Raw genomic sequence first — 42,882 nt, forward strand, 5'->3', positions numbered from 1 at the left:
TTAAGGTTATCAACTTTATCCTCAGCCTTGTCTTTTAAGTCTTCAACCTTGTCTTTAAGGTTATCAACTTTATCTTCGGCCTTGTCTTTTAAGTCTTCAACCTTGTCTTTAAGGTTATCAACTTGATCTTGGGTCTTGTCTTTTAAGTTTTCTACCTTGTCTTTAAGGTTATCAACTGTATCTTCGATTTTATCTTTTAAATCTTCAACCTTATCCTTTGCTTTCTTTGCAACTTTTTTAAGCTTTACTTTTAAGTTATTTGCCCCAGTATCTTCATTTTTTGCAACCTGAGTTTCTTCTTGAGCCTCAGTTTGCTTTTTGTCAATTTCTTTAGCCATGAGAGTCCTTGAATATAAGTAGAGAGTTTTACCAGAAAATATTTTTTCGCTTTAAAATAAATATCTTACCAGAGATAAAATACTAATTTTTAATATATAAAAATATTTATATATGATTTTTATTATAAACCTATTTATGTCTATTTTGGTAAAAAAATAATAAAAGACCTACAAACATTTGTTTGTAGGTCTTGGGAATTATTTATTCTCTTGTGATGAAGAATCATCAGAGATATTAATACCGTATTTGTTAAGTTTTTTAGTAAACTTATCTTCGTCTTTTTTATTGAGCAGAGCTCGTTTTGCTGCTTTGGCAGCAGCTTGAGCTGCTAAAGTAGCCGCTTCGGTTGCCGCTTGAGCTGCAGCTGCAGCTTGTTTAGCAGCTTCGGCTGCTTCAGTAGCTGCTTGAGCCGCTTGAGTTGCAGCATCAGCCGTACGGGCAATATGGTTAGTAGTTGGAGCTGGCTCGTATAAAGGTTTTTTGCGGTAAGGATTATCTTCACGTTTAGTTGGGAATAATGCCATAATAAAAGTTGCCGCAAAAATTAATACCGAGATTAGAGTAACAAAAGTTTGTACTGCTTGGCTCGAAAGAAGATCTTTATTGAGCATGGATTCTAACATGGAGATAACAATATAAATGCCGTAAATTACAACATAAGAAAAAAGAATCCACATGCCAGAAAAACCTGCGTCATGAAGTCTACGCACTAAAGATCCTAAGTAGACTACCGCAAAGTAAAGACCATAAGCTACAGTAATAATTAAAAAAGTTACCTCAAAAAAACGATTGTCTGCAGCATGAGCAGTCTGAAGTAACCAAGATAGAACTGCAAAAATAACTACATTCAATACTAGGGCAGCGAGGGTAAATGTCCAAAACTCAGTTCTGCGTTCAGCATGTCCCCATTTTTTTAAATTTCGCCAGTAGTGATCTTTTATATTTTGGATAAATGAAGGGTATTCATATTGGGGTGTAGCCATAATAAATTTCCTTGATTAAACTAAATATAACGAACGATCTTTATATGCAAGAACATAGCGATTAAGGTGTTTAAGCAAGTCTCTTACCTAAACACTAGTTAACTTCTAAATGTTTCTCTAATATAAAAGAGTTCTAAATTTAGTGCTAAAAAAACTAGCCTGATGGCTAGTGCTGTTAAGCAGAGTTGCCTTTATTGTATCATCTTTACAAGATTTCTGAAAAATAAAATTGGCAAAAGTCTGCGTCTTGTGTTTAAAAGAGTATAATATAAGCAATAGTTATTTTTTGAGGGGGCTATGTCTAAGCAATATTCAATTGAAATTTTTGGTCGCGAAAGTTGCCCTTATTGTGCAGTTGCCAAAAACCTAATGGAAGAGCTAAAAGTTCAAGGTTTAGCACAAGGGGTATACCATGATATGATCGTGGAAGGAATTAGCAAAGAAGATTTGACTGCTAAAATCGGTAAAGAAGTACGTACAGTACCTCAAGTGTTTGTTAATGGCAAACATATTGGAGGATGTGATGATTTTCGAGCTTTTCTTAGAAACGAAGGCTTTAATGTAAGATAAAAATAGAGTGTTAAGCTCTATTTTTTTTTGTCCTTAAAATAAAGTTTTTATTCTAAGTTATTGTAAATTAAGAGAAAATATTGCTTAAAAAATTTTTTGCAAAAAATACTAGACGACTGGTCTATTTTGATATATAATAGAGCCATGAAACAAGGTGAAGAAACAAAATTACATATTATTAATGTAGGACACAAGCTTATTGCTCATAAGGGTTTTACCGCCGTAGGTTTAAGTGAAATCCTCAAAGAAGCTAAAGTACCCAAAGGTTCTTTTTATCATTACTTTACTTCCAAAGAGGTATTTGGTTTAGAGATCTTAAATCACTACTTTGAGCAGTACCAAGAGTCTTTACAAGGTTTTTTTGCTTCTACAGAGAAAAATATTTCCCAGCAAATTTTAGCTTACTGGCAACAGTGGATTGAAAATGAAATTTCAGGTAATAATTGCTTAATTGTAAAACTGAGCGCCGAAATTGCTGACTTATCTGACTTAATGCGAAATCGCATGCAAGAGGGAATGCAAAGTATAGTTAGCTTTGTCACCCAACAAGTAGTTAAGGCACAAGAGGCGGGAACTTTTTCTGCCCAAGTAGATGCCAAAGAATTTATTACAAATTTATTTTATACCTGGCTAGGAGCATGCTTAAGCTACCGTGTAAATCGTCCTTCGACAACAAGTTTTACCCTAGCAAGCAAACATGCAAGCCAACTTCTATCTTTATATCAAAAATAACAACATAAACATTGGAGAACAACATGAAAGTATTTTATGAAACACAAGCAACAGCAGTAGGTGGTCGTTCAGGTCATACAGAATTAGATGACGGTTCATTAGGTTTTGATTTAACTGCTTTTGGTTCAGATAAAGCTGGAGTTAACCCAGAACAATTATTTGCTTTAGGTTATGCTGCATGTTTTGATTCAGCTTTAAATCTTGTAGCGCAAAAAATGGAATTACCATTAACTTCAAGTAAAACTTCGGTAAAAGTTGGTATAGGTCAAGAAATGAGCGGTGCATTTAAACTTCAAGCTCATATCACGGTTTACACTACAGGTTTAACTAGTGAACAAGCTAAAGCTTTAGTAGCTCGTGCTCACGAAGTTTGTCCTTACTCAAATGCAACTCGTAACAATATCGAAGTAACTTTAGAATCTTACGCACAATAATTTAAGGAAAAAAAGTCATGCAAGCAGTAATTCATAAAGTATTTGGTGAACCAGAAAACGTAGTAGAAATTGCTCAAGTAGAAAAACCTACCCCAAAAGAAGGTGAAGTATTAATTGAGTTAATTATGTCACCAATTCACAATCACGATCTTTGGACAATTCGTGGTACCTATGGTTATAAACCTAATTTACCTGAAACAGCTGGTTCAGAAGCTGTAGGTCGCGTGGTAGCTTTAGGCGATAATGTTACTAATGTACAAGTGGGACAAAGAGTTAGTGTGGCAAATATTCACCAAACTTGGGCAGAATACTTTGTTGCTCCAGCTAATGCTTTAGTACCAATTCCTGATGCTCTAAGTGATGAGCAAGCAGCTCAATTAATTGCTATGCCATTTAGTGCTATTACTTTATTAGAATTTCTAGAAGTAAAAGCGGGACAATGGATTATTCTTAATGCCGCTAGTGGTATGATTGGTAAAACCACTGCTATGTTAGCTAAAGAGCGTGGCGTTAATGTAATTAACCTCGTTAGATCTTCACGTGCTATTGCCGAACTCAATGAATTAGGTATTGAGCATGTAGTAGCTACAGATCAAGAGAACTGGCAAGAACAAGTTAAAGCTATTTTAGGAGACAATTCTCTGGTAGCGGGAGTTGACTCAATTGGCGGTCAAGCAAGTCTAGAATTAAGTAGACTTCTAGGACAAAATGCTTTATTTGTTTCTTTTGGTACTATGGGTGGTGAACCTGTACAAATTCCTGTAGGCGACTTAATTTTCAAACAAATTACCGTTAAAGGTTTCTGGGGTAGTATTGTTGCCCAAGAAATGTCTGCTGAAGTTAAGGCTAAACTTATGCGAGAATTAATTACTAATGTAATTGCAGGTAAAGTACTTCTTCCAGTTGGTGGAGTTTATCCTTTAGCTCAAGCAGCTCAAGCTTGTGCAGCAAGCCTTAAATCTGGTAAAGCTGGTAAAATTCTTTTATGCAAATAGCACAAAATATACTCATGGGCTTAATTGCCCTTGAGTTTCTCTTTATTATGTATCTTGAAACCTTTGCCACAACAAGTAAACAAACGGCTCGAGTTTTTAATACTACGCAAGCAAAGTTACAAGATTCTCAAGTGCAAAATCTATTTAAAAACCTAGGCATTTATAATGGCTTACTGGCAGGAGTTATTATTTTTGCTTTAGTTCTTCAGCATAACTTAGTATTGACTTATATTGCCTTTTACATTGTGGGAGTTGCCTTATATGGGGCTTTCACGGTTAGCAAGCATATAATTTGGAAGCAAGGTGGCTTAGCAATAATTTACCTTGTTCTACATTTTCTCAATTAAAAATATCCCTTAACCGCGTGCGGTTAAGGGATTTTTTTATATTTCCCATAAAAGGGTATTAAAGCATTGATTTTTTATGGCATTCGGATAGAAAATATGGCGATCACGAAGCCACCAGCTTTCGAGTTCGCGTTCTTGCATAATCAGGATTTCGATCCAACGTGGATCATAACTTGCCTGATTTGAGCGAATATCCTGAGCCGGACTTGGTAAAGCATTTTTATTTAGTAAAACACATGGCCAATCTTGCCGTTCGCCAATATAACGCGACTCAAAGTCATACTCTTGCGGCACACAATAGCAAGGCGGTAAAAAATGACAGGCATAATTTAAATCATAGAGATAGCGATTTAAATGACTTTCGTCGTGCCAATGCGCAACTATGCCTTGCTCTTTGTCTGCTTGAATGCGTTGGGCAAGAGTGCGAGCTAGAGCTAAAAAAGCTTGAGCTGTGCCTCCGTAAAAGCCTCCTGCTACATAGGTAGTTGGGCGTTCGGGTTGCGGAGCTATATAAGCTTGTGAGCTAGGATTGCGCTCATAAGAACGTAAATGCTCGGCAATAAAGTTTTGCCCAAAGTGCTCTACCATAATTAAATCTTTCCCGAGATCCCCGGTAGGAGCAAAAAGAATTTGCTCAGCCTTAATTGGATTTTTACAATAGTAGTTAGCATTCGCAAAGAAAATATAATCAAACTCTTGCAGTTGCTCTGCTTGACTTAAAAAATAAGCAAACCTATCGAGAGTAGGAGCAGGCCAAGGCTCATACTCTTGGTATATAACTTTTACTCTCGGGTTGAGAGCAAAGCTTTGCTCGAGATCCTTACTGTCAGTAAAAACAAAAAATGTTACTTGGCAATCAGGAAGAAAATTTTGATAATTATAAGGGAAGAGTACTTTAAAAAAAGTATCATAGGCTCCCGTATTTACACTAAGGAATGCTACTTTCATGGCAAAAATCTAGAGTTGGGAAATAGTAATGCTCGAAGCGTGTTTTTTCACATCACGATAGAGGTTAAAAGCAACCTGGTCGGCAAGTTTAGCAAAAGCTTGTCCGATATTTCCTGTTGGCTCGATCATTGAGGTAATAACGCCATCATCGAGATCTTTACGAATTTTTGGATCAAGCGGAATAGAGGCTAAAAGAGGCGTATCTAAAAATTGACTAATTTCTTTAACTCCCTCTTCACCAAAAATATGTGCTTGATAACCACAGTTAGGGCAAGTATACATACTCATATTTTCTACTACGCCAAGTACAGGTACGTTCATTTCGCGGAACATGTTTACGCCTTTTAATACATCGAGTAAAGCTATGTCTTGCGGAGTAGAAACAATTACACTTCCAGTTACTGCTAGATCTTGAGCTACAGTAATGTGAATATCACTTGTACCTGGTGGCATATCAATTACTAAGTAGTCGAGGTCAGGCCAGTTAGTTTCTTCGATTAGTTGTTTTAACATTGCCGAAGCCATAGGACCGCGCCAAATAGTTGGATCTGTTTCTGGCACTAAAAAGCCCATAGAGTTAGCGTAGAGATTGCCAACTTGCACCGGGTGCATGGTTTTATTGTCATCTGATGTAGGTTTAGTTTCGCTTGCTCCTAGCATATGTGGAATCGATGGACCATAGAGATCGGCATCTAAAAGCCCTACTTTAACGCCACTATTGGCAAGAGCTGCAGCTAGGTTAACCGCAACCGAAGATTTACCTACCCCACCTTTACCCGATGAAACGGCAATAATATTTTTAATGCCAGGGTAAGGTTGTCCTTTGCCCGAAGGCTTACGTTGACTGATTTTAAATTCAAGATTAATGGTTACGCGAGCTACTTCAGGATAAGTATTACTAATATATTGCGTTAACTCTTCTAAAAAGCTCTCTTTGTCATTTAAAGCAAAAGGTAAAGCTAGGCTTAGTGCCAGAGTTTGACCTTCTTGATTAAATAACACTTCTTGTGGGTTAAAGGCATTTAATTCATTTAAGCTCTTTTGCCAAGGAGCATAAATAAAATCCCCAATTTTTGTAAAGTCTTGCATAAATTCTCCAAATATATTTATAGCCGCTTATATTTTACTTTATCTCAACAAAATTTGGGTAACTAAATAAAAAATCTGTATAATTTGCTCTTTTTAATTAAGAATAATCCGCAGCTAAAAAAGTTGAGCTAAATTATAAAATTATGATAATATAATATTTGGGCTTAAAAAAGGACTTCGTTTTTTTTTTAACTAAAATTAGGATCTAAATCCATGCTTAATGATGTAAGAATCTTTGATTACGAAGACATTCAGTTAATTCCAAACAAATGTATTGTTGAAAGCCGTGCCGAGTGTAATACTACGGTTAAGTTAGGAAAAATGGAGTTTAAAATTCCAGTAGTTCCTGCAAACATGCAAACAATCATTGATGAACCTTTAGCTGAAGAATTAGCTCGTCGTGGCTACTTCTATATTATGCATAGATTCACACCTGAAACTCGTGAAAACTTTATTCGTCATATGAAAGAGCAAGGTCTGTTTGCTTCGATTTCTATTGGCGTTAAAGCTGAAGAGTTTACTTTTGTAGAATATTTAGCGCAACAAAATTTAGTTCCTGAATATATAACAATTGATATAGCTCACGGTCACTCAAATTCAGTAATTAATATGATTAAACATATTAAACAATACTTACCTGAGTCTTTTGTGATTGCTGGTAACGTAGGAACTCCTGAAGCCGTACGTGAGTTAGAATTAGCTGGTGCTGATGCTACTAAAGTAGGAATTGGTCCAGGTAAGGTTTGTATTACAAAATTAAAAACAGGTTTTGGTACAGGCGGCTGGCAGTTATCTGCTGTACGTTGGTGTGCTAAGGCTGCAACTAAGCCTATTATTGCCGATGGTGGTATTCGTGACCATGGTGATGTGGCTAAGTCAATTCGCTTTGGTGCAACTTTAGTAATGATCGGTTCATTATTTTCTGGTCATGAACAAAGCCCAGGTGAAACTATCGAAGTCGATGGTAAGCTTTATAAAGAATACTTTGGTTCAGCGTCTGAATTCCAAAAAGGTGCGCGTAAAAATGTAGAAGGGAAAAAAATCTTAACTCCATTTAAAGGTGATCTTTTTGATACTCTAGAGGAAATGCAACAAGATTTACAAAGTTCTATTTCCTACGCTGGAGGTAAAGACCTTGAAGCTTTACGCAAAGTAGATTATGTAATTGTGAAAAACTCAATATTTAACGGTGATCGTTAATTTAAAAGCCTGCAGTTTTAAACTGCAGGCTTTTATTGTTTTTAGTGTTCACGCGTAGCAAAAAAGCGTACGTCTGGGTATTTTTCTTGGGTTAAGTTAAGGTTCACCATATTTGGAGCTATATAAGTTAAGTTTTCCGCTCCATCTAAAGCGAGGTTACCTTCACAACGACGTTTAAATTCTTCGAATTTTTTCGGGTCATCACAGTCTACCCAACGCGCTGTAGCTACGTTAACTGGTTCATAAATAGCTTCTACGTTATATTCGTTTTTAAGGCGATTTACTACCACATCAAATTGTAGTACCCCGATAGCCCCTACAATTAAATCATTATTAATTAAAGGGCGGAATACTTGTACTGAGCCTTCTTCAGATAATTGAATTAAGCCTTTGAGTAATTGCTTCATTTTAAGCGGATCTTTTAAACGAATACGTTTAAAAAGTTCTGGCGCAAAGTTTGGGATACCTGTGAATTTTACAGGTTCTTTAAACGTAGAGAAGGCATCACCAATTTGAATAGTACCATGGTTGTGAATACCGATAATATCACCAGCATAAGCTTCTTCGGCATTAGTACGATCCCCAGCTAAGAAGGTTAAGGCATCATTGATAACAATTTCTTTACCTATACGGTGCTGGTTAACTTTCATGCCACGCGTATATTTCCCTGAAACTATACGCATAAAGGCAACACGGTCACGGTGTTTTGGATCCATGTTCGCTTGGATTTTGAAAATAAAGCCAGAGAACTCAGGATTAGTAGCTTCTACCTGTCCATCAGTAGTTTGACGAGCTTGTGGAGCTGGAGCATAAGCTGTTAAATAATCAAGCATATGGTCAACCCCAAAGTTACCTAGAGCGGTACCGAAAAATACTGGGGTTAATTTACCCGCTAAAAATTCTTGCTCATCAAATTCGTTACTTGCCCCTTGCACTAACTCAAGTTCATCTTTGAGTTGTTGGTGGAAGTCTTCACCTATAGCAGCAATTAATTCTGGATTATCAATTCCGTCATAACGCACCACTTCTTGAATTTTACTTCCTTGCCCCGACTTATACATAATTGCATAGTCGCCAGCTAGATTATATACTCCCTTGAAAAACTTACCCGAACCTATAGGCCAAGTAATAGGAGCACATTTAATTTTTAAAATATCTTCAACTTCGTCAAGAAGTTCTAATGGATCACGAATATCACGGTCTAACTTATTCATAAAAGTTAGAATTGGTGTATTACGTAAACGCGTAACTTCCATTAGTTTAATCGTACGTTCCTCAACCCCTTTAGTAGCGTCAATCACCATTAAAGCTGAGTCTACAGCGGTTAGAGTACGATAGGTATCTTCCGAGAAGTCTTCGTGCCCTGGAGTATCGAGGAGGTTTACCATACAGTTGTTATAAGGAAACTGCATGGCAGAAGTAGTAACTGAGATCCCACGTTGTTTCTCAATTTCCATCCAGTCAGATTTAGCCTTAGCTTGATTTCCTTTACCTTTAACTGCCCCTGCAGTTTGGATAACCTGTCCAACAAGAAGAAGTTTTTCGGTAATGGTTGTTTTACCGGCGTCCGGGTGGGAAATTATCGCAAAGGTACGACGGCTTGCAATTTGCTCAAGTGTTTTCATAATAATAAACTAGGAAAAAGCTCCTAAACCCAAGTTTAAGAGCCTATTTTTTGCTAAAGATTAGACCTGAAGTACCTTCGGGGTGTTCAGGTAAAATTAATGGATTTAAATTCGGAATTTCCGAGAGAATGAGTCGAACATGAGGCGACTCTAAAGTTTGTTTTACATAATTGGAGTAGGTTTCTACTAGGCGATTGCCACTGCGCACCGAAATACTAATTAAGGCACTATTAACAACTTCGCCAGAAAAATATCGCACTAAATTTAATCCCATTACATTTTGTGATTTTTGTTGGGAAATATTAGTCTGGGCGATAGAAACGGCTACTGCATTTATGGCTTTGGCTGCTTCAGGGTAGTTAGGTAAAGCAGCTAATTGCAAAAAGATATTTACTACTTGGCAAGACTTATCTTGGATTTGTCCTAGATCAGTTAATTCTTGCGTATAGTAACTATTTAAAGTACCCACGCCTCTTTGCACATAATTTAAGTCAAGTTGGAAGTTACCAACTTGGCATTGGGTATTAAATTGTTGTAAGTATTCTGGGAAGTTAGCAGTTTCAAAGTTAATACTAACTCGATCTTGCTCCATTAGGCTTTGCCAGTCAAAGGTAGTGTTATTTTGTAAATAACGGTATTCAGCCATAATGTAATCAAAGTATAAGTTTAAGGCACGAAAAATTTCTACTCGCCTTTCTGGCGAAGCGTTGAGAAACTTGTCGGCATAAACATTGATCATACTTCCCACAAAACGGATTCCGAGTAATGTATAGTTGGAAAGGTACGAAGCTCGACGTAAAGTAAATAAGAACTCATCCTCTCCCGCATGTACTTGAGGTTGGGTCAGTAAAGGATTGCTCGTATTGTTGATATCATCAAACAGTCCCATTATCGGATCGATAATTATATTGGGTGGAAACACATTTTCGGTGCCATAGTTTTGATTGGCTACCATGCGGAGCAATGCCTCGATTATAACTTTATTAAAGTTAAAATCACTACTAAAGTATTCGTTATCTTGGTAAAAGCTAGAATCTATATGTACACTTGGGTATAAAGGGTGGTTAAAATTTAGATTTGCGGTATACGCATCATCTGTAGCTTGTTGGGTTAAGTTATCACTTTTATCACAAGCTACTAAAGCCAAAGCTAAGCACACTACAGAAAAAGCTCTTTTAAACATCACGATGTATTATACCAAAAAGTTACTTAGAGGTTAAGAAGCTATAATCATAGTGAAATGTTTGCCCATTAACTGGTTTAAGAATTAATGGTTTAGCTTGGGGATTTGCCACTAAGTAAAAATAATTGTTTTGGGCGATAAAATTAACAAGTTTGTTTACATCTTGAGTGTATTGACTATTTAAGTTTAATTCTCTTGCTCGATTAGGATTGGTAGTCGCTTCTAACCAAGCGTAAAGCTGAGCATCAGTTTGCTCATTATTGTCAATAAATTCTGGTTCTTTGTTCTTAAGCTGGATAATTTGCCCCATTTTTTGGGCTTGTTGATCTATTGCTTGCCACTCAGGTTGTAAACTAACTAAATAATAGATCTCGATTAGACTACCCATGCGATTTAAAGCAAATTGATAGTCAAATGGAGAGTTAAGAAATTGGCATTTTGGGCAAATTTGTTGTAAATGGGCTAAATCAACGCGAGCAAACATAGGATCGCGTGGGTTTATTTCCCAATGCCCTTGTTGGGTCCAAGTATAAAGAGCGGCTAAATAGTTAGTAAAAGTAACGTTATCGTTATCTATGTTAAAGCCATTTTGCTTAAGTAAAGCAAGTTGTTCTGGGTTATTTTGGTTGTAAATTTTTACCGCATAAAACTCAGCTGCCATTTGGAGCATGATTTTGAGCAACTCTTGATTTATCCGGAGTTGTTCACTAGAACCTGTATTGGCAAAGTCAAAGTTTACAATTTTATTTACAAGATTATTGGACTCACGGAACAATAAGGCTACAGGGTATTCATAATAGTTTACCGATAATCCTGAAAAGTTAAAATTAGTTAATTCTTGTTGTGGTAGTCGATAGCCATAGTATTGATAAAAAAGCTTAGCACTTTCTTGGCGTTCGTTTTCAATTTGTTCGCTCAAACGCGGGTCACTAGAATATTCATAATAAAATGAATCACTAGCATTAGCAAAGTCAGTAGCTAAAGCTAAAAATACAGGCTTGTATAAATCAAACTTAGGATTAAAAAAAGGATTAGGTTGGGTAAATCTAATTCTTGGTAAAACTTGGTCGAGGTTTTCTCTATCTACTTTAACGAGAACCCCTGAATCTACATAAGTTGCAGTATAACTATTGATATAGGCAATTGGATCAAAATCTTCTAAAGCTTGCGTATATTGACATTGTTGGGCTTGAGCATTAGAAGGATTATTACAAAAATCTGAACTTAGTTGGTCTGCATCTAAGGCATCAGTTGAACTATGTTCAATTGCCACATTAGTTTCTTTAACTTGATTGCGATCACAAGAACTTAAGGCTAAAAGCCCTAAAGCTAATGCAAAATAGGGGATTATTTTCATGTCTTATCTTGTCAAGAAAAATAGCGAAAAGGTTGAGATAAAAGCTCTCTTTATTTTACCACTTTAAAAAGAAAAATACCCGTAAATTATTTAATTTACGGGTTGCTTTATTTATCTTGCGTTTAAGGCATTATAGAATGCACGGTTTTCGTAAACATACTCATCAAAGTTTTTCAGAATACGGTAACCACGTGGATTATCATATTGGAATCTTTGACGGGCAATATCTTCGATAGTGCCATCAGTAATTGATTTATAGCTTAATGGGAAGCCATAGTTAGCCCCTTGAGTTTTGTAAGCTTGATATACATACTCACTATACTCTTGGTATAGTTTTAAGTAGCTTTGGAACTCAGGTAGGTTGTAAAGATTTAAATATTGTTTTGCAAGAGTACATAAGTTTCTGAAGTCACGTTGGTAAGTGTAAACTTGACGGTTTTCTTTACCAGTTAGTGGCGAACCTAAATCCTTGCTTACTTGTTCAGGAGTTACAGCAAAGTTACCTGCATTACATGCACGGATTACATCTTGGAGGTAATCTTTTAAAGTAACTTGCGTTGGATCAAAGTTTAAGTTTCTTGCTTGCTCAGGGTTATCAATGTAGTATTTAGTAATAACCGCAAAAGTTACATATACATCTGCAAATGCTTCAGCCTTGTCATCAACTTGGTGGAAGTCATCGTCATCTTCAGCTAGGTCATACATAGCTAAACCTACTTGGTTATATAAACCTACACCTGGTAAGCTTAGACGATAGTCTTGACCAATAAGATGGTTAGATACAGCTTGGTGAGCAGTATAGTTACCCACAAAATTAGCTGCTAATGCTGGAGCACTAAGTGATACAGTCAAACCTAACATAGCCGTTAGTTTTGTTAATCTATTCATTGTTTTTTCCTGAAATATAATTAAAATAATTAGAATTTAGTAACAATTATATTTATTTTTTTCTTATTTGTAAAGCAAAAAAAGGCCTAGGGAAAAATCCCTAGGTCTTTAAAATTAAGCGTTATCTTCTTTTAAATGCTCAAAGTTACGATCATCAGTATCATCATCCCAGTCACGTGGTTTACCTGCTGGTTGACGATTCATAATACGTTCAACTTGCCATTTATCGATAGTTTCGTATTCCATTAAAGCATCTTTCATAGCTTCAAGGATATCACGGTTTTGTTGTAATACTAAACGTGATTTATCATAGTTACGTTTAATAATTTCTAATACCGCTTTATCAATACGTTCTGCGAAAGCATCTGAAGCTTGTGGACGACCATATGGATCATTTTGATCTGGTGCATAGTTAATTGGACCTAGATCATCATCAAAACCATAAGTAGTAACCATTGCACGTGCCATGCGGCTAGCGTATTGAATATCAGAAGATGCACCTGTAGATACATAATCTTTACCAAAGATAATTTCTTCAGCTAAACGACCACCATAAGTCATTTGTAGTTTAGCTTCATAAATTGAATAGCTTTGGTACACTTGGTCTTCAGCTGGTAAGAAGTGAGTTACCCCTAAAGCACGACCACGTGGAATAATTGTTACCTTGTGTACAGGGTCGTTACCTTCTACTAAGTAACCAACAATTGCGTGTCCTGCTTCATGGTAAGCAGTACGTAATTTGTCGATTTCTTTCATAGTTAATGAAGGACGTTCTGTACCTAAAGTGATCTTATCTTGTGCTAACTCAAAGTATTTCATAGTAATTTCTTTACTACCATAACGAGCAGACATTAAAGCAGCTTCGTTAACTAGGTTAGCTAATTCAGCACCAGAGAAACCTGGAGTACCGCGTGCAACTGTTTTTAAGTTAACATCGCGAGCTAAACGCACACGTTTTGCGTGTACTTGAAGAATTTGTAAACGACCTTTAAGATCTGGAAGATCTAAAGTAACTTGACGGTCAAAACGACCTGGACGAATTAACGCGTTATCTAATACATCAGCACGGTTAGTTGCTGCAATTACAATAATGTTTGTTTTATCATCAAAACCGTCCATCTCAACTAGTAATTGGTTTAGGGTTTGTTCACGTTCATCGTGACCACCACCAAAACCAGCACCACGTTTACGACCTACAGCATCGATTTCATCGATAAAGATAATTGCTTTACCGAATTTTTTTGCCTGAGCAAAGATAGCTCTCACACGTTGAGCACCTACCCCAGCAAACATTTCTACGAAATCAGAACCTGAAATTGTAATAAATGGTACACCCGCTTCACCCGCTACAGCACGAGCAAGTAAAGTTTTACCTGTACCAGGAGGACCTACCATTAGGACACCTTTAGGAATATGAGCACCAACGTCAGTATATTTATGAGGCTCACGTAAGAAGTCTACAATTTCTGCTACTTCACGTTTAGCTTCTTCACAACCTGCTACATCAGTTAAACGTGTTTTAATATCCTTAGCTTCATAGATACGACCTACTTGCTTGTCGCTACCCATGGCACTAGCCATACCACCAGTCATACGACGCATTGCCCAGAGGTATAAACCTAAGAATAAAAGTAGAGGGATCATATTAATAAGGATCTCTACTAGAGCACTTGGACGTTCTGGTAGTTTACCGATTACGGTAATGTTTTTACTAATAAGTTGGTCTAATAACTTATCATCACGCATAGGTAAGATAGTATTGTAAGTAGTACCATCTTTTAATGAAACTTGAATTTGTCCTGTTTGCGTAATTTGTACTTGACCTACTCTATTTTGGTCAATTTGTTGAACGAAAGTAGAATATGGTTGGGTATTTCTTTCGCTATTACTATCAGAGAAGAAACTAAATAAGCTAATAGTAGCAAGAAAAACCAATAAAACTAGAAAAGCGTTCTTTTTAAGAAAGGGTTTCACTTATACTCCTGTGACTTAATTTTGCTAAACAAAATTAAGTAGTCAAATTTTTTTCTAAATAGTTTTATGTTGAGATTTTGTGTTTCTTAAGTACTGACTAAATAAATTAGTTAGTAATAAACTAATGTTTATTTTATCATTAATCTACCTTTAAGAATCAAGAAAAAAGCCAGAAATTTTTTCTTAAAACCCGCGATATAGATATTTAGAAAAATATTATTGTTGATGATTATTTTTTTACTATTATATGATATATTTTTTTTTAAAATTTTCAAGATGTTTTTTCTCAGGAAAGAGAGTAAAATTAAGGCATAAGTTGAGCAAGATAAATGTTAATTTAAGTCTAGAAAAGATGGAATCTAGCTGGTTAAGGGATTAATTAAGAAAAAATTTAGCTTAAAAAACTTAGAGCTAGGTCATTTCTTGGTAAAAACAATTGCAATGAAGATAAAATTATACTATAATACCTTCTGGATTGATTGAAAGCACCCATAGCTCAGCTGGATAGAGCATTCGCCTTCTAAGCGAACGGTCACAGGTTCGAATCCTGTTGGGTGCGCCATTTTTTTTGCGCACAACCCTTTTAGTTTCAGATTTTATGCGCCTGTAGCTCAGATGGATAGAGCAATTGCTTCCGGTGCAATGGGTCGTGGGTTCGAATCCTATCAGGTGCGCCAAATTTATACAAGATTTTATAAAACAAGTTCTCCTACTAGGGGAACTTTTTTTATGGGTTTATTTTTTTACCTCTTTATTTAACTCTCCCCTTACTTTCTCTTTATTCCTTATTTCTTTTTTTATTTCCTTTCTTCTTTCTTTCTCTCTCCTTTTTTCCTCCTATCTTTCTCCTTTTTTCCTCCTCTCTCTTTTTTTACTTCCTATCTCTTTTGTATCCTTCTTTTTTTTATTCTTTTTTCTCTAGCTTTGGCTTTTTCACTTTATATTCTTTTTCTATAGCTTTAGCTTAATTAGTTGTTTTTATTTTATTTTTTATCATCTTACCCCTTTGCATTTTCTTTTTATTTTTATATAATAAGGGCATTAGGGACAGGTAAGAAATTACATTGTCTGTATTTTCTCAACTTAGATTTGTATTTTTTTATGAAAAATGTGTTAAAAGCTTTATTAGCTTATTTAATTCTTGCTGGTTCTACAACCGCAGGTTTTGCTCCAGCTCACGCAGCTACTGGTTATTTAATTGGTCAAGAAATTAGAGCTCCTTACTTATACTGCATCTACCGTGTAGGTACACAAACGAAAGAAGTAAGAATGGATGCTGGTAGAACTTGTCCTAAAACATACAACTTCTAATAAAAAAATCCTCTGAACTTTAAAAGTTCAGGGGATTTTTTGTTTTAGTATAGTATAATAATCTTATACTTAAGTGCATAAGATTAATTTTATGCTCCTTTAATTATCTCAACTTAAATATGTATGCCTATGAAAAATCTTTGCAAAGCTTTCTTGGCTTATATAATTATTGCTGTATCTACGTTAGGTTCAACTGGCGTAGCTCCAGCCCAAGCTGCCATGGGATTTTTAGTCTCTCAATCTTTTAGTGGGGGATTTTTATACTGTTATTATCAAATCCCTGGTTACAGTCATTATGGGGTATTAAGATTACCTTTAGGTAGTTTTTGTCCTCCAACACATAATTTCTAAGCCTTAGCATAAAAAAAAAGACCTCTGAACTAAATTTAGTTCGGAGGTCTTTTAGCTTATTTAGCATAGTTATTTGCTTCATTTACAAAAGCTTGGAAAAGCTCTTTAACTTTTGTAGATAAATCTAAACCTGAGTTACAGTAGTCAATAATTACTTTTGAGTAAGAGTTATTGAAGCTACTTACATAGTTGTTTAAATCTACACCATTTTCACGAAGAAGAGTATAGATAACAGAAATTACCAGGATGCTAATCATCGCAAAGATAATTCCACCCACAAGAGAAAGAAGTGGGTTACCTAAAATGGTGGTTTTACTAAATAAAGTTGAGAGAGCACGAGCAGCTATGCTTAAGAAAATATAAGAAATAATAAATACTACAATTAAAGCAAGAATTGGGTAGCTACCTACTAGCGGAATACTATTAAGCAGATTGCTAAAATCATTAGTATAGTTTAGGGAAATAAAAATTGATCCCCCAATTGCTACTAAAGAGAGAATAGATCCAAGAAAACCTTTTAGGAATCCGTGAACAAAGAAGGCGATAACTATAGCGCCCAGAAAAATGTCTACAACTGAAAACATAAAGATATTCCTAGCTAAAAAGTTTGGCTGTTTAGTTTAATTATACACAAAATAAGGTCTTTTAACTAATTACTGTAGCAACGCCAATAAAATAAACAATAATGCAGTAAACAATAATGCTTAAGCAAATAGGTTCAACTAAGCCTGCTAAAGTACGTAAAACGTAAGGGATAATTGAAGAAAAGCTAATTTTGCGACTATCATTACGCACTAAAAGTCCACGAATAAGTCTTAAGGTTACGATAATGCTCACATAGAGAATTAACGGAACATAAGGCATAGCATGAGTAAGAATTTGTGTAGGGTTCGGGGTTGCTGAGCCTAAAAGCATGTAAATGCTTGTAAAAATCCCCCCGCAAAGGGTAAGACTTAAAGCAAATACTAGCCAAAAGGCAAGAATTCTATAGGTACCAAGAGTTAAAACATAGAAAAATCGACAAGCTATAATAGCTAAAATAGCCATGCCGATAGTATTGCTACTGGTAATAATTTCAAGTACCGATTCATTTAACCCGAGAACAAAGCCTTGAGGTACGCGCATATAAGCGACAAAGGCATATAAAGAAATAATAGCTTCGGTAAGGGTAAAGGTAATTACACTTTTACGACTAAATAAAATATCGCGGTGCTTGCTTGCATAGTCGATAAAATCTTCTCTTCGAGTAAAAATTAAATAGAGGAGATTTAGCAAAGCAAAAGCTAGCATTATTAGTAAAGTGTGATTAAAAACTCCTTGAGCCAAGCCCAGCACATGGGAAGCAAGGAGATAAAGAATAAAGCTTATTAACCCCGCAAGATAAAACATTTGCGTATCGAAACTAAATTTTTCCTTTTTGATATTGGAGAAAATGCGATATCCCCAAAATAAGAGAAATAAAGTAGTTGCTATGATCATGGTTAAAAATATGCCTTGATAGCGTTAAGGTCAGCATATGAATTAACAAAAATGCCGACAATCATTAAAGAAGCAATTAGTTCCATTAAGGCAGTTGCTCCATGTAATAACATGGCAAAGCGTGCTTCTGATAAATGCGTACGGGCAAAGAAATAATAAAAGTTCTCTTCGGTAGCAATAAAACGATAGAGATACACTAAAGCATATACAAAGATAAATACATTAGTAGCAAAGTATTCACGGTGTCCGATTAGCGAAAAGAGGAAAAGGCAAGCTACAGTTACGCCCCAGAAAACAAAGGTTTTATAGTTACCTAAGAAAAGATTATAGATAAATCTCACAACAATAATTGCTGTAACTAGGTAGAGCCAGATATTACTTGCTTGACCTTGGGCACGTGAAGATGAAGCTACCAACCATGAAGTAAACTCGGTAAAGTCAGAAAGACTTAGATAAGCTAAAAAGGAGGCTATAACTTCGCTAATAATTATAATTTCTCTTCGATATATACTAGCAGCCTGTACTACCCCTGGATATTTTTTTCTTACTCGATTATGTAATCCTTGGCTACAGAGAAATTTATAAAGGAAAAAGCCAAAGATAAAAAAGCAGGTTACAACAAATAAAGGTTTATAAGGATTGAGTTGTAAAAAGCTTGAGTAGAAAAAGTTAGGTGATAGAGCTGCGGCAATTAACTCTAAAAGAATTATCGTACTACTTAAAGCAAAAATAGTAAAGCGAGGTTCGCGATAGTTATCTATAGCCCGTAACAATACAAGTATGGCAATAATTATAAAGTTAGGCGTAGTAAAAATCATAAGCTAATAAATGTTAGAGTTAATAAAAAAGTCCGGTGATTGCTCACCGGACATTTTGCTCAGAAAGCAATAATTAGAATGCAGCGTTTTTCGGTGTACGTGGGAATGGAATAGCATCACGTACGTTTTGTACGCCAGTAACATAACTTACAAGACGTTCAAAACCTAAACCAAAACCTGAGTGAGGTACAGTACCGTAACGACGAAGATCTAAGTACCAGTCGTAGTCTTTAGGATCCATACCTAATTCATGTAAACGTTTTTCTAATACATCTAGACGTTCTTCACGTTGAGAACCACCGATGATTTCACCAATTCCTGGTGCTAAAACATCCATAGCTGCTACAGTTTTACCGTCATCATTTTGACGCATGTAGAAAGCTTTAATTTCTTTTGGATAGTTTTTCACGATAACTGGTGCATCAAAGTGTTCTTCTGCTAGGTAACGTTCATGTTCAGATGACATATCGATACCCCAGTAAACTGGGAACTCGAATTTTTTCCCGCAGTTTTCAAGGATTTTGATTGCGTCTGTATAGTCAATTTGTACGAATTCACTATTAACTAGTTTTTCTAAACGCTCAATTACGCCAGGTTGTACGTGTTTATTGAAAAACTCTAGGTCTTCACGGTTTTTCTCTAATACACGGGTAAAGCAGTGACGTAAAATGTCTTCCGCTAATTTAGCATTGTCATCTAGATCATAGAATGCCATTTCTGGTTCAACCATCCAGAACTCAGCTAAGTGACGTGTAGTATTAGAGTTTTCTGCACGGAAGGTAGGACCAAAAGTATAAACATTACTTAAAGATGAAGCATAGGTTTCAATGTTTAATTGACCAGATACTGTTAAGAAAGTTTCTTTACCGAAAAAGTCTTGTTTGAAATCTACTTTACCATCTTCAGTTTTAGGTAGATTTAATAGATCTAATGTAGATACACGGAATAATTCACCAGCACCTTCAGTATCAGCTGCTGTAATTAATGGAGTTGCAACCCAGTAGAATCCACGATCATTAAAGAATTCGTGAATTGCATAAGCTAAAGTATTACGTACACGAGCTACAGCACCAATTAGGTTAGTTCTTGGACGTAAGTGAGCAATTTCACGTAAGTACTCTACTGAGAGGCGTTTGTTAGACATAGGGTATTGGTCAGGGTTTTCTACCCAACCTACAACTTCTACGTTAGTTGCTTTAATTTCAACTGCTTGACCAGAACCTGCTGATTCTACAACTTCACCAGTTACAATAACTGAACAGCCAGTAGTTAAATTTAAAACTTCTGACTCATAATTAGGTAAGGTATTAGCAATTACTGCTTGTACAGGATTAAAACCTGAACCGTCATAAACTGCTAAGAATGAAAAACCTGCTTTTGAGTCACGACGAGTACGTACCCAACCACGTACTGTAACTAACTCACCAACTTTTACTTCGCCATTTAAGACTTGTTGTGTAGAAGCTATAGTAGCTGTCATCTATGACACTCCTAAATATAAATGTAAATTATGATAATTATAAAAAATGAACCACGGGATTTTTCTTAAAAATCTCTTTGTGGCGGGAAAATCTTTCTCTGGATATTAAATAGATCATTTTAGCACAGAAGCAAAGAAAACTATATAGAAAATTATCTTTGCTTCTTTCCTTAGACAAAAGTTTTTGGAGCTAGTGCTAAATATTTTTTCTTTGCTTGAATTTACGAGCGTAGAAGAGATCAATATTTAAATTAATTTTAGGGACAATGATAAAGTTCAATGCTTCAAAGTTAAGATTTTTTCTCGTCAAAAGACAAACTGGTTTTATATAGCAAAGTAAAGATAAGAGAAGAAAACTAGATAAATATGTAGAAATAGAAAGAGAGATCAATCATCGGAAATAGAAAACGAGAAAAATATGCGGGAAAGGAAAACAAAATAAATAAGCAAGAGAACAAAAAAACAAGCAAAAGAAAGTGATGAAAAAAAATAGCAGGAGTGGTAAGGGTTAATTATTTAAATAAGTGCTCACCTAAATTCTCACATAAAAAAATAGCCAAGGTAATTATTTAAATACACAGCATAAAATTAAGCTCCAAAAAAATAAAAATAAGTACTTTTTTAACAAGAATTTTAAAGAATTTTAGAGGCTAAAAAATAGAGAAAATTAATAAATTTAGCACCTTTGAAAAATATCGATAGGAAAAGCTGATTAGTATTTTAGCTAAAATTTAGTCTAAAATTAGAATATTTTTCTTAAAAATTTGACTTATTAATCAGTAGCTTGTGAACAAAATTTCACTTAAGGGTGTAAATAGTCTTAACAAATAAATTTATTTGTTTTATAATATACGCATAATCATAACCTATCAATAATTTTTAAGGAAGTAAAAAGTATGTCATTAATTAATACTAAACTATTACCTTTCAAAGTAAATGCATTCAAACAAGGTAATTTCATTGAAGTTTCTGATACAGATTTACAAGGTAAATGGTCAGTATTTTTCTTCTACCCAGCAGACTTCACATTCGTATGTCCTACAGAATTAGAAGACTTAGCTGATAACTACGAAGAATTCCAAAAATTAGGTGTTGAGATCTATTCAGTATCTACAGATACTCACTTCTGTCACAAAGCATGGCACGATCACTCACCAGCAATTGGTAAAGTACAATACACAATGTTAGCTGACCCTACTCACGTATTATCACGTAACTTCCAAGTATTAATTGAAGAAGAAGGTTTAGCATTACGTGGTACTTTCTTAGTAGATCCAGAAGGTAACATTAAATTAGCTGAAGTAAACGACAATGGTATTGGTCGTGAAGCTACAGAATTATTACGTAAAATCAGAGCAGCACAATACATCGCAGCTCACCCAGGTGAAGTTTGCCCAGCTAAATGGAAAGAAGGTGCTGAAACTCTTAAACCATCATTAGATTTAGTAGGTAAAATCTAATAACCTTTTTTAGATAAGAAAGACTTTTTCGGAAGCATAGGCATAGGGATACCTATGATATGCTTCTTTTTTGTTTACAATATTTTTTCATCTTAAAATGCATTAAACGATTATGTTAGATCAAAACATTAAAGAACAACTTAAAGCCTATTTAGAACGTGTTGAATTACCAATTGAACTCCAAGCTAACTTAGGCACAGATGCAAAATCAGCAGAACTTAAAGAATTATTATTAGAAATTGCTTCATTAAGAAGTGACAAAATCACTTATAAAGAAGTAGATCTAGCTGATCGCAAACCAGCATTTACTATTGCTCGTGTAGGTTCTGATGTAGGTGTTACCTTTGCTGGTATCCCTATGGGTCACGAATTTACCTCTTTAGTATTAGCTTTATTACAAGTTGGGGGTTACCCAGCTAAATTAAGCCCTGAAGTAGTAGAACAAATTAAAAACCTACCAGGTGATTACAAATTTGAAACCTACTTCTCTCTATCTTGTCAAAACTGTCCTGACGTAGTACAAGCTTTAAATGCTATGTCAGTAATTAACCCACGTATTAAACACGTGTCAATTGACGGGGCTTTATTCCAAGAAGAAGTTGACCGTTTACAAATTATGTCAGTTCCTTCAGTTTACTTAAACGGTGAACAATTCTTACAAGGTCGTTCAAGCGTTGAAGAGATCTTAAGTAAACTAGATACAGGTGCGGCAGCTCGTACAGCAGCTTCTTTATCTGAAAAAGATCCATTTGATGTATTAGTTGTAGGTGGTGGTCCAGCTGGTGCTGCTGCAGCAGTATACGCAGCTCGTAAAGGTATTCGTACTGGTGTTGTAGCTGAGCGTTTTGGTGGTCAAGTACAAGATACTATGGACATTGAAAACTTCATCTCAGTATTAAAAACTGAAGGTCCTCACTTAGCAGCAGCTTTAGAAGAACACGTAAAATCATACGGTGTAGATATTATGAATTTACAACGTGTTTCTAAACTAGTTCCAGGTGACAAACAAGTTACTTTAGAATTAGAAAGCGGTGCAACATTAAAAGCTAAAACTGTAATCTTCTCTACAGGGGCACGTTGGAGAAACATGAACGTTCCTGGTGAAACTGAGTATAAAACTCGTGGTGTAGCTTACTGTCCACACTGTGATGGTCCTTTATTTAAAGGTAAAGATGTAGCGGTAATCGGCGGAGGTAACTCTGGGGTTGAAGCTGCAATCGACTTAGCAGGTGTAGTTAAACATGTAACTCTAATCGAACGTGATGAAAAATTACGTGCAGACCAAGTATTACAAGATAAATTACGTAGCTTACCTAACGTTAAAATTATTACTAATGCTGCAACAACTGAAGTTCACGGTGACGGACAAAAAGTTACTGGCTTAAGCTACCAAGATCGTGCAACTGAAGAATTACACCACTTAGAATTAGCTGGTATTTTCGTACAAATTGGTTTAGTACCTAATACTGAATTCTTAAAAGGTACAGTAGAATTAAACCGTATGGGCGAAATTATTACTGATGACCGTGGTCAAACTAATATTCCTGGTGTATTTGCTGCAGGTGACTGTACAAATGTACCTTACAAACAAATTATTATCGCTATGGGTGAAGGTGCAAAAGCTTCTCTAGCAGCCTTTGATTACTTAATCCGTAATAACTAATTTGTCGTAAATAAAAAAAGAAGTTGGTTTTTCCAGCTTCTTTTTTTTGTTTTAAATAACACAAAAATAAAAAAATGTGTTATAATATGGGGCGTTATTTTTTTAATTTTTTTAATGAGGTATCATGGCAAAAGAACCAGCAATTGAGTTTCAAGGAACTGTAATTGAAACATTACCTAATACTATGTTCCGTGTTGAATTAGAAAACGGTCACAAAATTATCGCTCACATTAGTGGTAAAATGCGTAAAAACTACATCCGTATTTTAACGGGTGATAAAGTTACTGTGGAAGTTACTCCTTATGATATTACTAAGGGTCGTATCGTTTTCCGTTCAAGATAAGAGCTCAGTAATTTTTAGTTTATAGTATTAGCGTCTGGAATCAGCCGCATATAGTCCTCAAGTGGCATGTACTCTTAGGGTTTATAAAGAATTTGTGAAACCGTAGCCAAGAGCTATGGTTTTCTTTTTTTAAGTATGCAAGAAAATTATCGTTTAAATAAGCTAAGTAAGCGTTTACGTAGTGAAGTTGGTAAAGCAATCGCCGATTTTAATATGATCGAAGAAGGCGATAAAATTATGGTTTGCTTATCAGGGGGTAAGGATTCCTACGCTTTATTAGATATTTTACGTTCATTACAAAAATATGCTCCGGTAAAATTTGAATTACTCGCGGTAAATCTAGACCAACAACAACCTGGATTTCCTAAAGAAGTTTTACCTAACTACCTCGAATCTATAGGGGTGCCTTATCGTATAGTTAACGAAGACACTTATAGTATTGTTAAACGCGTAATTGAAGAAGGGAAAACTACCTGTTCTTTATGTTCACGTTTACGTCGAGGCATTTTATACCGCATTGCCCAAGAAGAAAAATGTACTAAAATTGCTCTCGGGCATCACCGTGATGATATGGTGGAAACTTTATTTTTAAATATGTTCTTTGCGGGTAAAATGAAATCCATGCCACCTAAACTCGTAAGTGATAATCAACTCCACACAGTTATACGTCCTTTAGCTTACTGTCGCGAAAAAGACTTAGCTAAATATGCCAAACTAAAAGAGTTTCCGATTATTCCTTGTAATCTATGTGGCTCACAACCTAATTTACAAAGAGCAGCCGTAAAACAGCTTCTCCAATCTTGGGATCGTCAGTTCCCTGGACGTATTGAAACTATTTTCCGCTCAATGCAAGATATTACTCTATCTCATCTATTAGATAGAGAATTATATGATTTTGCGAGTTTAAGTTCTTTAAGTCAGCAAGAATTTAATCCTCATCATAAGGCAAATCAAGCTCCAGTAAATTTACTTGCTTCCAAAGCTAAAAGCGAAGAAAAACCTAAGCGTGAATTTACTGAACAAGAATTAGATCAACTGGCTAATGATGAACTTTTTGGTAGTCAAGACTATGACGCCTTAGCTCGTAAAATTCATGATGATCATCACCTTGAAGATGACGATACCGTTATCAAAGGTTTAAGTATTAAACAACTATAATCATAAATTTAAATATTTTTGACACCTGACAAAGGGGCTATTAATGCAAGGTAAAACTTGTTAGTCTTGTAAACTGCCGCGATTGCGGATTAATGGCTAAATAACTTTAGGGGTAACAATGACTAAATTTGCAAAACCAGAATTATTGAGTCCAGCTGGTTCTCTAAAAAACATGCGTTATGCATTTGCTTATGGTGCAGATGCTGTTTACGCAGGACAACCACGTTATTCATTACGCGTAAGAAATAATGAATTTAACTGGGAAACTCTTGAACAAGGGATTAATGAAGCACATGCTTTAGGAAAAAAATTCTATGTGGTAGTTAACATAGCGCCACATAATGCTAAATTAAAAACCTTTGTTAAGGATATGCAACGTGTAGTTGACATGAAACCTGATGCTTTTATTCTTTCAGATCCAGGTTTAATTATGTTAATGCGTGAGCACTTCCCACAAGCAGTTTTACACCTTTCGGTACAAGCTAATGCCGTAAACTGGGCTTCATGTAAGTTCTGGCATGACTACGGTGTAGAACGTGTAATTCTTTCACGTGAATTAAGTTTAGATGAAATCGAAGAGATTCGTCAACATGTTCCTGAATTAGAGTTAGAAGTGTTTGTCCACGGGGCTTTATGTATGGCTTATTCAGGTCGTTGTCTCCTTTCAGGTTACATTAATAAACGTGACCCTAACCAAGGTACTTGTACTAATGCTTGCCGTTGGCAATATGATCTTGCCGAAGGTCAAGAAGATGAATTAGGGCAAATAGTTGAAAAAGTAGCTGCAGGTAAAACGCACGATGGACGTGAGCAAGATCCAAATGCCCAAGTAATTAACCAAGACCCAGCGAACCTAAATATAGATGTAGCTAATGTAGAACCTACTTTAGGTATAGGTGAGCCAACCAATAAAACTTTCTTAATTACTGAGCCACGTCGTCCTGATGAGAAAATGACAGCCTTTGAAGATGAGCATGGTACTTATATTATGAATAGCCGTGATTTACGTGCAATTCAACACGTACCACGTTTAACGCAAATGGGCGTGCACTCATTAAAAATTGAAGGAAGAACTAAGTCTTTCTTCTATTGTGCTCGTACGGCACAAATCTACCGTCAAGCAATTGATGATGCTGCCGAAGGTAAAGAATTTAATCCAGGTTTATTACGTCAATTAGATTCTTTAGCTCACCGTGGTTATACTGACGGTTTCTTACAAAGACATACTCACGATCAGTACCAACACTACACTTCAGGTAACTCAACAAGTGACTACCAACAATTTGTTGGAGCATTTACAGGAGAGCGTGAAGGTAATTTAGCTTTAGTAGAAGTGAAAAACAAATTTGTGGTGGGAGATATGATTGAAATTATGACGCCAAAAGGTAACGTAAGTTTCCGTCTTGATCGTATGTACAACCGTAAATTTGAACCTACAGAAGTAGCACCAGGTGATGGGCACAAAGTGTGGTTAGAAGTTGATCCTGAAATGGATTTAAACTTTGCTCTAGTTTTACGTTATCTTGAACAAGGATTAGATACTACTGATCCTCACGGTCGTAAAGCTAGTGAAGCAAAAATTACCCAATTAGCATAAATAAAAAAAGCTAGGACTTGTTCCTAGCTTTTTTTATGGCTTATTTTTTCTTTTGTTGTTTTAGATTGCCGTCATCATCTTCATTGTCTTCTGGTTGTGGATTTAAACCATCATAAGTTGAGTCTGAAGCTGAGAGGCTAAGTGCTTTACCGTATTCTTGTGGTTGTTGCACTTTAAAGCGGTAATCATTACCAGGAAGAATTGCATTTAACACAATTCCGCAAATAGCAGCAATTGCTAAGCCTGAAAGGGTAATGTGAGTTTCACCTACATGGAAGTCTAAACCTTTTTCCGCAAAACCTAAACCTGTTACTAAGATAACAGCAGCAATAATGAGGTTTCTTGATTTAGTTAAGTCAACTTGGTTTTCTACTACATTACGTACCCCGATTGCCGAAATCATACCGTAAAGAATTAACGAAACTCCACCGATAATCGCAGTTGGAATAGAGTTAATTACATCAGAAATAAATGGGACAAAGGCAAATACTATCGCAAACATAGCTGCATAGCGAGTCACACGCGGGTCATAAACTTTAGTTAAAGCTAACACCCCTGTGTTTTCCCCATAGGTAGTACATGCAGGTGCACCAAAGTATGAACCCACCATAGTTGCAGCCGCGTCACCAAATAGAGTACGGTGTAAACCTGGTTTAACAATATAGTTACGGTTTGTTGTTGCCGATACTGCTGAAATATCACCTATGTGTTCCATAGTAGTAGCAAGAACAATTGGTACTATAGTGATAATTGCCGAAAGATTAAACGTAGCAAAGTATTCTGTATGTAATGGTAAGTGGAAAGGTTCTAAGTTATCAAAGCGTGAAGTATCCACTAAACCTAAAACTAAAGCAATAAGATAAGAACCAAAAATTCCTAATAATAATGGGATAATTTTCATCATCCCACGACCCCAAATGGTCGTTACAATAATAATTGCGATAGCTAAGCTAGCTAATGCCCAGTCTGTACTTGCCATGTTAATTGCTGTAGGGGCTAGAGTTAGACCGATACAGATAACAATTGGACCTGTTACTACAGGTGGGAAAAAGCGCATAATGCGTTTAACGCCAAAAACATAAATTAGTACCGCAAAGATAGCGTAAACTATGCCGGCAATAAATACACCCCCCAGAGCCATAGATAAGTGTTCTGGATCTTTATTAGGAGCTACAGCGGCATAACCTGCTAGGAAAGCAAATGATGAACCTAAGAAAATAGGAACTTTACCCCCAGTAATTAAGTGGAATAACAAGGTACCCACACCCATCATTAGTAAAGTTGTTGATACATCTAATCCCGTTAAGATAGGTACTAATACAGTTGCCCCGAACATTGCAAAGGTATGTTGTAGACCTAATAGGAATTTTTTACCAATTGAAAGATTTTTTATGTCGTATATAGGTTCTTGACCTAAGGAAACTTTTTCTTTTGCCATGATGTATTTAATTCTCTTCAGTTTTCAAAATGCAAATTGCCTAGATTATACACGAAAATATTTTTATGTAAAGCGATAAAAATAAAAATTTTTTCCTTAGTCCCTAAATTAGGGAAAAAATATTATTTTTATTCCCTAGAATAAAGTAAGGAATTAAGAGCCCAAAAAAAGAAGAGCATCTAGCTCTTCTTCTCTGTATTTACGAGAATTTAACTCGTTACAAGGATAATCTTGGATTATTTTGCTGCAGCTTTATCTGCAATAATGTAGTAGTCACGATAGAAACGTTCTTCATTTTTCTCATTATAGCCACCTAGAGCTGGAGAAACTAACGCATAGATAGAACCCCAGTTAAATGGAATTGTACCTTGGTCGTTTTGTAATACTTTATTTGCTTGCGCATAAAGTTCAGCACGTTTTTGTGCATTTAGCTCTTGGTTAGCTAGGTTCACGTATTTATCGTATTCTTGGTTACAGTAGCCACCGTAGTTAGCTCCATTACCACAAGTTAAGATATTATAGAAGGTTGAAGCTTGGTCATAGTCAGCTCCCCAACCGTTATAACGGAGTTGGTAATCTCCAGTTTTAACTTTATCTAGGTAAGATTTCCATTCAGATTGAGAGCCAGTTAATCGTACTAAACCATCTGAACCACGGTTATATTGACTTTGTAATGCCACAAACACACGTTGAATAGTTCTACCTGAGTAGTAAGAAAGTTCAACACGCAGAGGATTATCTTTAGTATAACCAGCTTCGGTTAAGAGGCGTTTTGCTTCTGCTTGACGCTCAGCTAGAGGTTTATCCCAATAGTCTGCTTGCGTTGCAAGTTGACCATCTTGCACATAGGTTGGCACAAAAATCGAAGTTGGTGTCCCTGCTGCATAGATGCGTTCAACAATAAATTTGTTATCTGTAAGTAGAGCTAAAGCACGACGTACACGTACATCTTGGAGCGGTTCGTATTTTTGGTTAAAGTCAATAAATCCAGTTGCTAAACGTGGAGAATCACGAACTTCTTGTGGTCTTTCTTTAAGAATTTGATCTTTTAATTGAGGTGGAATACCTGTATAGAGGAGTTCACCAGTAGTATATTGATAATAAGCGGTATTAGGGTCGAGGATGAAAACAAATCGTAAATCAGTTAGAGTTACGTTTTTAGCATCCCAGTAAGAATCTACTTTAGTTAGAGTGATTTCATCGTTAACCGCATAGCGTACGAGTTTGTAAGGTCCATTACCTACAATGTTTTCTGGACGTACCCATGCATCACCATATTTTTCAATCAGATCTTGACGAACTGGAGCAAGAACCTGGTAAGATAAAACCTGTACTAACCAAGGTGTTGGTTTAGTTAGTTTTACTTCTAAAGTAAAGTCATCTAAAGCTTTTACCCCTAAAGCAGAAGGAGGGAGTTGACCGTTAGCTACTTCGGCAGCATTAACCACATTAGCGTTATTAGCTAAATAGTCACCATAGGTAGAGGCGTTACTTGGATCAGATAATCTTTGCCATGAATAAACAAAGTCAGCAGCGGTTACTGGTTTACCATCTTGCCAAGTTGCATCTTTGCGTAGATAGAAAGTCCAAGTTAAGCCGTCTGATGACTCAACTGCACGTTCGGCAGCCACAGGAATATAATCACCATTTGGTCCCTGGCGATAGAGGGTATCAAAGATAGCTCGTGCTACTTGTGAAGAAGTATTATCTGAAAATTTACCTGGATCGATAGTATCTGGGAAGCTTCCTAGGTTAACATTTAGTTTTTGTTCGGCAGCAAGTTTTACATCTGCTGGAGGAGCGGCAAAGCTGGTTGGAGAATAGACAAAGCTACCTGCTAAAGAGATAGCTAAAGCTAAAGAGGTTAATTTTTTCATTATAAATCCTTAAAAGCAAAGTTATTTAATCTCTAATTTCTAATTTTATTTTTACTTTTAAAAAGCAAATTAAAACTAAAAACTTTACACTAATCTTAAAATTTATAAAAAAAAGGCTCTAAAAGTTTATTAATAAAGATAACAACGTCAAATGTATTAACAGAACTTTTAAAGCCGAGGTATTAATATTAGTTGTTCTTAAATTTATTTGCTCAAGAGCAAATGAGTTTAAGAATAATTGATACTTATGGAGAAAATTTATGCTTGGAAGAAATCACAAGAATAAATATAGAATATATCTTAAGCGATATTTTATTAGTTTAGTAGTTTAGCAATAAAAGACTCATTACATCTAGCGCCCCAGGGCGTTGGTTGTAACAAAACTTTTATTTTGATCCCTAAAGCAAGAGTTCAAATAAAAAATATAAAATATTTTTTATTTTCCTCTTCTGAGGAACCTGTTACCAACTTGAAGCTAGTATTTTTAACTCTTGAAGAACTAAATTTAAAAGCTAAAGTAAGTAACTTTTTTAGTAGTATATAATTTTTCTTAGTATCTAGCAGTTTTGTACTTAGGTTGTTTTTAAATGCCTTGTAATCTAGGGGGGGAGTAAAGTTTTTGCTAGAAATAGGAAAAACAATACATTCCCTAGACTACAAGATAACATTAAGGAGAATATAAAACAATTGCTAATGTGAACTATTTGCTTATATGCTAATGTGGACTATTCCCCTGTTTATTTTATTGTATATTATTTTTTTCCTAAAAAAAAGACTTATTTTTGGAAAAAATACAGAAAATTTAATTTAGTTTGAAAAAGTTGTCACCAGTCACATTTTTTTGGCTTTTCTTGATCACTAGTGATCAATTAAGAACAGCCTTTTGGTACCCCTTGCTTATTTAAGGCTGTGCTTTGCCAAGAATATAGAAGTCTCGGAAGTACTGTAACGGTAAATAAGGATTATAACCGCCAAGTTGTGGTGATTTTAAGGTAACATTTTCCATCCAATAGAGAGGTAAAATAGCAGCATCTTCTTGCAACATGCTATTAGCTTGAGCATACATTTGCTGTCTAGTGTCATTGTCAACTGTGTGTTCTGCTATTTCTAAGAGGGCATCATAGTTGGCATTACAATATCTAGCGTAGTTTGACGGGGATTTACATGCTCTTAAGCCAAAAAAGTTAGAAACATGATCATAATCGGCAGCCCAGCCATTTAAAGACGCTTCAAATTTACCTGCTTTAATTTCACTTAAAAAAGTTTTCCATTCAGTAATTTGTCCTTTAACCTGAATCATGCCATCAGAATTTTTTGCCCACATTTGTTGTAAAGCAACAAAAACAGCACGTTCATTGCGGCTATTGGAGTAGCTTAAAGTAAAGGTTAGAGGTTTTTGCGGACTATAACCTGCTTGGGCTAAGAGTTCTTTAGCCTCTTGATATTTAGTTTTACTTGGAGCGGTAAAATATTTTGCTTGTTCTTGGGCTTGCCCATCTTGTAAATCGGTAGGAGCAAAAATAGTTGTAGCTCGCGTGCCTGGGACTATATTTCGGCTCAGATAATTATTATCGGTTAATAAAGCCAAAGCATAGCGGACATCGCGGTCTTTAAATATTTCCATATTAAGGTTGACATAATAGGTTGCATTTAAAGGAGTCATATAGACTTGATCAGGGCGTTCGGCAAGCACTTGACGTTGTATAGCTTTAAAAACATTAGTGGTTAATAGTTCGCCTGTAAGATAACGATAATAGGCTATACGCTCATCAGTAAAAATAGCCTTAGCTTGCGTGAGATAAATATTTTTGGCATCCCAATAGCCATCCCATTTTTGGTAGAGAATTTGATCATTAGGGCTATAGGTTACAAGCTTATACGGACCATTGCCAACTATATACTCAGGTTGAGTCCATTGAGCACCATATTTTTCGATTAGGTCTTGGCGCACAGGAGCCAGAGCTATACCAGCAATAATTTGCATTACCCAAGGTGTAGGTTGATATAAATTGATTTCAATGGTGTGGTCATCGAGAGCTTTTACTCCCAGTTTATCAACCTCAAGCATGCGTTGATAGACTCCGTCTGCATTAACCACGTGCATATTCACAAAAGCATTAGCAAAGATCGACGTACTATTGTGATCGGCTAATCTATGCCAAGCATAAATAAAATCATGGGCAGTAACGGGTTTACCGTCTTGCCATGTTGCTTCTGGACGTAAGTAAAAAGTCCAAGTGAGCTGATCATCACTTACTTTATAAGCTCGGGCTGCTGCGGGAATAAAATCGCCAGTAGGTCCCAAACGATATAAAGTATCAAAAATAGGTATAGTTGCTCGTAAGGAAATAGCATCACTTACAAGATTCGGATCTAAGGTTTCTGGAAAATACCTTAAATTAAAAGTGTATTCTTGCTGGGGAGCAAGTAAAGTTCCAGGGCGCAAAACGACTGCCTGGCTCGTAGTTACGAGTAAAAGTGTAGTAAAAGTTAAAATTCTTTTCAAAAGCATATAAAAATTATTATATATTTTTTCTTTTTAGTTTAATATAATATTACGAATACATTAATTTGTATTTATTATAATTTCATTTAGGTTAGAAAAAAGGAACCGGCACAATGTCAGAGACTTATAAAGATTTTCTAAAAAAACTAACCGAGGTAGTAGGCGATAAATATGTTTTAACAGATCCAGCAGCTACTAAACGTTATCGTACGGGATTTTTCTTTGGACTGGGTGATGCTCTTGCGGTGGTACGTCCAGGTTCATTAGTAGAATATTATAAAGTAGTTAAGCTTTGTGTAGAAAATAATATTATTGTCTTAAACCAAGCCCAAAATACAGGGGTAACAGGTGGTTCTACACCTTGGGGTAACGACTATGATCGTCCAATTGTTATCATTAATACTTTAAGAATTGATGATATCGAAATTATTCGTAAAGATACTGATGAGCCTCAAGCCGTATGTTTTGCAGGTTCAACATTATTTAAACTAGAAGAAAAACTGGCAAAAATTGGTCGTGAACCTCACTCGGTAATCGGTTCTTCATGTATCGGAGCTTCAGTTGTTGGAGGCATTTGTAATAACTCAGGTGGTACATTAGTACAACGTGGTCCTGCGTATACTGAGTTAGCGTGTTATGCTCGTGTAAATGATCAAGGAGAGTTAGAATTTATTAACAACCTTGGCATAGATTTAGGTGACGGTTCTCCTGAAGAGCAATTAGCACGCCTCGAAAAAGGTGACTTTGACGAAAAAGATGTACATAATCCAGAAGGTAAATTAGCTTCTTCTCGTGATTATAAAGACAAAGTGGTACTAGTGGATGCTGATACGCCTTCACGTTATAACTCAGATCCTGAGCGTCTTAAAGAAGCTTCTGGTTCTGCAGGTCACTTAGCTGTATTTGCCGTACGTGTAGACACTTTTGCTAAACCAAAACGTCAGCAGTTATTCTTTATTGGTACTAACAGCCCTGAAGATTTAAATGATATTCGTCGCACGGTATTAACCAAATTTGATGGTTTACCTATGCAAGGTGAATACATGGGTGCTTCTTCATTTGATGATGCAGTTAGATTTGGTAAGGATGTATTTTGGGTACTAGATAAATTTGGTACTAAACATTTACCACGTTTATACTCTCTCAAAGATTTCTATGATCGTAAATTTGGTCGCTTCTCATTTTTACCATCTTCAGAAACAATTATGCAGTTTTATGCTGATTGTTTACCAAATTTACTCCCGGCGCGTATTTTAGACTTCCGTCGTAAGTACCAGCACTTTTTAATTTTAACTACTACCGATGATTTAATTGACAAAACAGATTCTTACTTAAAAGAATACTTTGACAAGCATGATACGGGATCATATTTTGCGGCTACGCCAAAAGAAGCGAAAAAAGCATTATTACTCCGCTTCTCAGTTGGTGGCTCTTTAGCAAGATCTATGCATGTTCTTAAAAATGAAACTAAAGGCATGATCGCTTTAGATATAGCTTTACGTCGTAATGATGATCAATGGGCAGAACCTTTACCAGCTGAAATCCTTGAGCATTTAACCCATGTAAACTCTTGTGGACACTTTTTATGTCACGTGTTCCACTTAGATTACTTAGTGAAAAAAGACTCGCCTTATTCAGTAGAAGAAATTAAAGAAAAAATCTTAGCTTTCTATCGCGATAAAGGGGCACAATACCCAGCAGAGCACAATGTGGGTCACTTATATCATGCTCAACCAGCCTTAGAAAAACACTACCGTGAGTTAGATCCAACTAACCAATTTAACCCAGGGGTAGGTAAATTATCTAAATTTAAATACTGGTCTGACGTACCTTGTTCATGTGATCATCATAAAAAATAGAAACTTTTACAAATATTTTTTGTCTAATTAAATGTAATAAGTAATTAATGAAGAAAAATCTATTTTTTCCATATTATTTACCTATTACAAGACAAAAATAGTAGACTCCAGCAATGAAATCTATCTTGATTTCATTGCTTTTTTTTATTCCGAATTTTTTCCTTTATGCTAAAATAGTTAATAAAAATACTAACTTAATTGCCTGAGAAAGCTCATGAAATTGATTCGCTATTTATGCTATTTATTATTTTTAATTGCCCTAATTGTTGTTATTTTTCTCTTTAGTTCAGCTAATGATCAGGTAGTACATGTAAACTTTCTGCTTGGAGAGTTTGAAGGAGTTCTATCGTTTGTTTTAGGCATGACCTTTATTTTTGGTTTTATAATTGCTTTAGTAGTACTCTTTTTACTCTATTTAGTTCTTAAAACCAGATTAGTTCTTGCCCATACTAAAGCTCAAGCTCTAGAGAAAAAAGTTGCTAAGTTAGAACTTGCTCTTGAAGCTCAGCAATTAGATGCAAAAGACCATACGACTCATTAAAAGCAACTGCCCTGGTTTTTAAACTGGGGTATTTCTTATAGATTATGTCTGAATTACTTTTTCTTCTAATTCCATTAATCGCCATAGTTTCCTTTGCTTTAGGATATCTATTTAAAGGAAGTTTTTCGACCTGGTTGCTTAAACGACGCACTAAACAATCTTATTTAGATTCAGCGCCCATAGTAATCAAAGATGATAATCCGCAAGCAAGTGAAGTGGTAGAAAAATTACTTAACACGGTTGAGTATATAGTTGATGGAAATTTAATTGCTAATGCCCCTACTTTGTATAAAAATGTTAAAGTTAGCAAAAACAAAGAGGTAACTAGCGAAATTAATCCTAATCAAGATGATATTTACGAGCAAATAAACTCTGAGCCTAAGGCAGAAAAACAAAATACTGCACCCGCTCAAGAGCAAGAAGCTGCAAGTAAAATCTCTGATTTAGACCAAACTTTAAATGCCAGCAGTATAAACAATCCTGTTGTTGCTACTTTAGAACAGGCTTTACAAAAAGCTAAGGTTAAAGCTGAGGTACCCGAAGAGGCAGTCCTAGTAGCACGTTCGCTCAAAGATTTACACCGTCCTTATAGTGTTCTTGCCGAAGATGTAGGGCATTTACTTGAAATGCAAATGATGGCAGGAGTAATTTGCATGCAACGCGGTGACTATATGCGGGCAATTAAAATTTTCCGTCATATTTTGGCAATTCCGACCTGGAAAAACCAAGGGCATACTTTAGCTCAAATGAACTTAGCTCGCTGTTACTTAAAAGCGGGAATGTTCTCGCGAGCTCTGGAAAATCTTTTACCTCTAGTTGGTAACGACCAATATGAGCTCGAGGTTTTAGAGTTATTACTCCAGTTATATCTTGTAACTGCCGACTGGCAACCAGCTTTAGCTGTTGCCAAAGGAATTTACAATCTGCGTAAAAGTGAAAGCAACCTCAATCAGCTCTGTCACTATTACATTTTTCGCCTTTTAAGTTGCTACTTAGAGCTAGGGCACCGACGTACTATGTTTAGTTTTTCGCGGATTATTGAGTTGTCGCCAACTAATGTGCGTACCTATGTGACGCGAGCAAATTATCATTTTGCTTTAGGTGATTATCATAGTGCTTTAGAAGACTATGAACATGCTTTAAAGCTAAGAATAGATCTTTTACCAAGTCTAATTAGCAATATTGCTTTTTGTTTTAATCATGTAAGAATTCTAGGCTATGATTTTCCAACTTTTTTACGCAATCTGGAAACGCCTGAGCATTTACAATACATGATTGATCTTTATTTAGATCAAGTGGCAAATAATTTTGCTTTTGCTGACTATGCTCATAGTTTTGAGTTTCAAGATCAAGCAAAAAACTCTGCCGAAGTTTTTCGTGAACTAGTTTTAGGACAGCAAACGCGCGATTATGAAGCTGAGTTAGAGCAAAAAATAAAAACCTATCAAAAAACAGATCTGCTCGATAAAGTGGTTTCTTTAATTCGTGATAAAGATGAAGCAGAGCATATGGAGTTATATGAGCGGATTGACATACTTTTAGATAGTTATGCCAAAAATCCACAATCTATAACTTTACAACGCATTTTCTTTATCTCGGCACAACTTTTAACTAATACCCAAGTTGAAGTGAAAGTTGATATCACCGAAAAAACTAATCTCCTTTCGAGTTTATTTAGTTTAGGAAGACGTAAAGAAGCAGAGAAAAACTCTGCGATTGCTCAAAAACAAGAAAAGTTTAGTCAATTTTTAAGTAAAATTGAGCAAAGAAACCCAGAGTCACGTATAGTTGCTTCTTATTCGTGTCGCTCTTGTGGTTATCAACATCACGATATTTTCTGGTTATGTCCTTCGTGTCATAAACTGGATACTTTTACTTTAAGTAAACTTAATTTTTCTGACCTCTAGTTCTTAGAGGTCCTTTTTTTACCTAAAAATAAATTTTTTTGTTTCGTTATTTGAGGTAAATATCTTATAATAAATCTTAATAGGCTATAAATAAGAGACAACAAAGCTAGCTTATTAAATTATAGATAAAACATAAGGAGAAGGACTATGAGTCTAGTTTATAGTACCGACGGAGGACGAGTTAAGCCTCAAGTAGAACAAGAACTTCCACCTGAAGGGGATGGCGTAGTAAGACTTTATAAACAAACTAAGGGGCGCAAAGGAGCTGGAGTAGTTCTAGTTTCGGGCACAGGTTTGGATAAAGCTGGTCTTAAAGATCTCTGCAGTTTTTTAAAGAAAAAACTGGGAGTTGGTGGTAGTGTTGAAGAGTGGGATGTAGTTATCCAAGGTGGAGACAAGCGTCCACAAATTCAGCAACTTTTAGAACAAAAAGGTTTCAAGGTTAAGATTTCGGGAGGCTAGAGATGAGTATTAAAGATATTATCAAGTATGCCCTGCAAAGCTTAAGTAAAGACCAAAAAGAAAAAGTTAATGATAATGATGACTTTAAGCGTTTAGAAGAGGTGAAACAGCTTTTAGCTAAAGCGGTCGAAGAAGGTCCTAAAGACAATATTTTTGCTGATGAGTCAGTTGACCTTGGGCAAAGAGACATGGATAAAACCTTACATAGTTTATTCGATGACTCAGGTAAAGACCTCGAAGGTAATAAGGGCAAAAGTATTTACAACACTGGAGAATTTAAAGTTCTCTCAGGGCCTGCAGTTTATCAAAATGTAGAAATTGATGAAAATTCTTATAGTGATGAACGCGGCAAGGTTTTAGGTAATGCTTCTTTTGCTGAGCAAACTAAACATGCTGCTCCAGACTATAATCCTGAAGCTATTCTAGGCAATACGCCACGTAAACTCAAAACTAATGCTAAGTCAAGCCAAAGTGAAACTAATGAAAGTGAAACTAAGATTGACGAGGTTAAAGGCAATCCTGAAGGAATAGTACATTCGTTTGTGAAAAAGACTTCGCATACGCGTACTATTACCCATATTCATCTAGCCGACGGTAGTGTAGAGCGTAAAGTTGAAGATAAAAATGTTAGTGAAGATATAGAAACCCAACCTTTAGCAAATGGGAATTTACAGTCTACTACCAATACTTCAACGCGTACAGTAACTACTACTTTATCAGGGAAAAAAGCAAGCGGTGATGGCGAAAGCTTTGCTGAATTATTCGAAAAAAGAGAATATGACTTTAGTCCTGAAGCTTTAGGTGCTCCTATACAAGAAAATCGTGCTCTTAAAGGCACAGGATCTGCAGTTAATGAGTATGAAAAGAATCTTCTGGCTAACTTTAAACGTGAAGTTAAAGAACAACAAAACCAAGAGCAAGAAGAATCTTTTGCTGCTCTAGTAGATTCCTATGCTTTACCTAATGCTTCGGCACGTGAACAGCAAAATCTAGCTTCAAAGCGTAAAAAAGCAAAAATGTTTGCTCCTTCAAGTAAAAAATTAGTAAAACCTGAAGTAGAGATAATTGAAGATGAGCAAGAGATTGTTGCTTACAATGTAGATCAAATTAATCGTAATAATAAATCTTTTAATGATCTCCAAGCTCAAGCAAATAAAAATCGAGAAATTGTTGATGCTAGCTTTGCGCAAATGTTTGAAGCACAACCGCAAAATGTGCCGAGTAAAAGCTTTGTCGAAAAAGATAGTTCTTTCCGCAATGCCTTTAAAGACGTTAAACCTTTAAACTCAGGCGTAAAAGCAAGTTTAGAGCAACAAAGACGTCAAGCTGAGCATCAGCGTCGCGCTTTAGTAGGCTTAAAATCGGGCAAAGAAATTCTCGAACAAGAAATTGCTCATCAAGATTATCAGCGTCTGAGTCAAGATGAGAATGTAATTTTCTCAGATATTAATATGCGTTTTAACGAATTTAATTATGAGAATGCTCGTTTTGCGATTGAAGGTTTAGATGCTGATGTTTCGCATGCCTTTTTCAATGGGTTATTACCAATTGATCAGGAAGTAGACTTACACAAGTGCACTACCGAAGAATTAAAATCAATTATTCCTGCGGTAGTAAAAGACAGCTGGCGTAATAATGAGTTTGTTATACGTTTTATTACAGGACATGGTAAAGGGGTATTAAAACAAAGCTTACCTAATTACCTTGTGCAATATGAACGTGTTGCAGCCTTTTACCCAAATAAAGAGAATAATGGTAAAGGTCGTACCAATGGCTTTGTTGTATTGCTTCGCAACTATGACAAAGAAACGGCTTCACGTTATGCCTTTAGTAAATAATTAAATTTAAAGATCCTAGCTAAGCTGGGATCTTTTCTTAATTTGAGGCAGTAAAGATTTTAATTTGCCCAAGAGTAAAAATTTTTCTGACAAATAAAGTATAATAGAAAATTGGGGCACTAGGTTTCACAATTAATTTAAAATAAAGATGACAAATACTATAACCAGTTTTAGTCAAGTTAAGAGAGTGTGTTTATTTCGTCTCTCAGCAATTGGGGATATTTTAAATTTAATCCCAAGTTTAGAAATACTTTTAAAAAATTACCCACAAGTAGAAGTTACCTGGGTAATAGGTAATGGTGAATATAATTTATTTCGCCACTTAGGAAAAAAATACCCACAACTAAAATTTGAGGTATTTAATAAACAAAAAACTTCTTATTTTCAGGCGTATAAGCAATTAAGAGCCATGTCAAAAGAGCCTTTTGACATTTTATTGCATGCCCAAACTTCTTTACGAGCTAATGTCCTTTCGACCTTTATTAAAGCAAAACTAAAAGTTGGCTTTTGTAAAGAGAGAAGCTTTGAAGGGCATTCGCTAGTTGTAGATCGTTCGATTCCTTCGCAAACTTCAATGCATGTAATGGTAGATTACTTTGATCTTTTCAAGCCATTTTTTAATGCTCAAGATTGTGCGGAATTTGCAGCCTTAGTTACCGATACAGCATTACTTTATCAAGGAAACTATCCTGAAAAACTGCAAGCCCAACGCGATTTACAACCTTTATTTGATTTAGGGTTAGGTGCACCTAATAGCGAGCAAGCTCTTGCTAATGTAAGCCAGCATAATCAAAACCTCTATAAGTTGCTAGCCAATTTAAGTCGCTATAGCCACGATAATAAAACTCGAGATGGTAAACTAATTTATGTTAATCCAGCCTCTTCTGCCTTAAAGAAAAACTGGACAAAAGAAGGTTATGTAGCTCTAATTAAATTCCTCATTGACCAAGGGCATTATGTAGTAGTTACAGGTGGAAAAAACCAAGTTGAATTAGAATTAGTTAATGGCGTGGCTAAAGAAGTTGAAGAATATATACGCACTGCCCACCCTGGTTATACTTGTAAAGCTTTACAACGCCCTGGCAAAAAAGTATTTTTCAATTTAGCAGCTAAAACCAATTTAGCCGAACTCTATTTATTTCTCAGTTTAGCTGACTTGGTAATTAGTCCTGATTCGGGACCTATGCATTTAGCTTCTTGCTTAGGTATTCCAACTATAGGTTTATTTGCTTATATTAATCCATTACGCTCGGGACCAATTCAAGGCGTATGTGATGTAGTAAGTGTTTTCCATAAAAATACCTATGGACACGATATAGAATACAGCCAAGAGCAATATCGTTTAGACTTAAAAAATTGGCGCAAAAAACCACCTAAATGCGATGACAAACTCATGTTACAAATAACCCCAGCCGAGGTTATTGAACGCACTAAACAGGTTTTAGCTCGCCTTGATAAATAGAAAAAACACCTCCAGTGCGAGGTGTTTTTTGTTTACCAAATTAAAATGCATCCCCAAACGCTAAGGAGAATAAGCACGGCAATAAATACGGCTGCCGAGCCCAGGTCTTTAGCTTTACCCGCAAGCTCATGATATTCGGTCCCTATGCGATCAACTACAGCTTCGATAGCGCTGTTAAGTAATTCAATTAGTAAAAGTAAGAGTACTGAGGCAACGAGCAGAGCCTTTTCTCCCCCGGTTTCTCCTAACCAGAGACCAAGAGGAATAAGGACAAGGGCTAAAATAAATTCTTGCCGAAAAGCGGCTTCGCTTTTAAAGGCACTCTTGAAGCCTTGCAAAGAGTAACCAAAAGCTTTAATAAAGTGTTTGAATCCAGTATGTTTTTCCATGCTTGCCTGTGTTTAGAAAAAGGTTGTTAGTAACTAATATTTTATCTTATATCTTACGCAAATGTTAAGCTTATAAGAGAAATTGATATAATAAAGAGAAAAAATAATCTTGAGGTTTATTATGACAGATAAAGAAAAAGAAGTTAAATACATGGAAGCTGACTATATTGAGAAAGTAGCTCCAGATTTTCAATCGGCAATGCAAGCTATGCTGGCATATATTCAAGAACGTAAACTTGTAGCAGCTACCGATCTCGCTCCAGCCGAAGAATTAACTTCAGAACCTAATGGCGTTACCAGTAAAAAGACGCAATTAGAATTTAAAGAAGGGATGGATTTAGAAGAGTTTTTAGAAGCCCAACAAAATATAGTTGCCCAAGAAATGATGGACTATATGGTTAACTCAGCTCCAAATGTCCTAGATAAAGATGAAAAATAATATAGGTTTAGCAATAAAGTTAGAGTCAGCTTTATATTTACTTACCTTGGATCTCGAGCCTTTGGCTCAAGATCCTTTAGTGCGTGGACACCAAGCTTATTTAAAACTCCTCGAGGGAATTAAACTTGAACAAGTTTGTGCTCTTGAGGTAATTGATTTAAGAGCAGGAGAACAAGCTTTACCTGATTTAGGTAAGGTTTATACTGCTCAAGTGTCGGCTATAGAAAGCAAACAAGCTTTTGTAGATTTAATAAGTATTGATAAAAGCAAAGTAAATAATCCGCAATACTGGCAAGCTGTATTAAAGTTAAGTGACTGTGGAGTTAAGGCAAAAAACATGCGTGAGATTTTGCAGGATAAGCAAAAAATCAAAGTGCAAATTAAAAGCCCTGCTTATGCCGATAAGTTGGCTCGCGTCTATTTACTCACTACAGAAGCAGAAACTTTAACAGGGTATAACCAAGCAAAACTCGAGAAGTTTAGCCAAGAGTGTGAGTTAATTTTTTCCAATCAAGCAAACACAGTCGAGGAGATTTTAGCAAGACCTCTCTATCAACTTGATAGTTTAACTTACTATAGCTCTGGGGTATTAGAACTAATTCAAGCCTTAGCCCTGAATCCGCAAAAGATAGGTACTAAAGTAAGCCTTGGAACCAAAGGGAAAAATTTTGCCAATTATAGTAGAAGTTGGAAATATGTATTTGCTGGTTTAGATTATACAGACGCGTTGGGGATAAATTATCTCCTTAGTTTAGATCCAGCTACCGCTCACCTAGATATCAATAGTCATACTAGTCAAGTTAAATTAGCTAATTTGGATTTAAGCTTATACCAGAATAATGCAAAACTAAAAGAACAAATTACTCAGGTTAAGGATCCTAATTTACTTTTAAATCTAGCCGCTTTGCCACAAGTTGATAAACTCCTTAAACTAACTAAGCTCACAGGGCAAATTAGCATAGACTTTTTACCCATTAGCAAAAAGTATCAGCAACTTTTTAGTTTAGCTTTAGAAGCTATAGGGTTAGGTAAAGATGCCGTATTACAAAGTAGACACCCTTTTAAGCAATATTTAACTGGAGCTAACTTTGTTGAAATGCAAATCGAACGCAAGGAGTTGCCTTTAGCTTTTAGTTTAACGGCTCCTGTTATTCAAGATAGAGATTTATTTCTTGAGTTAACACAAGCTCAAGATGAGCTATATCAATTTTTAACTCAAGCGAAGATATCCTTATATCGTGCACAAATTGAAGTAGAGAAATTAACTCAAGCTCTAGGGCAAACCCCAACTTCTCAAGTGCTTGAGCAATTAGAAGCTCTATATCAAGAATTTATCCTTCGCTATAAAGCTCAAGGGAGCAAATACAATTTCTTTGCGGGAGATAAAGTTTACCTTGATGACTCGAGTCTACAAAGACAAAAGATTTTCTTTGCAAATTATTTTCTCTTAGTATAAAAAGCGTGCCCCAAGCATGCTTTTTTTAAGACTTGGTAAAAAAACAAAGATAACCAAAGCAAAAAGATACCTAAGGCAAAAAAGGATAGGGGTAAAAAGATAGGATAAGTTATTTGGGCAAAGGAAAGTGTAAGAAAAATATAGAGCATTAAATAATTAACTCAAAATAAATAATCACAAATAAAAAAATAGAACAAAGAAAACGAGGAAGAAAAAATAAACGTATATAGAAAAAAAACATAATAAAGTAAAAATAAAATGGATAATAAAGTGCAAAAATATAAAATAAATTTCTGCAAAAATCACAGAATTAGTGAAATATTACGCAAAATGATTCAGTATATTCTTGACTTTAATTAATTATTTCTCTATAATATGCCTCGT

At 35.6% G+C, this 42,882-nt stretch carries 37 protein-coding genes, 2 tRNA genes and 1 pseudogene; 23 read left to right on the plus strand and 17 right to left on the minus strand.

What is annotated here, in order from left to right:
- Together CJP74_RS03485 and CJP74_RS03490 are read right to left on the minus strand one after the other, a co-directional pair.
- The coding region (locus CJP74_RS03485) for a YtxH domain-containing protein (RefSeq protein WP_222986887.1) at positions 1-338 on the minus strand (338 nt) is incomplete at its 3' end.
- A gap of 198 nt (positions 339-536) precedes the next feature.
- The gene (locus CJP74_RS03490) at positions 537-1,322 is read right to left on the minus strand and encodes a DUF805 domain-containing protein (protein ID WP_119496877.1); all 786 of its coding nucleotides are present in this window, start codon (positions 1,320-1,322) and stop codon (positions 537-539) included.
- Between the two features lie 297 nt (positions 1,323-1,619).
- Between CJP74_RS03490 and CJP74_RS03495 the strand changes: the two genes are divergently transcribed.
- From CJP74_RS03495 to CJP74_RS03515, 5 genes are all read left to right on the plus strand, one after another.
- On the plus strand, positions 1,620-1,892 hold the full coding sequence (locus CJP74_RS03495; protein ID WP_119496878.1) for a GrxA family glutaredoxin: 273 nt from the start codon (positions 1,620-1,622) through the stop codon (positions 1,890-1,892).
- A 144-nt stretch (positions 1,893-2,036) separates the two neighbouring features.
- The gene (locus tag CJP74_RS03500) at positions 2,037-2,624 is read left to right on the plus strand and encodes a TetR/AcrR family transcriptional regulator (RefSeq protein WP_119496879.1); all 588 of its coding nucleotides are present in this window, start codon (positions 2,037-2,039) and stop codon (positions 2,622-2,624) included.
- Positions 2,625-2,647: 23 nt separating this feature from the next.
- On the plus strand, positions 2,648-3,058 hold the full coding sequence (locus CJP74_RS03505) for an organic hydroperoxide resistance protein (RefSeq protein ID WP_119496880.1): 411 nt from the start codon (positions 2,648-2,650) through the stop codon (positions 3,056-3,058).
- Positions 3,059-3,075: 17 nt separating this feature from the next.
- Entirely contained in the window at positions 3,076-4,053 is a 978-nt protein-coding gene (locus tag CJP74_RS03510; protein ID WP_119496881.1) for a zinc-binding dehydrogenase, read from the plus strand.
- Complete coding sequence (locus CJP74_RS03515) at positions 4,044-4,400, plus strand: DUF1304 domain-containing protein (protein ID WP_119496882.1); 357 nt, start codon at positions 4,044-4,046, stop codon at positions 4,398-4,400. The genes CJP74_RS03510 and CJP74_RS03515 overlap by 10 nt, the downstream gene beginning before the upstream one ends.
- A 36-nt stretch (positions 4,401-4,436) precedes the next feature.
- On the opposite strand, the gene CJP74_RS03520 is transcribed toward CJP74_RS03515, so the two are convergent.
- Together CJP74_RS03520 and apbC are read right to left on the minus strand one after the other, a co-directional pair.
- Positions 4,437-5,348, minus strand: a complete 912-nt coding sequence (locus CJP74_RS03520) for a glycosyltransferase family protein (RefSeq protein ID WP_119496883.1) — start codon at positions 5,346-5,348, stop codon at positions 4,437-4,439.
- A gap of 9 nt (positions 5,349-5,357) precedes the next feature.
- Positions 5,358-6,437 (minus strand): iron-sulfur cluster carrier protein ApbC, encoded by a 1,080-nt coding sequence (gene apbC / locus CJP74_RS03525; protein ID WP_119496884.1) that lies wholly within the window; start codon positions 6,435-6,437, stop codon positions 5,358-5,360.
- 213 nt (positions 6,438-6,650) lie between these two features.
- Here apbC and guaC point away from each other — a divergent pair, with 213 nt between their 5' ends.
- Positions 6,651-7,637: a GMP reductase gene (guaC, locus tag CJP74_RS03530; RefSeq protein WP_119496885.1), complete on the plus strand. Its 987-nt coding sequence runs from the start codon at positions 6,651-6,653 to the stop codon at positions 7,635-7,637.
- Between the two features lie 41 nt (positions 7,638-7,678).
- Here guaC and prfC read toward each other — a convergent pair whose 3' ends face one another.
- The 5 genes from prfC to ftsH all read right to left on the minus strand — a co-directional run bounded on the left by prfC (position 7,679) and on the right by ftsH (position 14,664).
- Positions 7,679-9,262: a peptide chain release factor 3 gene (prfC, locus tag CJP74_RS03535; RefSeq protein ID WP_119496886.1), complete on the minus strand. Its 1,584-nt coding sequence runs from the start codon at positions 9,260-9,262 to the stop codon at positions 7,679-7,681.
- 43 nt (positions 9,263-9,305) lie between these two features.
- A complete protein-coding gene (locus CJP74_RS03540; protein ID WP_222986890.1) occupies positions 9,306-10,448 on the minus strand; it encodes a hypothetical protein in 1,143 nt (380 codons plus the stop codon).
- Positions 10,449-10,467: 19 nt separating this feature from the next.
- On the minus strand, positions 10,468-11,802 hold the full coding sequence (locus CJP74_RS03545) for a hypothetical protein (protein WP_119496888.1): 1,335 nt from the start codon (positions 11,800-11,802) through the stop codon (positions 10,468-10,470).
- A gap of 111 nt (positions 11,803-11,913) precedes the next feature.
- Positions 11,914-12,690, minus strand: a complete 777-nt coding sequence (locus tag CJP74_RS03550) for a hypothetical protein (RefSeq protein ID WP_119496889.1) — start codon at positions 12,688-12,690, stop codon at positions 11,914-11,916.
- A 114-nt stretch (positions 12,691-12,804) separates the two neighbouring features.
- Entirely contained in the window at positions 12,805-14,664 is a 1,860-nt protein-coding gene (gene ftsH / locus CJP74_RS03555; protein WP_119496890.1) for an ATP-dependent zinc metalloprotease FtsH, read from the minus strand.
- 485 nt (positions 14,665-15,149) lie between these two features.
- Here ftsH and CJP74_RS03560 point away from each other — a divergent pair.
- The 4 genes from CJP74_RS03560 (at position 15,150) to CJP74_RS03575 (ending at position 16,326) form a co-directional block, all read left to right on the plus strand.
- A tRNA-Arg gene (locus tag CJP74_RS03560) sits at positions 15,150-15,226 on the plus strand.
- A gap of 38 nt (positions 15,227-15,264) precedes the next feature.
- Positions 15,265-15,341: transfer RNA gene (locus CJP74_RS03565), tRNA-Arg, on the plus strand.
- A 424-nt stretch (positions 15,342-15,765) separates the two neighbouring features.
- Positions 15,766-15,975 carry a hypothetical protein gene (locus CJP74_RS03570; RefSeq protein ID WP_119496891.1) on the plus strand — a complete coding sequence of 70 codons (210 nt, stop codon included), beginning with the start codon at positions 15,766-15,768 and terminating at the stop codon, positions 15,973-15,975.
- 129 nt (positions 15,976-16,104) lie between these two features.
- Complete coding sequence (locus CJP74_RS03575) at positions 16,105-16,326, plus strand: hypothetical protein (RefSeq protein ID WP_147397049.1); 222 nt, start codon at positions 16,105-16,107, stop codon at positions 16,324-16,326.
- Between the two features lie 56 nt (positions 16,327-16,382).
- On the opposite strand, the gene CJP74_RS03580 is transcribed toward CJP74_RS03575, so the two are convergent.
- The 4 genes from CJP74_RS03580 to asnS all read right to left on the minus strand — a co-directional run bounded on the left by CJP74_RS03580 (position 16,383) and on the right by asnS (position 20,103).
- Positions 16,383-16,910: a CvpA family protein gene (locus CJP74_RS03580; RefSeq protein WP_119496893.1), complete on the minus strand. Its 528-nt coding sequence runs from the start codon at positions 16,908-16,910 to the stop codon at positions 16,383-16,385.
- Positions 16,911-16,971: 61 nt separating this feature from the next.
- On the minus strand, positions 16,972-17,805 hold the full coding sequence (locus CJP74_RS03585; protein WP_119496894.1) for a hypothetical protein: 834 nt from the start codon (positions 17,803-17,805) through the stop codon (positions 16,972-16,974).
- Positions 17,806-17,807: 2 nt separating this feature from the next.
- Positions 17,808-18,623 carry a hypothetical protein gene (locus CJP74_RS03590; protein WP_119496895.1) on the minus strand — a complete coding sequence of 272 codons (816 nt, stop codon included), beginning with the start codon at positions 18,621-18,623 and terminating at the stop codon, positions 17,808-17,810.
- Positions 18,624-18,696: 73 nt separating this feature from the next.
- Positions 18,697-20,103: an asparagine--tRNA ligase gene (gene asnS, locus CJP74_RS03595; RefSeq protein WP_119496896.1), complete on the minus strand. Its 1,407-nt coding sequence runs from the start codon at positions 20,101-20,103 to the stop codon at positions 18,697-18,699.
- A gap of 896 nt (positions 20,104-20,999) precedes the next feature.
- On the opposite strand from asnS, the gene ahpC reads away from it, so the two are divergent.
- The 5 genes and pseudogenes from ahpC (at position 21,000) to trhP (ending at position 26,324) form a co-directional block, all read left to right on the plus strand.
- A complete protein-coding gene (gene ahpC, locus CJP74_RS03600) occupies positions 21,000-21,563 on the plus strand; it encodes an alkyl hydroperoxide reductase subunit C (RefSeq protein WP_119496897.1) in 564 nt (187 codons plus the stop codon).
- 112 nt (positions 21,564-21,675) lie between these two features.
- Positions 21,676-23,226: an alkyl hydroperoxide reductase subunit F gene (ahpF, locus tag CJP74_RS03605; protein ID WP_119496898.1), complete on the plus strand. Its 1,551-nt coding sequence runs from the start codon at positions 21,676-21,678 to the stop codon at positions 23,224-23,226.
- Positions 23,227-23,350: 124 nt separating this feature from the next.
- Positions 23,351-23,569, plus strand: coding sequence for a translation initiation factor IF-1 (gene infA, locus CJP74_RS03610; RefSeq protein ID WP_119496899.1), 219 nt, complete (start codon positions 23,351-23,353; stop codon positions 23,567-23,569).
- 135 nt (positions 23,570-23,704) lie between these two features.
- Positions 23,705-24,475 (plus strand): annotated as a pseudogene (gene ttcA / locus CJP74_RS03615) (tRNA 2-thiocytidine(32) synthetase TtcA); the annotation flags it as partial.
- A gap of 370 nt (positions 24,476-24,845) precedes the next feature.
- Entirely contained in the window at positions 24,846-26,324 is a 1,479-nt protein-coding gene (gene trhP, locus CJP74_RS03620; protein ID WP_119496901.1) for a prephenate-dependent tRNA uridine(34) hydroxylase TrhP, read from the plus strand.
- A 40-nt stretch (positions 26,325-26,364) separates the two neighbouring features.
- On the opposite strand, the gene CJP74_RS03625 is transcribed toward trhP, so the two are convergent.
- The 3 genes from CJP74_RS03625 to CJP74_RS03635 all read right to left on the minus strand — a co-directional run bounded on the left by CJP74_RS03625 (position 26,365) and on the right by CJP74_RS03635 (position 32,151).
- Complete coding sequence (locus tag CJP74_RS03625; RefSeq protein ID WP_119496902.1) at positions 26,365-27,762, minus strand: uracil-xanthine permease family protein; 1,398 nt, start codon at positions 27,760-27,762, stop codon at positions 26,365-26,367.
- Positions 27,763-27,998: 236 nt separating this feature from the next.
- Entirely contained in the window at positions 27,999-29,639 is a 1,641-nt protein-coding gene (locus CJP74_RS03630; RefSeq protein WP_119496903.1) for a peptide ABC transporter substrate-binding protein, read from the minus strand.
- 901 nt (positions 29,640-30,540) lie between these two features.
- Positions 30,541-32,151: a peptide ABC transporter substrate-binding protein gene (locus CJP74_RS03635; RefSeq protein WP_119496904.1), complete on the minus strand. Its 1,611-nt coding sequence runs from the start codon at positions 32,149-32,151 to the stop codon at positions 30,541-30,543.
- Positions 32,152-32,258: 107 nt separating this feature from the next.
- Between CJP74_RS03635 and dld the strand changes: the two genes are divergently transcribed.
- The 6 genes from dld (at position 32,259) to CJP74_RS03665 (ending at position 40,214) form a co-directional block, all read left to right on the plus strand.
- The gene (gene dld / locus CJP74_RS03640; RefSeq protein WP_119496905.1) at positions 32,259-34,004 is read left to right on the plus strand and encodes a D-lactate dehydrogenase; all 1,746 of its coding nucleotides are present in this window, start codon (positions 32,259-32,261) and stop codon (positions 34,002-34,004) included.
- Between the two features lie 214 nt (positions 34,005-34,218).
- On the plus strand, positions 34,219-34,545 hold the full coding sequence (locus CJP74_RS03645; RefSeq protein WP_119496906.1) for a lipopolysaccharide assembly protein LapA domain-containing protein: 327 nt from the start codon (positions 34,219-34,221) through the stop codon (positions 34,543-34,545).
- A gap of 44 nt (positions 34,546-34,589) precedes the next feature.
- Positions 34,590-36,452 (plus strand): tetratricopeptide repeat protein, encoded by a 1,863-nt coding sequence (locus CJP74_RS03650; RefSeq protein ID WP_119496907.1) that lies wholly within the window; start codon positions 34,590-34,592, stop codon positions 36,450-36,452.
- A 147-nt stretch (positions 36,453-36,599) separates the two neighbouring features.
- Positions 36,600-36,914: an SUI1 family translation initiation factor gene (locus CJP74_RS03655; RefSeq protein ID WP_119496908.1), complete on the plus strand. Its 315-nt coding sequence runs from the start codon at positions 36,600-36,602 to the stop codon at positions 36,912-36,914.
- Between the two features lie 2 nt (positions 36,915-36,916).
- Positions 36,917-38,752, plus strand: coding sequence for a Smr/MutS family protein (locus CJP74_RS03660; protein ID WP_119496909.1), 1,836 nt, complete (start codon positions 36,917-36,919; stop codon positions 38,750-38,752).
- 409 nt (positions 38,753-39,161) lie between these two features.
- Positions 39,162-40,214: a glycosyltransferase family 9 protein gene (locus tag CJP74_RS03665; protein WP_222986893.1), complete on the plus strand. Its 1,053-nt coding sequence runs from the start codon at positions 39,162-39,164 to the stop codon at positions 40,212-40,214.
- 32 nt (positions 40,215-40,246) lie between these two features.
- Here CJP74_RS03665 and CJP74_RS03670 read toward each other — a convergent pair whose 3' ends face one another.
- Positions 40,247-40,603: a diacylglycerol kinase gene (locus tag CJP74_RS03670; RefSeq protein WP_119496911.1), complete on the minus strand. Its 357-nt coding sequence runs from the start codon at positions 40,601-40,603 to the stop codon at positions 40,247-40,249.
- A 121-nt stretch (positions 40,604-40,724) separates the two neighbouring features.
- Here CJP74_RS03670 and CJP74_RS03675 point away from each other — a divergent pair, with 121 nt between their 5' ends.
- Entirely contained in the window at positions 40,725-41,042 is a 318-nt protein-coding gene (locus CJP74_RS03675) for a hypothetical protein (protein WP_119496912.1), read from the plus strand.
- Positions 41,032-42,498: a S1 domain-containing protein gene (locus CJP74_RS03680; RefSeq protein ID WP_119496913.1), complete on the plus strand. Its 1,467-nt coding sequence runs from the start codon at positions 41,032-41,034 to the stop codon at positions 42,496-42,498. The genes CJP74_RS03675 and CJP74_RS03680 overlap by 11 nt, the downstream gene beginning before the upstream one ends.
- Positions 42,499-42,882 lie beyond the last annotated feature (384 nt).

This window comes from Psittacicella melopsittaci, from assembly GCF_003585925.1.
Taxonomy (GTDB): Bacteria; Pseudomonadota; Gammaproteobacteria; order Enterobacterales; family Psittacicellaceae; genus Psittacicella; species Psittacicella melopsittaci.

What these genes read in the sequence shown, in the direction of transcription:
- CJP74_RS03490 (WP_119496877.1), bottom strand. Translation starts at nt 1,322, where the DNA reads ATGGCTACACCCCAATATGAATACCCTTCATTTATCCAAAATATAAAA.
- CJP74_RS03495 (WP_119496878.1), top strand. Translation starts at nt 1,620, where the DNA reads ATGTCTAAGCAATATTCAATTGAAATTTTTGGTCGCGAAAGTTGCCCT.
- CJP74_RS03500 (WP_119496879.1), top strand. Translation starts at nt 2,037, where the DNA reads ATGAAACAAGGTGAAGAAACAAAATTACATATTATTAATGTAGGACAC.
- CJP74_RS03505 (WP_119496880.1), top strand. Translation starts at nt 2,648, where the DNA reads ATGAAAGTATTTTATGAAACACAAGCAACAGCAGTAGGTGGTCGTTCA.
- CJP74_RS03510 (WP_119496881.1), top strand. Translation starts at nt 3,076, where the DNA reads ATGCAAGCAGTAATTCATAAAGTATTTGGTGAACCAGAAAACGTAGTA.
- CJP74_RS03515 (WP_119496882.1), top strand. Translation starts at nt 4,044, where the DNA reads ATGCAAATAGCACAAAATATACTCATGGGCTTAATTGCCCTTGAGTTT.
- CJP74_RS03520 (WP_119496883.1), bottom strand. Translation starts at nt 5,348, where the DNA reads ATGAAAGTAGCATTCCTTAGTGTAAATACGGGAGCCTATGATACTTTT.
- apbC (WP_119496884.1), bottom strand. Translation starts at nt 6,437, where the DNA reads ATGCAAGACTTTACAAAAATTGGGGATTTTATTTATGCTCCTTGGCAA.
- guaC (WP_119496885.1), top strand. Translation starts at nt 6,651, where the DNA reads ATGCTTAATGATGTAAGAATCTTTGATTACGAAGACATTCAGTTAATT.
- prfC (WP_119496886.1), bottom strand. Translation starts at nt 9,262, where the DNA reads ATGAAAACACTTGAGCAAATTGCAAGCCGTCGTACCTTTGCGATAATT.
- CJP74_RS03545 (WP_119496888.1), bottom strand. Translation starts at nt 11,802, where the DNA reads ATGAAAATAATCCCCTATTTTGCATTAGCTTTAGGGCTTTTAGCCTTA.
- CJP74_RS03550 (WP_119496889.1), bottom strand. Translation starts at nt 12,690, where the DNA reads ATGAATAGATTAACAAAACTAACGGCTATGTTAGGTTTGACTGTATCA.
- CJP74_RS03570 (WP_119496891.1), top strand. Translation starts at nt 15,766, where the DNA reads ATGAAAAATGTGTTAAAAGCTTTATTAGCTTATTTAATTCTTGCTGGT.
- CJP74_RS03575 (WP_147397049.1), top strand. Translation starts at nt 16,105, where the DNA reads ATGAAAAATCTTTGCAAAGCTTTCTTGGCTTATATAATTATTGCTGTA.
- CJP74_RS03580 (WP_119496893.1), bottom strand. Translation starts at nt 16,910, where the DNA reads ATGTTTTCAGTTGTAGACATTTTTCTGGGCGCTATAGTTATCGCCTTC.
- CJP74_RS03585 (WP_119496894.1), bottom strand. Translation starts at nt 17,805, where the DNA reads ATGATCATAGCAACTACTTTATTTCTCTTATTTTGGGGATATCGCATT.
- CJP74_RS03590 (WP_119496895.1), bottom strand. Translation starts at nt 18,623, where the DNA reads ATGATTTTTACTACGCCTAACTTTATAATTATTGCCATACTTGTATTG.
- asnS (WP_119496896.1), bottom strand. Translation starts at nt 20,103, where the DNA reads ATGACAGCTACTATAGCTTCTACACAACAAGTCTTAAATGGCGAAGTA.
- ahpC (WP_119496897.1), top strand. Translation starts at nt 21,000, where the DNA reads ATGTCATTAATTAATACTAAACTATTACCTTTCAAAGTAAATGCATTC.
- ahpF (WP_119496898.1), top strand. Translation starts at nt 21,676, where the DNA reads ATGTTAGATCAAAACATTAAAGAACAACTTAAAGCCTATTTAGAACGT.
- infA (WP_119496899.1), top strand. Translation starts at nt 23,351, where the DNA reads ATGGCAAAAGAACCAGCAATTGAGTTTCAAGGAACTGTAATTGAAACA.
- trhP (WP_119496901.1), top strand. Translation starts at nt 24,846, where the DNA reads ATGACTAAATTTGCAAAACCAGAATTATTGAGTCCAGCTGGTTCTCTA.
- CJP74_RS03625 (WP_119496902.1), bottom strand. Translation starts at nt 27,762, where the DNA reads ATGGCAAAAGAAAAAGTTTCCTTAGGTCAAGAACCTATATACGACATA.
- CJP74_RS03630 (WP_119496903.1), bottom strand. Translation starts at nt 29,639, where the DNA reads ATGAAAAAATTAACCTCTTTAGCTTTAGCTATCTCTTTAGCAGGTAGC.
- CJP74_RS03635 (WP_119496904.1), bottom strand. Translation starts at nt 32,151, where the DNA reads ATGCTTTTGAAAAGAATTTTAACTTTTACTACACTTTTACTCGTAACT.
- dld (WP_119496905.1), top strand. Translation starts at nt 32,259, where the DNA reads ATGTCAGAGACTTATAAAGATTTTCTAAAAAAACTAACCGAGGTAGTA.
- CJP74_RS03645 (WP_119496906.1), top strand. Translation starts at nt 34,219, where the DNA reads ATGAAATTGATTCGCTATTTATGCTATTTATTATTTTTAATTGCCCTA.
- CJP74_RS03650 (WP_119496907.1), top strand. Translation starts at nt 34,590, where the DNA reads ATGTCTGAATTACTTTTTCTTCTAATTCCATTAATCGCCATAGTTTCC.
- CJP74_RS03655 (WP_119496908.1), top strand. Translation starts at nt 36,600, where the DNA reads ATGAGTCTAGTTTATAGTACCGACGGAGGACGAGTTAAGCCTCAAGTA.
- CJP74_RS03660 (WP_119496909.1), top strand. Translation starts at nt 36,917, where the DNA reads ATGAGTATTAAAGATATTATCAAGTATGCCCTGCAAAGCTTAAGTAAA.
- CJP74_RS03665 (WP_222986893.1), top strand. Translation starts at nt 39,162, where the DNA reads ATGTCAAAAGAGCCTTTTGACATTTTATTGCATGCCCAAACTTCTTTA.
- CJP74_RS03670 (WP_119496911.1), bottom strand. Translation starts at nt 40,603, where the DNA reads ATGGAAAAACATACTGGATTCAAACACTTTATTAAAGCTTTTGGTTAC.
- CJP74_RS03675 (WP_119496912.1), top strand. Translation starts at nt 40,725, where the DNA reads ATGACAGATAAAGAAAAAGAAGTTAAATACATGGAAGCTGACTATATT.
- CJP74_RS03680 (WP_119496913.1), top strand. Translation starts at nt 41,032, where the DNA reads ATGAAAAATAATATAGGTTTAGCAATAAAGTTAGAGTCAGCTTTATAT.